Source organism: Streptomyces boninensis (assembly GCF_048572725.1).
Taxonomy (GTDB): Bacteria; Actinomycetota; Actinomycetes; order Streptomycetales; family Streptomycetaceae; genus Streptomyces; species Streptomyces boninensis.
The window spans coordinates 7103250-7160920 of sequence record NZ_CP183837.1 but is presented as its reverse complement, the minus strand read 5'-3'; the positions used below and the strand labels follow the sequence as shown (position 1 = coordinate 7160920).

Genomic DNA, 57671 nt, shown 5'->3' with positions numbered 1-57671 from the left:
GTCGTCCTTGATCTCACTGACATCCCCGTGGTGGGCAAGGATCCGCTGCGCGCCGATATTCGACGTCATGATCACGACGGTGTTCCGGAAATCGACCGTACGGCCCTGGGCATCGGTCAGCCGCCCGTCGTCCAGGACCTGCAGCAGCGCCGAGAAGACATCCGGATGCGCCTTCTCCACCTCATCGAAGAGCAGCACGCTGTACGGCTGCCGCCGCACCTTCTCCGTCAGCTGCCCGGCCTCCTCATGGCCCACATATCCGGGCGGCGCCCCGATCAGCCGCGACACCGTGTGCTTCTCCTGGAACTCGCTCATGTCGAAGCGGATCATCCGGTTCTCGTCACCGAAGAGCAGCTCCGCGAGGGCCTTCGCCAGCTCGGTCTTGCCGACGCCGGTCGGCCCGAGGAAGAGAAAAGAACCGACCGGCCGATTCGGATCGCCCATCCCGGCCCGCCCCCGCCGGACCGCCTCCGAGACCGCCGTCACCGCCTCCTCCTGCCCCACCACCCGGCTGTGCAGGGCGTCCTCCAGCTTCAGCAGCTTGTCCTTCTCGCTGGCGGTCAGCTGGGCCACGGGGATGCCCGTACGCCGCGACAGGATCTCCGCGATATCGCCCGCGGTCACCGCCATCACGCCCTCGCGCCGCTCCTCCACCCCGGCCAGCTCGGCCTCGGCGTCGGCGATCTGCCGCTTGAGCTCGCTCGCCTTCGCGTAGTCCTCGGCGGCGACCGCCTCGTCCTTCTCCCGCGTCAGCTTGGCGACCTTGTCCTCGCGGTCGGTGACCTCGCTGGACTTGCCGAGCGACTTCAACCGCACCCGCGCACCCGCCTGGTCGATCAGGTCGATGGCCTTGTCGGGCAGGAAGCGGTCCGAGACATAGCGGTCCGACAGCTCGGCGGCCGCGGTGAGCGCCTCGTCGGCGAAGCGGACCTGGTGGTGCGCCTCGTACGCGTCCCGCAGCCCCTCCAGGATCTGGATGGTCTCCTCGACGCTCGGCTCCGGGACCATGACCGGCTGGAAGCGGCGCTCCAGGGCGGGGTCCTTCTCGATGTGCTTGCGGTATTCGTCGATGGTCGTGGCGCCGACGACGTGCAGTTCGCCGCGGGCGAGGGCGGGCTTGAGCATGTTGCCCGCGTCCATGGCGCCCTCGCCGCTGCTGCCGGCGCCGACGACGGTGTGCAGCTCGTCGATGAAGAGGACGGTGTCCTCGGCGGCCTTGACCTCATCGATGACGTTCTTCAGCCGCTCCTCGAACTCGCCGCGGTACTTCGACCCGGCGACAAGACCCGCGAGATCGAGCCCGATGACCCGCTTGCCTTCGAGCGACTTGGGCACCTCACCGGCGATGATGCGCTGGGCGAGCCCTTCGACGATGGCGGTCTTGCCGACTCCGGGCTCCCCGATCAGCACGGGGTTGTTCTTGGACCGCCGCGACAGAATCTCGACGGTCTGCTCGATCTCCTCGGCCCGCCCGACGACCGGGTCGAGCTTCCCGGACCTGGCCTCCTCGGTGAGGTCACGGCCGTACTCGTCCAGCGTCGGCGTCTCGCTGTCGTCCTTGGCCGCGGGCACGCCTTCCGCCCGCGAGGCCTTGTCCGTGGCCTTGGAGAGCTTCGCGGGATCGGTTCCGTACGCCTCCAGCAGCCGCCCCGCGCCCGAAGCCGGGTCGTCCAGGAGCGCGCCGAGGATGTGCTCGGGCCCGATGTACGACACCCCGGCCGCCTGCGACCGGGCATGCGCGGCGATCAGCACCCGCTTCGCGGCGGGGGTGAGGCCCGGCTCCGACGACGCCGACGAGCCCTCCCCCGGCAGCACCCGCTCGATGGCCGCGCCGAGCTGCCCGGGGTCGGCGCCCGCCTGCTGCAGCACGCTACGCGCCGGCTCCACCTGCGTACACGCCCACAGCAGGTGCTCGGTGTCCAGGTCCTCGCTGCCGTCCTGCTGCGCCCGCTGCTGGGCGGTGCCGATCAGCTCGCGCGCGGAGTCCGTGAGCAGCCGCCCGATCGGCACCCGCTGCACCTGGGGCGGGGCGGAGCCCGGGGACATCCCGAAGAAGCGGTTGAGGATCTCCGAGAAGGGGTCCTGGGATCCGTAGGAGCCGAAGGGCGGCATAGAGCTCATGCCACCACTAGAGCAAGGCCCCCGTATGGCCGCAAAAGGTGCGCCGCGACCGGGTTACGCCGTCAGCCGCCGCACGGCCTCATCCAGCTCCAGCTCCTCGCTCGTGCCCGCGCGGCGGTCCTTGAGCTCCACGATCCCGTCCCCGATCCGCCGCCCGACCACGAGCACCCGCGGCACCCCGATCAGCTCCGCGTCGGTGAACTTCACGCCCGGCGACGCGGCCCGGTCATCGACCACGACCCGCACCCCCGCGGCCGCGAGCCGCTCCGAGACCTCCAGCGCCGCCTCGATCTGCACGGCCTTCCCGGCCGCGACGACGTGCACGTCGTACGGGGCGATCTCGGCCGGCCAGCACAGCCCCTTCTCGTCGCTGGTCTGCTCGGCGAGCGCGGCGACGGCCCGGGAGACCCCGATGCCGTACGAGCCCATGGTGACGCGGGCCGGCTTGCCGTCCTTGCCGAGCACGTCGAAGCGGTAGGTGTCCGCGTACTTCCGGCCGAGCTGGAAGATGTGCCCGATCTCGATGGCCCGGTCGAGCCGCAGCCCGGCCCCGCACTTCGGGCACGGGTCGCCGTCCTGGACGACCACGACATCCACGTACTGGTCGACCTCGAAGTCCCGCCCGCACACCACATTCCTGGCGTGCGTGTCGGGCTTGTTGGCCCCGGTGATCCAGGCGGTCCCGGGCGCGATCCGCGGGTCGGCGAGGTAGCGGACCTTCTGCAGCCCCTGCGGCCCCACGTACCCCCGCACCAGGTCGGGCCGCCCGGCGAAGTCCTCGGCGGTGACGATGTCGACCTCGGCGGGCGCCAGCAGCTCGGCCAGCTTGCCCAGGTCCACCTCCCGGTCGCCGGGCACGCCGACCGCGGTGATCTCGCCGTCCACCTTCACCAGCAGGTTCTTCAGCGTCGCGGAGGCGGGCACGCCGAGGTGCTCGGCGAGCGTCTCGATGGTGGGGGTGTCCGGGGTGTCGAGCTCCTCGATGGGCCCATGCGCCGAGCCGTCGACGGCGGCGACCTCGGTCCGTACCGCCTCCGTATTGGCGGCGAAGTCACACGCCGGGCAGTCGGCGAAGGTGTCCTCGCCGGCCGGAGCGGGCGCCAGGAACTCCTCGGACGCCGACCCGCCCATGGCGCCCGAAATCGCCGAGCAGATCCGGTAGTCGAGTCCGAGCCGCTCAAAGATGCGCTGGTAGGCGGCGCGGTGCAGGGCGTACGAGGCGTCCAGCCCCTCATCGCTCGCATCGAAGGAGTACGAGTCCTTCATCTGGAACTCGCGCCCGCGCAGAATTCCCGACCGCGGCCGCGCCTCGTCCCGGTACTTCGTCTGGATCTGGTACAGGATCGCGGGCAGGTCCTTGTACGACGAGATCTGCTCCTGCGCGACCTGCGTGAACAGCTCCTCGTGCGTCGGCCCGAGCACATAGTCGGTGCCCTTGCGGTCCTGCAGCTGGAAGAGCAGGTCCCCGTACTCATCGGCGCGCCCGCTGGCCTCGTAGGTCTCCCGCGGCAGCAGGGCGGGCAGGAGCACCTCCTGAGCGCCGATGGCGTCCATCTCTTCCCGTACGACGCGGGTGACGTTCTCGAGCACCTTCTTGCCGAGCGGCAGCCAGGTGTAGACACCGGCGGCGGCGCGGCGCACGTATCCGGCGCGGACCAGCAGCTTGTGGCTGGCGGTCTCGGCGTCGGCCGGGGCGTCGCGCAGGGTCTTCAGCATCATTCGGGACATGCGCTGGACGCGCGGTGCGGTGCTCATGCGGGGAGATTATCGGTACCTGGGCGCGCGCCAAAAACGGGTATCACCGGCTGAGCGGCAGCTCGGCCCCCATCACCACATACGGCGCGGGCGCGGACGGGAAGATCACCCTGCGTGCGAGGTCCTGATACCCGAGCTGCCGGTACAGCCGCCGGGCCGGGCTCTCCACATCGATCGCGGACAGGATCGACTTCGGCTCCACCGCCGCGTCCGTGATCTCGGTGATCAGCCGCCGCCCGATCCCGCGCTTCTGGAATGCCGGGTGAACGTGCAACTCGGTGATGACAAAGGCGTCATCGAGCCACCGCTCGCCGCCGGTGTCCCGCAGATAGGGCTGGACGACGGTGGACCACCAGTAGACCCGGTTGTTGGGCATCCCGTAGACGAATCCGGCCAGCCGCCCCTCGGCGGTGGTGGCCCCAAGAGAGCGCACCCCGGCATTGGCGGCGTGCCGCAGCACGACGTGCCTCCGCACCCCGATCTCGTCATCGGTGAGACCGAACGCAAGCGCCTGCACGGCCAGCGCGTCATCGACGCGGGCGGCGAGGTCCAGGGGGCCGATGACGACGTCGTCCATGAGCGCGCATGCTACCGCCCCGGCAGGCTCAGAAAAGCACGCTCATGAAAGCGCCGACCTCGCGGAAGCCGATCCGTCGATACGCGGCCCTGGCCGTGGTGTTGTAGTCGTTGACGTACAGGCTCACCACCGGCGCCACCTCGCGCAGCGCGAAGCGCAGCACCGCCGTGAGGCCGGTCTCGGAGAGGCCCCTTCCCCGGTGCTCGGGGGCCACCCACACGCCCTGGATCTGGCAGGCGTGGGACGTGGCCGCGCCGATCTCCGCCTTGAAGACGACCTGGCCGTTCTCGACCCGGGCGAAGGAGCGGCCCGAGCCGACCAGCTCGGCCACCCGCGCCTGGTACATGAGCCCGCCGTCCCCCGCCATCGGCGAGACCCCGACCTCCTCGGTGAACATGGCCACGCACGCCGGCATGATCATTTCCATCTCGTCCTTACGGACCCTGCGCACCAGCGGATCGGGCCGGATGTCCGCCGGCAGCTCCGTGGTCACCATCAGCGGCTGGTGCGCCCGCACCTCCCGCGCCGGGCCCCAGCTCGGCTCCAGCAGCGCCCACAGCTCGCTCGTGGGCCCGACGGGCCCGACGATCGACGAGCACCGCCGCCCCGCCCGCAGCGCGCGCTCCGCGAAGCCGCGGATCGCCGCGGGTTCTGCGCATACGGGCACCAGGTTCGCGCCCGCGTAGCACAGCGACTGCAGCTTGCCCTCGGCGTCGTACCAGCCCCACATCTCGCCGCCGAGGCGCCAGGGGTCGAGGCCCGCGGACTCCACCCGGGCGGCGACGAAGGCATTGGCGACCGGATCGCGGTCGAGCACCGCGCGGGCGTAATCGAGGTCGCCGGGTTCCAGGACCCGGGTCTCACCGGTCGTCAACACAGCCGCACTTTACCTGCACGAAGGGCTTACGCGCGCGTCGCAACGAGGCCGTAACGGAGCCGCTCAGCTGACGCTGACCTGCGGCTCCCCCGAGAGCGTGCCGTCCTTCTCCATCTGCTCGGCGATCTTCATGGCCTCGTCGATGAGGGTCTCCACGATCTTCGACTCGGGCACGGTCTTGATGACCTCGCCCTTGACGAAGATCTGGCCCTTGCCATTGCCGGAGGCGACGCCGAGGTCGGCCTCGCGGGCCTCGCCCGGGCCGTTGACGACGCAGCCCATGACCGCGACGCGCAGCGGGACCTCCATGCCGTCGAGACCGGCGGAGACCTCGTCGGCGAGCTTGTAGACATCCACCTGGGCGCGGCCGCAGGACGGGCAGGAGACGATCTCCAGGCGGCGCTGGCGCAGGCCGAGGGACTCCAGGATCTGGATGCCGACCTTGCACTCCTCCGCGGGCGGCGCGGACAGCGAGACCCGGATGGTGTCGCCGATGCCCTCGCTGAGCAGCGCGCCGAAGGCGACCGCCGACTTGATGGTGCCCTGGAAGGCCGGACCGGCCTCGGTCACGCCGAGGTGCAGCGGGTAGTCGCACTGGGCGGCCAGCTGCCGGTAGGCGTTGACCATGACCACCGGGTCGTTGTGCTTCACCGAGATCTTGATGTCCCTAAAGCCGTGCTCCTCGAAGAGCGAGCACTCCCACAGCGCCGACTCCACCAGCGCCTCGGGGGTGGCCTTGCCGTACTTCGCCAGCAGCCGCTGGTCGAGCGAGCCGGCATTGACGCCGATCCGGATCGGGGTGCCGGCCGCGGACGCGGCCTGGGCGATCTGCTTGACCTGGTCGTCGAACTTCTTGATGTTGCCCGGGTTCACCCGGACCGCGGCGCACCCGGCGTCGATCGCCGCGTACACATACTTCGGCTGGAAGTGGATGTCGGCGATCACCGGGATCTGCGACTTCTTCGCGATCACCGGCAGCGCATCCGCGTCGTCCTGCGTCGGGCAGGCGACCCGGACAATCTCACAGCCCGACGCCGTCAGCTCCGCGATCTGCTGCAGCGTGGCACCGATGTCGGAGGTCCGCGTCGTGGTCATCGACTGGACGGAGACGGGGGCGTCTCCGCCCACCGCGACCTTTCCGACCTGCAGCTTCCGGCTGACGCGACGGTCGGCGAGCTTCAGCGGCACGGACGGAATACCGAGCGAAACAGCAGTCATCTGGCGGCAACCCCAAGCATTCGAATCTACGGCCCTGGGCGAGCGGGCTCAGCCTTCGAGGTTACGTCACGCCGGTGGCCGGAAGAACTCGCCACCTAGAACATCACTGGATCTGTGGACGAACTGCGACATGAGCGGACGCAGCCCGGCTAACCCGTGAGCTTTACCGGATTGACCAGGTCCGCTACCAGCACCAGCAGCGTGAAGCAGATGAAGATCCCGGCCACCACATACGCCACCGGCATGAGCTTCGCGACATCGAAGGGGCCGGGATCCGGCCGCCGGAACACCTTCGCCGCCTGCCGCCGCACCGACTCCCACAGCGCGCCCGCGATGTGCCCGCCGTCGAGCGGCAGCAGCGGGAGCATGTTGAACAGGAACAGCGACAGGTTGAAGCCCGCCACCAGCAGCAGCATGGAGGCGACCCGCTGCTCGGGCGGAATGTCCAGGTTCAGCACCTCGCCGCCGACCCGGGCCGCGCCGACGACGCCGACCGGGGAGTCGTCCTTGCGCTCGCCGCCGTTGAAGGCGGCGTTGTACAGGTCGGGGATCTTCGACGGCAGCGCGATGAGGGCGTCGACGCCGTTGGCGACCATGTCGCCCATCCGCTCCACCGACTGCCCGAAGTCCTGCTGGACGACGCCGCGGGCCGGGGTGAAGCCGAGGAAGCCCGCGTTGACGTACTCGCCGTCCACGTACGAACCGCGGCCGTCGGTCTTGGCGACCTGGTTCTTGATCAGGGTGGCGTGCAGGTCGAGCTGCTTGCCGTCGCGCTCGACCGTGACGGTGGCCTTGCCGATGGTGCCGCGGATGTCGGACTGCAGGTCGTCCCAGTCGCCGACCTTGTCGCCGTTGAAGGCGACGATCTTGTCGCCCTTCTGCAGCCCCGCGGCCCTGGCGGGCGCGGCCGGGTCCTTGTCGGTGCACTTGCGGTCGGGGTCCTTGGACACCACGGACTGCTGCAGCACGCAGTCGGAGACCGCGCCGACCGTCGTGGTCTGGGTGGTGATGCCGAAGGTCATCATCACGCCCATGAAGACCACGACCGCGAGGATCAGGTTCATGAACGGGCCCGCGAACATCACGATGACCCGCTTCCACGGGGCCCGGGTGTAGAAGAGCTTGGTCTCGTCGCCGGGCTTCAGCTCCTCGTACGCCGCCGCCCTGGCGTCCTCGATCATCCCGCGGAACGGGGACGTGGACCGGGCCTGCAGCTTCCCGTCCTTGCCGGGCGGGAACATGCCGATCATGCGGATGTAGCCGCCGAGCGGGATGGCCTTGATGCCGTACTCCGTCTCGCCCTTCTTGCGCGAGAAGATCGTCGGGCCGAAGCCGACCATGTACTGCGGCACCCGGATGCCGAACATCTTGGCCGTGGAGAGGTGGCCGAGCTCATGCCAGGCGATGGAGACCAGCAGGCCCACGGCGAAGACGACGATGCCGAGGATCGTCATGAAGGTGGTCATCCGCGGGCCTCCGCCGTCTGCTCAATTCCTGCGAGCTCCCGGGCGCGCGCCCGCGCCCAGCTCTCCGCCTCAAGGACGTCGGCGACCGTGAGGCGCCCTCTTGAAACAATAGAGCCCGTGGCCGGGGTGCCGTGCTCGGTGACGACGTCCGTCACAGTGTCCATGATTCCGTTGAACGGCAACCTGCCATCGAGGAAAGCGGCCACGCACTCCTCATTGGCGGCGTTGAAGACCGCCGGCGCGGTGCCACCCAGCGAGCCTACGTGGCAGGCGAGCGGAACGGACGGGAACGCCTGCTCGTCGAGCGGGAAGAACTCCCAGGTCGAGGCCGTACTCCAGTCGAAGGCCGGCCCGGCCTCCGGCACCCGGTCCGGCCAGCCCATGCCGAGCGCGATCGGCAGCCGCATGTCCGGCGGCCCGGCCTGCGCGAGGGTGGAGCCGTCGGTGAACTCGACCATGGAGTGCACATAGGACTGCGGATGCACGACGACCTCGATGCGGTCGAAGGGCACGTCGAAGAGCAGATGCGCCTCGATGACCTCCAGGCCCTTGTTGACCAGGGTGGAGGAGTTGATCGTGACGACCGGGCCCATGCTCCAGGTGGGGTGCGCGAGCGCCTGCTCCGGGGTTACGGCCTCCAGCTGCTCTCGCGTACGCCCTCGGAAGGGCCCGCCGGAGGCGGTGACGACGAGCTTGCGCACCTCGGCGCGGGTGCCGCCGAGCAGCGCCTGGAAGAGGGCGGAGTGCTCGGAGTCGACCGGGATGATCTGGCCGGGCTTGGCGACGGCCTTCACGAGCGGGCCGCCGACGATGAGCGACTCCTTATTGGCGAGCGCGAGGGTGCGGCCTGCTTCGAGGGCGGCGAGGGTGGGCGCCAGGCCGATCGAGCCGGTGATGCCGTTGAGGACGGTGTGGCACTCGGAGCCGGCCAGCTCGGTGGCGGCGTCGGGGCCGGCGAGGACCTCGGGCAGCGGCTCCGAGGTCCCGTACTCCGCCTTGAGCGCCTCGCGCAGATCGTCCGCCTTGCTCGCGTCGGCGACCGCGACCGTACGGACCCCCAGCTGCCGCGCCTGCTCGGCCAGCAGCGCGACCCGGCCGCCGGCCGCGGACAGCGCCGTGACCCGGAAGCGGTCCGGGTTGCGCAGCACGATGTCGGCGGCCTGGGTGCCGATGGAGCCGGTCGAGCCGAGGATCACGATCTCCCGCGGGCCGCCGTCGGGCGTGGCGGGCGGGAGCAGACGGGGGTCAGCAAGGGGCGCTGGACGGTCGGTCATGGCGTCCATTGTGTCGCGTGGCGGCGGTACGGCCAGCACCGCCCGCCGGATTGACAGGCAACCATTTGGTTGCCAATCTGGAGTGGAGGGGGTCGGTGCTGATGGATGAGGTGTTCAAGGCGCTCGCGGACGCGAGTCGCAGGCGGCTGCTGGACCGGCTGAACGAGCGGAACGGCCAGACGCTGCGCGAGCTCTGCGAGGGGCTGGCGATGAGCAGGCAGGCGGTGAGCAAGCACCTGGCGGTGCTCGAGGCCGCGGGCCTGGTCAGCGCCGTAAAACGCGGCCGGGAAAAGCTGCACTACCTCAACCCCGTCCCCATCCACGAGATCGCCGACCGCTGGATCGGCCAGTACGAGCGAGGCCGGATGGCGGCGCTCGGCAACCTGAAGAACGCCCTGGAAGGAACGGCGATGAGCAAGCCCGAGTACGTCTACACGATCTACATCCACACCACGCCCGAGAAGCTCTGGGAGGGCCTGACCAGCCCGGAGTTCCTGAAGCAGTACCACGGCGGCTACGCCCCGTCCTCCGACTGGCAGGTCGGCTCGAAGGTGCTGTGGCCGGTCGAGGACGGCGGCGAGCCGCAGGACCTCGGCCAGGTCGTCACCGAGTCGGAGCCGGGCAAGCGGCTCGCGTACACGTGGCACACGCTGCAGCCGATGCATCAGGAGATGTTCGGCATGAGCGACGCGGAGTTCGCGGAGGCCGTAAAGGAGCGCTCGAAGGTGGCCTTCGACATCGAGCCGGCCGAGGTGCCGGAGGCGGGCGTAAAGCTGACGATCACGCACGACGGCTTCACCTCGGCCGACTCCAAGATGCTCGAGGGCGTCAGCGGCGGCTGGACGATGATGATGTCCGAGCTGAAGTCGATCCTCGAGAAGGAGTAGCGCCTTTTCGGGTACGCGGGTCAGGGCGCCAGGCGGACCATCCGGCCCTCGGACGGCACGCCGGCGGCGTCCACGACGAACAGCAGGTAGTCGCCGGGCGGCGCCGAGGCCGGGTTGCGCGGCACGGCGACGGTGAGGCGGCGGCCGGCGTCGGTCTCCTCGCTCGCGGCGACGTGGAGCCAGACGTAGCGCTGGTCCATGTCGTTGCCGTGGGTGGTGGAGCCGAGGCGGGCGAGGGAGACACGGGCGCGGGCGTCGAGGCTCGTACCGGAGGCGTCGAGGGTGAAGGCGCGGCCGTAGCGGAGCACGTCCTGACCGTCGTGCGTGGCGATCGCGTCCAGGGCCGGGCGCGGGCCGCGCCACAGGTACGGCGGGTAGTAGCGCTCCGCGTCGGTGTGCACCGACACCCACTTGTAGCCCTTGTCGCCAGGCATCCGCTCGCCGCCGAAGCCGCCGGTGCTGCCCGCCTTCAGCAGGGTGCCGTCGGACTGGAGCACGGCGGAGGAGTGGTAGCGGCGGTCGGTGAGATTGCTCGCCGCCGGGGTGAAGCGCTCGGTGGCCGGGTCGAAGAGCTCGGACTGCCGCACCTCGTCCCTGTTCATATCGCCCCAGCCGCGCTCCGAGCCGCCGCTGACCAGCACGGAGCCGTCGGCGAGCAGCGTCGTGTCGCACAGCACGCGCGGGTGTGCCATGCGGCCGGTGCGCCGCCAGCGGCGCTGGGCGGCGAGGTCGGCGGCGGTGTCGAGTTCGAGGATCTCGGCGGTGGCGGTGGCGGGCTGGTCGGCATTCAACGTGCGGTGGTCGGTCTGCGACTCGTGCTGGCCGCCGACGGCGAGGATCCGGGCGTACGGGGAGTCGGCGGTGAGCGGCAGCAGCACGTGCGAGCCGTAGGTGGGGTAGCTGCGGGAGCCGCGGGTGCGCATGCGGTAGACGGCCTCGGCGCGTTCCAGCGGGCGCTCGGCGCGGGGGTCGTACGCGTACAGCCAGGCGCGGTTGGACTCGACCAGGGCGACGGCGGTGCCGGAGCCGCCGCGGGGCAGCGCCCAGACGTGCGGGTAGGTGGCGAGCGACTCGCCCTTGCCGAGCCGTTCGGTGTCGATGAGGCGGACGGGCGGGAGGTCGACGAGGGTGCCGGTGGCCGGGTCGTAGATCTCGTAGCTATTGCCCGAGGAGGTCCAGAAGCCGTCGGGGTCACCGTCGTTGCCGTTGCCTTCGAGCACCTTCCGGGAGCCGGAGGTGATCAGCATCCGGCCGTCGGGGAGGCAGGTCACCGTCGGATACCAGCGCACCTGGCTCATGGGCTGCTCGATCTGCTCCCAGCCCGCGAGCTCGGCCGGGTCGTAGATGTGCAGGTGCCCGCCATTGCTGCTGTGGCCCTCGTGCGCCATCTCCGGCGGGATGACGTGGCCGCCGGCGACCAGGAGCCGGCCGTCCGGGAGGTGGGCGGCGCCGCCGCAGAAGATGTTCTGCCGGGGCGGCCCGCCATTGGCGTCCATGATCCGGTCGCGGGTGAGGAGGGTGTCCGGGTCGAGCCCGCGGGCCTCCATGTCGTCGAGACCGTAGATGTTCCAGAGCCACTGCCCACGCCGGCCCGGATCCTCCTTGGGCGAGCCGTCGGCCTTGCGCTGCCGGGGCGAGGACCAGTAGATGACCTCTTGCCCGGGTCCGTTGCGGAGCAGCGCGGCGTGCACGCCGACGATCCCGAGGTCGAGCTCCTTGCCGCCCTCTCCCGCACGGCGCCACTCGCCGCCGGTCGGCTCGATCCATACATCGACGGTCATGCCGTCGTGCGGGGAGCTGACGTCGAGCTGGTCGGCGTACTCACCCGGCTCACCGGTCTCCACCGGCACCACCCAGACGACCGCGGGACGCTGAGCCGAGACGCGAACGCTCGCGGACTCCCCCTGCCACCGCTCCCCGCGACGGGTGCCCACGGTCGTACGGCCGGTGGTGCTGGCCACCTCCACGGTGAACGGCTCCTCGACGGTGGTGCTCAGCCGCAGCGCGACGGCCTCACCGGGCAGCTTCAGGCGCAGGCGCTCGGCGTCGGCCTGGAGCACGGGGACGTCCGGCTGCTCCTGCCGTCGGGAAGGGGAGCCGTCGGGCGAGGCGGCACGGGCGGGGACGGCAGCGAGTCCGGCGGCCGCCGCTCCCGCTGCCGTCGCGATGACGGCCCGACGCGACTGATTACGGTGTGTAGTCTTCACTCGCGCATGGAATCACGCTGAGTGACCGCCACGGCGGATTGACGGCCTCAGCGGATCGGCCGTCGCTGGTTCTCCTTCTCCGACGGCCCCGGTGTCGCGTCCGCGATCCACGGCCCCTCGCCCGAGAGGTCGACCACGCCCTCCTCCAGCCAGGTGTACGCGCCGCCCAGCACCCCCTTGACGACCTTGCGGTCCAGGTCGTCGGTGTTGTTCCAGAGGCGGCCGAAGAGTTCGTCCACGCGGATGCGGGACTGCCGGCAGAAGGCGTCCGCCAGTTGGTAGGCCTCGCGGCCGTGGTCGTCGCCCGAGCGGAGGAGCTCTGCTCGTACGCACGCCGCGCTCATCGCGAAGAGCTCCGCGCCGATGTCGACCACGCGGCCCAGGAAGCCCTGCTTGGTCTCCATCTTTCCCTGCCAGCGGGACATCGCGTAGAAGGTCGAGCGGGCCAGCTTGCGGGCGTTGCGCTCCACGAAGCGGAGGTGGGTGGAGAGGTCCTGGTGGCCCGCCGGGTGGAATTCGGCGTACGTGCGCGGGACTTGGCCCTTGCCCGCGACCAGCTTCGGCAGCCAGCGGGCGTAGAAGCCGCCGGCCTGCATGCCCGCCTTCGCCTTCTCCTGCAGGGTCTTGTCCGGGTCGATCAGGTCGCCTGCCACCTTCAGGTGCGCGTCCACCGCCTCGCGGGCGATCAGCAGGTGCATGATCTCCGTCGAGCCCTCGAAGATCCGGTTGATGCGGAGGTCGCGGACCACCTGCTCCGCCGGCACCGCCCGCTCGCCGCGGGCGGCCAGTGACGCCGCTGTCTCGTAGCCGCGGCCGCCGCGGATCTGCAGCAGCTCGTCCGCCATCAGCGAGGCCATCTCGGAGCCGTAGAGCTTGGCGAGGGCGGCCTCGATGCGGATGTCGTTGCGGTCCTCGTCGGCCATCTGGGAGGAGAGGTCCAGCACCGCCTCCAGCGCGAAGGTCGTCGCGGCGATGAAGGAGATCTTCGAGCCGACGGCCTCATGCTTGGCTACGGGCCTGCCCCACTGCTCGCGCACCGCGCCCCATTCGCGGGCGATCTTCAGGCACCACTTGCCGGCGCCGGCGCAGAGGGCGGGCAGGGACAGGCGGCCCGTATTCAGGGTCGTCAGGGCGATCTTCAGGCCCGCGCCCTCCGGGCCGATCCGGTTCGCCGCCGGGACTCGGACCTGGTGGAAGCGGGTGACGCCGTTCTCGATGCCGCGCAGACCCATGAAGGCGTTGCGGTTCTCGACCGTGATGCCCTCGGAGGCGGCCTCGACGACGAAGGCGGTGATGCCGCCCTTGCGGCCTTCGGACTTGGGGACGCGGGCCATGACGACGAGCAGGTCAGCCACGACGCCGTTCGTCGTCCACAGCTTCACGCCGTCGAGGATGTAGTCATCGCCGTCCGGGACGGCCGCACAGGCCATCCGCGCCGGGTCCGAGCCCACGTCCGGCTCGGTGAGCAGGAAGGCGGTGATGTCCGTACGGGCGCAGCGGGGCAGGAACTTCTCCTTCTGCTCCTCCGTGCCGAAGATCTTCAGCGGCTGCGGTACGCCGATCGACTGATGCGCGGAGAGCAGCGCGCCGACCGCGGGGTTCGCGGAGCCGACGAGGGCGAGCGCCTTGTTGTAGTACACCTGGGTGAGGCCGAGGCCGCCGTACTTGGTGTCGATCTTCATGCCGAGGGCGCCGAGCTCCTTGAGCCCGTTGATCGTCTCGTCCGGGATCTGCGACTCGCGCTCGATCCGGGCGTTGTCGATCTTCGTTTCGCAGAAGTCCTTGAGCTTGGCGAGGAACTCCTCGCCGCGCTCGGCCGCCGCGTCCGTAGGCAGCGGATGCGGGTGGATCAGGTCGAGGCGGAAGCGGCCCAGGAACAGCTCCTTGGCGAAGCTGGGCTTGCGCCAGTCCTGTTCACGCGCCGCCTCCGCGACCTGTCGCGCCTCTTTCTCGGATACTTTCGCGGGTTCTTGCACCTCGGTCATGAGCTCAGCTCACCTCGCCGCCGATGGGGTTACCGGAGAGTGCTACTCGTCCGTATGTACCCGATTCGCGGTGGGTGCACCAGCCCGTGCGCACAGATCAGGCGTTCGGGCGCTTGCCGTGGTTGGCGTTCTTCTTCTTGCGCGCGCGGCGCTTGTTTCCTCTAGCGGACATATCGGCAGAATAAGCCCTACGAGCGTTCCTTGCAGGTGTCGCGGATCTTGTAGAAGTACGACAGGTACTTCGCGTGGTAGTCCGCCCCGGTGATCCGCACCATCGCCTCGTCCGCGGAGCGCAGCCCCGACCCCGTCCAGTTGTGGCTGCCGGTGTAGACCCGCGGGGTGATCGAGCCGTTGTAGTCGCCGTCGAGCAGCCAGAACTTCGTGTGCGTACGGACATCGATGCCGGGCCCGTTGTTGAAGCTGCAGGCCAGGCTCTGGATGCCGGCGCCGTCGAGGATGCCCTTCACCGTCGCGTCGCCCTCGCTGTAGACGACGTCGATCCAGCAGCCCTTGCCGCGCAGCTCGGCGAGCTTGTTCGCCACCTGCTTGCGGGAGCCGAGGAACTGGAACATCGCCACCCGGATGTCCGTCTGGTGCTTCTTGCCGTCGGTGCCGGTGTAGGAGCAGGAGACCTCGTTGAGGGTGTTGACGATGGTGTCGGTCGCCGGGTTGTTGTAGTTCGCGTCGCCGCGCGGGAAGAAGTAGGCGCGGTACGCGGAGCCGGTCGGCGTCGACCAGTAGTACGTGTTGTCGCCGCTCGCCGAGCCGCGCAGCCGGCGCTCGTCCTCGTGGAACTTGGCGTAGCCGTCGTAGACCACCGGGTCCACGAAGGTGACGGAGTCGTTGTAGGACTCGACCTTGTACCAGTCGTTGAGGTTCGAGGACGACTGCCAGACGACCTTGGAGTAGCTGGTGCCGTCCGAGAAGCCGGAGATCTTCGAGAAGATGAAGAACTTGTTGTGGTTGTAGGCGGGGTTGGGCGGCGGGACGGAGGCGCAGCCGCGGCTGACGTCGTCCACGCCGTCGTCGTCCTCGAACTTGTCGTCGCAGACGACGATCCAGGAGCCGGCGGCGTCGTTCGCGCCCAGGGCGCTCTTCAGGGCGGCGTACGCGGCGCTGCCCTTGTCGCGGGTGTTGTCGTCCACGATCAGCTTGACCGAGACGCCGCGGTTCTTGGCCGCCACCAGCGCGTCCGCTACGGCCTTGTCCTCCAGCTCGAACATCGACGCCTTGATGGACTCGCCCGCCGGCGTGGCGTTGATGAGCTGGATCAGCTGGGTGAAGTTCGCCGACTGCTGGGCCGCGGTGCCGAGCGGGTCGTTGAAGACCGGGCCGTTGATGACGGGCTTCGGCACGGCGGCCGAGGAGGTCGAGGCCTGGCTGAAGAGCAGGCCGGCCAGCAGGGCTACGAGACCCGTGAGCAATCCGCCGTAACGGACCGATCTACGCCTGAGCATGCGGAAGTCCCCCCAGGGGAAGCGGCGGTTCGAGACGCCGAGCACCCTAGAGGGACAACCGTCACATTGTCAGGCCCTCGTCACATACTTCACAGGTCCAGACCGGTGAGGACCATGACCCGCTCGTACGTGTAGTCCTCCATCGCGAACTTCACGCCCTCGCGCCCGACCCCGGACTGCTTCACGCCGCCGTACGGCATCTGGTCCGCGCGGTACGACGGCACATCGCCGACGATCACGCCGCCGACCTCGAGCGCCCGCTGCGCCCGGAAGGCCGTCTGCACGTCGTGCGTGAACACGCCCGCCTGCAGGCCGTACTTGGAGTCGTTGGCGATGGCGTACGCCGCCTCCTCGCCGTCCGCCTTCGCCACGGTCAGCACCGGGCCGAAGACCTCCTCGCAGGAGACCTTCACGTCATGCGGCACGTCCGCGAGCACGGTCGGGGCATACGAGGCGCCGTCGCGCTTGCCGCCGGTGAGCAGCGTGGCGCCGGCCTTGACCGCCTCGTCGACCCACGCCTCGACGCGCTTGGCGGCGTCCTCGCTGACCAGCGGGCCGACGTCGGTGGCGTCGTCGGACGGGTCGCCGGTGACCTGCTTCTCGACGGCCTTGACGATGCGCGGGACCAGCTCGTCGTAGAGCGAGGAGTCCACGATCGCCCGCTGGACGGAGATGCAGGACTGGCCGCCCTGGTAGTTGGAGAAGGTGCCGATGCGCTGCGCCGCCCAGTCCAGGTCCCTCTCGGCGGAGAAGTCGGCGAGCACGATCGCCGCGCCATTGCCGCCCAGCTCCAGGGTGACGCGCTTGCGCGGGATGGTGTCGAGGATGGCGTAGCCGACCTTCTCGGAGCCGGTGAAGGAGACGACCGGGAGGCGCTCGTCCTGGGTCAGCTGCTCCATGTGCTCATTGGCTACGGGCAGCACGGACCAGGAGCCGGCCGGCAGGTCGGTCTCGGCGAGCAGCTCGCCGATCATCAGGCCGGAGAGCGGGGTCGCGGGCGCCGGCTTCAGGATGATCGGCGTGCCGACGGCGAGGGCCGGGGCGACCTTGTGCGCACACAGGTTCAGCGGGAAGTTGAACGGCGCGATGCCGAGCACCGGGCCGCGCGCGAAGCGCCGGGTGAAGGCGAGCCGGCCGACGCCGCCCGGGTCGGTGTCGAGGCGCTGGGCGTCGCCGCTGTTGAACCGCCGGGCCTCCTCGGAGGCGAAGCGGAAGACGGAGACGGCGCGGCCGACCTCGCCGCGGGCCCACTTCATGGGCTTGCCGTTCTCGGCGGAGATCAGCCGGGCGATCTCCTCGGTGCGCTCGGCGAGCCGGCGCGAGATGTGGTCGAGGGCGTTGGCCCGTACGTGCGCGGGGGTCGCGGCGAACTCGTCCTTGACGGCGTCGGCCGCGACGATCGCCTCCTCGACCTGCGCCTGGGTGGGGACGCTCACCGCGCCCACGAGACGGCCGTCCCAGGGGGAAGTGACGTCCAGGGTGTCATCGCCGGTTGCTTGGCGGCCGGCCAGCCAGAAGGGGTGTGCGGTAGCCACGGTGTTCTCCGCCTCCGGGTCGCGAGTTTGATCCGTATTCGGGTGCTGTTGCCCACCGTAGGGCCAGGGACCCGCTTCGTCGTTTGTCCAGGGCGGAGAATACGCGGCGCGTCCTGCTACGGATCGTCCAGGACCTGTGCCGATCGCCCCGGGCGCTGTCGGTGGCGCATGCCAGAGTGGGGCCATGTCATCCGCGCTCATCGGCCGCGACCACCCGGCCGGCATCCTGCGCGCCGCCATCGACCGCGCGGCGACCAGCCACGGCGGGCTCGTGCTCGTCGCGGGCGAGGCCGGCATCGGCAAGACCGCGCTGGTCACCGACGCCGTCGCCGAGGCGCGGCAGCAGGGCGCGCTGGTGCTCAGCGGCTCCTGCTGGGACGGCGCGCCGGGCTACTGGCCGTGGACGCAGGTGGTGCGCGCGCTGCGGCGCGGCGCCGGCGGCGACGGCTGGGAGGAGGCGCGGCAGGCCGGCGGGAATGAGCTCGGGGCGCTGCTCGGCGCGGGCAGCGGCCTGCCCACCGAGAGCGGCGACGGCTTCCGGCTGTACGACGCGGTGACCAGCGCGCTGGTCACGGTCGCGCAGCGCGATCCGCTGGTGGTCGTCCTCGACGATCTGCACTGGGCCGACCCGGCCTCGCTCCGGCTGCTGGAGTTCGCCGCGCAGCACACCTGGTTCGAGCGGCTGCTGCTGATCGGCACGTACCGCGACGCCGAGACCGACGCCGCCGGGCATCCGCTGCGCGAGCTGATCGCGCCGCTGACCGCCAAGGGCGCCAATGTCACCCTGACCGGCCTCGACGCCGACGGCACCGGCCGGCTCATGGCCCGTACGGCCGGACGGGAGCCCGCCGCCGGACTGGTCGCCGAGGTGCACCGGCGCACCGGCGGCAATCCGTTCTTCGTCGAGCAGACCGCCCGGCTGTGGGCGGCCGGCGGCTCCGCCGACGCGATCGCGCCCGGGGTGCGGGACGCGCTGCGGCGGCGCCTGGACCTGCTGCCGCCGCCGGTGGCCGAGCTGCTGACCATGGCGGCGGTGCTGGGCCGGGAGTTCCACCGGCAGGTGCTGGCCGCCGCCGTCGGCGCCCCGGTGGCGCACACCGACCGGCTGCTGGAGGCCGCGGTCGCGGCCCGGCTGGTGGTGGCGCGCGGCGGCGGCATGTACGCCTTCGCCCATGACCTGGTGCGCGAGACGCTGCGGGACGCACTGGACGAGGCGGAGCTGCGGCGCCGCCATGCCGCGGTCGTACGCGCCCTGGACGAGGCCCCGGGCCTGGCCGACATGGTGCTCCCCGCCGACCGGGCGCGGCATGCCTGGGCGGCGGGCGAGGAGTTGGCGCGCGAGCGGACCATCGTGCTGCTGCGCGCTGCCGCTCGGGACGCCGTCGGCCGGATCGCCGTCGAGGAGGCCATCACCCACCTGCGCCGGGTGTACGAGCTGGCCGCGGCCGGGCCGCCGGGTGAGCGGGTGCTGGCCGGGATCGCGCTGGGCGAGCAGCTGCTGCACGCCGGGATGGCCGAGGAGGGCCGGGCGGTGCTGCAGGACGCGGTCCGCGACGCCCGCGCGGCGGACGATCCCGACCTCTTCGGGCGGGCGGCGCTGTCGGTGTACAGCGCCTGGGGCGGCCACGGCCCGCCGCCCGGCCGCGCCGGCTGGGGCAGGGAGCTGCTGCAGGAGGCGCATGCCACGCTCGTCGGCGAGCGCGGCTCCGGCGGCCGGAAAGCGGGCGATCCGTCCGCGCCTGACGAAGCCGCCGCCGACCGGCTCGCCGCCGAGCTGAGCGTCGCGCTGGCCGTACGGGCCCGGCGCGGCTCCGACGACGACGCCCTCGGCTTCGGGCTGTGGAGCCGCCACCACGCCATCTGGGGCCCGGGCACCGCGGCCGAACGGGTCGCGCTCACCGACGAGCTGGCCGCCATCGCCCGCCGCACCGGCGACACCCAGGAGGAGCACTTCGCCGCCGCCCTGCGCTGGGTGGCGCTGCTGGAGCTGGGCGACCCGCGCTTCCTGGACGGCTATCGCGGCTATGCCGAGGTCGCCCGGCGCAGCGACCGCCCGCTGCTGGTGCACACCGGCGTGATCGACGAGTCCATCGTCGAGGCCTTCCAGGGCGACTTCGGCCGCGCCGAGGAGCTGTTGCACCAGGCCCAGGACACCAGCCGCGAGCATGAGCACGAGCAGTTCACCGCGAGCATGCTCAGCCACCACCACTGGGCGCTGCGGATGCTGCAGGGCCGGTATGCGGAGGCGGAGGGCGTCCTCGACGCCGTCGCGGGCGCGCGGCACCCGAGCCGGCGCCTGGCCCGGGCGCTCACGGCGGTACGCCGCGGCGACCTGGAGCCGGCCTGCCGGCTGCTCGCCGAGTACGCCCCGGACGGCCCCGAGCACGACCGCAGCCGCCGCCCGCTGTGGCTGCGGCTGCTCGCGGAGACCGCCGCCGCGGCCCGCGACCCGCGCCTGGCCGCGCGCGCCCGGGAAGGGCTCGCACCGCTGCAAGGCCAGTGGCTGGTCGCGCTCTTCGGCTGGGACGTCAGCGGCCCCGTCGACCACTGGCTGGCGCTGCTGGACGCGGCCGAGGAGCGCTGGGACGACGCGGTCGCGGGCTTCACCGCCGCCCGCCGGGCCGCCGACCGGCTGCGCTCGCGCACCTGGTCCGTAGAGGCGGCCGCGGGCCTGGCCCACGCGCTCGCCGCCCGCGGCGGGCCCGGCGATGCGGAGCAGGCGGCCGCGCTGCGGGCGGAGGTAGCGCGGGAGGCGGCCGAGCTCGGCATGCGGCACCTGGAGGCGCCGCCCGCCGAGGCCGCTCCCCCGCGGCCGCAGGACCCGCCCGCGGACCGGGAGTTCCGCTATGACGGCCAGGTCTGGACGCTCTCGTACGAAGGACGCACCATCCGCCTCCCGGACGCCAAGGGCCTGCGCGACATGCACCAGCTCATCGCCCGCCCCGGCGAGGAGATCCCCGCCGTCCGGCTGCTCAGCCCCGAGGGCGGCGAGGAGGCGGTCGCCGCCCGCCGGTTGGGCGGCGACCCGGTGCTGGACGACGAGGCCAAGGCGCAGTACAAGGCGCGGCTCGACCGGCTGGACGACGAGATCGACCGGGCGGCAGCGCGCGGCGACGAGGCGCGGGCCGCGGAGTACGACAAGGAGCGGGCCGCGCTGCTGGACGAGTTGCGGACGGCGGCCGGGCTCGGCGGGCGCAGCCGGCGGCTCGGCGACGAGGCGGAGCGGGCCCGCAAGGCGGTCACCGGCCGGATCCGGGACGCGATCCGCAAGCTCGCGGCCGTACATCCGGAGCTGGCCGCGCATCTGACGGCGGCGGTGTCGACGGGCAGCACCTGCGCGTATCAGCCGCAGGCGGGTGAGGCGGGGCGCTGGCGGCTGTGAGGGCGGGCACGCACGCGACAAGGCCGTACGCATGCCGCGAGCCCGCCCCCGTACCCAGGGGCGGGCTCTGCTTCACGGTCGCCTCACTTGCGCGCGTACAGCCGCATCGTGATCGGCCCGAAGACCGCCACGAACAGCCCGGCCCAGCCCAGCGACCAGGCGATGTCGGCGGCCGGCCAGCCGCCGTGCATCAGCTCGCGGACGGCGGTCGACAGGTGCGTGATCGGGTTGTTGTCGGCGAAGGCCTGCAGCCAGCCCGGCATGGTGCTGGTCTCGACGAAGATGTCGCTGAGGAAGGTGAACGGGAAGATCACCATCATGGCGACGCCCATCACCGACTTCTCACTGCGCAGCAGCAGCCCGAACATCGTCCACGCCCAGGAGAACCCAAAGGCGAAGACGATCAGCAGCGCCACCCCGAGCAGCACCCCTCCGACCCCGCCGTCCGGCCGGAAGCCCATGATCAGCCCGACCACGAGCATCACCAGCGAGGCGACGACGTAGCGCATGGCATCGCCGAGCAGATAGCCGACCATCGGGGCGGGCCGCCAGATCGGCAGCGTACGGAAGCGGTCGAAGACGCCCTTCGAGATATCCGTGTTGACCGCCACGCCGGTGTACATCGTGATCATAACGACGCTCATCACAAGGATGCCCGGCAGGAAGCGCTGCAGATACTCCGTCGGCGACCCGGACAGCGCGCCGCCGAAGAGGTACGTGTACATCAGCACCAGCATGATCGGAAAGGCGGTGACGTCGAAGAGCTGGTCGGGCACATGCTTGATCTTCAGGATGGCCCGCCAGCCGAACGTCACGGAGGCGGACCACGGACTGGGCCGTGGCGGTCGCTCCTTGGCGATCAGCACCTCGGCGAGCGACTCGCTGGTCACCGGGGCGAGTTCATCGGTGGTCTGGGTCTGTGTGGCGGTGGTCATGCCGCGACTCCTTCCTCGGATGCGGAAGCTGCTGCCGTACGGTCGGTGAGGGCGAGGAAGACCTCGTCCAGGCTGGGCTGGCCCAGCGCGAAGTTGTCGACGGTGATGCCCGCCCGGGCGAGCTCACCCAGCGCCCGGGACGCCTGCTCGGCGGCCTGCTCGCCACTGCCGGTGCCGACCCTGGCGGTCAGCGCCACCGGGTCCGGCTCCAGCTGCACCTGCGCGTCCAGCACGCGGGTGAGCAGCTCGACCGCCTGCTGCCGCTGGCCCGCCTCCCGCAGCCGCAGATTGACGGACCCGGCGCCGACGGAGGCCTTCAGCTCGCCCTTGGTGCCCTCGGCGATGACCTTGCCCTTGTCGATGACGGCGATACGGGACGCGAGCTGGTCGGCCTCGTCCAGATACTGGGTGGTGAGCAGCACGGTCGTGCCCTGCGCGACCACCGCCCGCACGATGTCCCACACCTGATTGCGGCTGCGCGGGTCGAGGCCGGTCGTCGGCTCGTCCAGGAAGAGCAGGTCAGGGGTGTTGAGGATGGACGCCGCGATGTCGATGCGGCGCCGCATGCCGCCCGAGTAGTTCTTGACCTGCTTTGCGGAAGCCTCGGTCAGGCCGAAGGCCTCCAGCAGCTGCGCCGCGCGCATAGCCGCCGCCCTGGAGCTGTGGCCGAGCAGCCGCCCGAGGAGGATCAGGTTCTCGGTGCCGGTCAGGTCCTCGTCCACCGAGGCGTACTGCCCGGTGAGGCTGACCCGGCTGCGTACCGCATCGGCCTCGCGCACCACGTCGTGCCCGAAGACATGCGCCTCGCCGCCGTCCGGCCGCAGCAGCGTGGCCAGCATCCGCACCGTCGTGGTCTTCCCGGCGCCATTGGGCCCCAGGACGCCGTAGACCGTGCCGCGCGGCACGGTGAGATCCACCCCGTCCACGGCCCGGGTCTCCCCGAAGACCTTCACGAGACCGGCGGTCTCGATCGCCGGGCCCGATGTGTTCGTTTTATGCATGTCCGTGATCTCCATTCCATCTTTGTCAGGCGACGTACGGCCGGGCCGCCCGGGCGTCCCGCAGGGCGCGCCCCCACCAGGCCAGTTGGTCGAGCAGTGCGTGCGCGGTGCGGTCGCGGCGGCCGTCGTCGGTGCCGAAGAGGTCGACGCCGGCGACATCGCGCACCGTCACCGCGTGCAGCTCCGTGAAGACGGCCCGCAGCTGCTCCACCGCGTGCAGACCGCAGGAGCCGCAGCCGTACGAGACGAACCCGACGGGCTTGGCGTGCCACTCGTCGTAGCCGTAGTCGATGGCCTGCTTCAGCGAGGCCGGGAAGCTGTGGTTGTACTCGGGCGTGACGACCACGAAGGCTTCCGCCCTGGCCAGCTCCGCGGTGAAGCGGCGCATCTCCGGCGTCGGCTGCCGCGGATAGCGCGCCGGGAAGTCGAAGTCCGCCAGGTCGACCATGGTCGCCCCGAGGTCCTCGCGCTCCGCCAGCACGCCGGCGAACCAGCGCACCACGTCCGTGCCGCTGCGCCCCTCACGGGTGCTGCCGGCGATGCAGGCGACCCGCAGCGGTGCTTCGGCTGCTGTGCTGCCCATCGGACACCTCCGGACGCTCGGGATTACCGCTCATCCATAAGGCGCCAGAAACGCCGGCGCGCCCGCCAGATCGAATCTGGCGGGCGCGCGGGGTGGTGTCAGAAGGGCCCTCAGGTGCCCACGGCGCCGTCTATGCGCTCCCGGATCAGGTCGGCGTGGCCGTTGTGGCGGGCGTACTCCTCGATCATGTGGAGGAGGATCCAGCGCAGGGCCACGCCGTCGTCGCCGACATAGCCGCGCTCCATCTCGTTGAGGTGGTGGCCGGTGTCGTCCAGGGAGGCGTCGGCGACGGCCGCGCGGGCGGCGGCGATCTCGGCCCGGAGGGTGGCCAGGGCGTCGTCCAGGGTCCGGTCCGGGGAGAGGACGTAGCCGCTGGCGTTGTCCTCGCCGTACACCGGGGGCAGCTCCTCGCCGGCGAAAATCCGCCGGAACCAGTTGCGCTCCACCTCGGCCAGGTGCTGTACGAGCCCGAGCAGGGTGAGCGTCGACGGCTCGGCGGACGGGCGCCGCGCCTGCTCGTCGGTGAGGCCCGCGCACTTCAGGGCGAGGGTGTCGCGCTGGAAGTCCAGCCACTCCTCGAGCGCGTCGCGCTCACCGGCGCGAGGGTGCGGGATCAGTCGTCCGTCGGGCAGCCGAGTCATGATCGCCAGACTGCCGGACGGCGGTTGAAGCGCCAAGTCCGGGCGGCGAGTTCAGGCCGTGGCCGGGGTGCTCGTGGCCTTGAGGGCGAGCCACAGCTCCATGCGGGTGTCCGGGTCGTCGAGGGAGCGGCCGAGGATCTCCTCGACCCGCCGCATCCGGTAGCGCAGCGTGTGCCGGTGCACGCCGAGGTCGGCCGCGGCGGCGTCCCACTGGCCGTGCCGGTTCAGCCAGGCGCGCAGCGACTCCACCAGGTCGCCGCGCCCGGTGGCGTCATGGTCGTGCAGCGCCCGCAGGGTGCCGTCCGCGAAGGCCTGCACGGCCTCGTCCGCGAGCAGCGGCAGCACCGAGCCGGTGGCGACCTCCTCGTGCTCGACGAGGGCGCGGCCTCGGCGGCGGGCGACGGAGAGGGCCTGCTCGGCCTGCTTGTACGCGAGGGTGGCCACGGCCGGGCCCGCGGGCGCCGAGACGCCGACGGTGAGCGGCAGCCCGCGGCGGCCCGCGGCGGAACCCCTTATCAGCGAGCCGACCGCGTCGGGGCGCTGCGACTCCAGCTCGGTGCAATAGCGCGCGGCGGCGGCCACGACGGCGCCGCCGTCGACGGCCAGCACCATGAGGCGGCCGGCGTCCGGGACGGTCAGCACGGTCTCGCCCGCGCCGAGCGCGGTGGCATCGAGGGCGTCCGCGAGGTCGGTGAGCGGGTCGCCGTCCTCCTCCGCCGAGGGGTCGGCCTCGGCGACCATCATGCGTACGGGCGCGTCCAGCAGCCCGCCGTACATCGGTCCGGCGACGGATCTGGCGTGCTCGGCCTGCCCGGCGAGGAGCAGCCGCAACACGGCCGTGCCCAGGCGCTGTTCCGCCGCCTGGAAGGTGCGGGAGCGCTCCAGGGTGAGGGTGAGGAGGGCGACGGCGGCGTGCACGGCGTACCGCTGGGCGGTGCCGAGCGCGGCGCCCGTGCCCACCGCGAGGACGCCGCAGGGGCGGCGGCCGGAGCCGAGGGTCTGGAGCTCGACGCGATCGGTGGCGGGGCCTTCGTCCTCGGGGGCGTCCTCGCCGCCGTCGTCCGCGCCCTCGGACCGTACGGGCTCCACCCCCGCCACCACCGCGCTCGCCGGCGCAGGCCGGTCGCGCAGCCGGCCCACGTCGTCCGCCAGCCGCTCCGCGCGGCCCGCGGCCCACTCCGGCGCCGCGGCGACGACCGCCCCGGACGCGTCGTACAGCGCGGCCCAGCCGTCGAGGTGCGCGGCCAGCCGGCGCACCACCGCGGTCTGGCCGCCGTCGCCGAGTGCGGCCCTGGTGAGGTCCCGCTGGGCCTCGAAGCCGGAGGTCAGCGCGTGGTAGCGGTCGCTGGCGAGGGCGGCGGACACCACCTTCGTGATGGCGATGAAGGGGACAGGGCGCGGCACCTCGAGCAGCGGCAGCCCTTCTTCCTGGGCGGCCTCGATGAGCGCGGCCGGGGTCGGCTCGATATTGACGCCCACCCCGAAGCCGAGGCCGACGACCCCGGCCCGCGCCAGCCGCCGTACGTACCGGTGGATCGCGCCCGCGTCGTCCGGGTCCAGCTTCATGCCGGTGGTGAGCAGCAGCTCGCCGCCCTCGAGATACGGCACCGGGTCGATCAGCTCGCTGACGGTCGCCCAGCGCACAGGCTCGTCAAGCCGATCCGCGCCGGCGAGCACGGACAGCTTCAGCGCCGAATGGCGGACGAGATCAGCGAGGGTCGGCATTGATCCTTCACATTTATTGCACGCGGATTCGCCGCTCCGTACGAACGGCTTCCCGCAATTGTGCCGCATCGTCCAAGGGATTCCTGCGGCCGCCGCCTCTTCGGCTCATCCGCGCAGGTCGACGAGCACAGGAGACCCGCGCTTCCCCTCCACATTTGTGAAGGACACGACCGCGTGACCTGCGGGCACCGTGTTCGCCAGCTCGGACGCCGACCACCGCTCCCGCTCCACCTGCCGCACCGTGACCGACTGGCTCATCACCTTCGACCCGGTCACCAGCTGCCGCACGCCGCGCAGGCTGCGGCGCAGGGTGCCGCCGGAGACGTCGGGCGTGTGGGTGATGTCTCGTTCCTGCACCCACTCCGCGCCCCAGGCGTCCGCGAAGTGCCGCCCGTCCCAGGTCGAGACCCCGGACAGCGCCATCCGGCAGCCGACCGCGGACAGCAGCGGGCCGCGCAGCTCCTCGGCGACCTCGTCGAGCGACCGCAACGCCAGGACGACCCCGGCGTTCGCGGACCGCATCCGCTGCACGCCGCGCACCGTCTCGGCCGTCACCGTGTGCGCCGCGTCGTCCAGGACGAGCCCGGCGAACAGCGACCGGTCCCGCCGGGCCGGCACGACGGAGACGAACTGCGCCAGCAGCAGCCGCGTCAGCAGCCGCGCCGCCTCGGCGTGCCCGCGCTCCGGCAGGTCGATCCGCACCCGCATCGGGTGTTCCAGGGCCCGCATCGAGAACTGCCGCCCCTGCCACCCCGGTTCGAAGAACCCGGCGAACGCCGGCCGGTCCAGCACCGCGATCCGGTCCGCCAGCAGCGGCCCGATGTCCCCGGCCCGCCGCGACTGCCGCTCCCGGCCCTCCAGCTCCCGCAGCGCCGCCCCGTCCCCCGCCGCCTCGCAGGCCTCGCGCAGCGCGGCGACGGCCACCGGCTCGGCGTCCAGCAGCGCCCGCAGCTCCGGCACGCCGGGGAAGCGCCCGTGGGCGGCGCGGTACGGGCCGAGCAGCTGCGCGATCGCCAGCGCGCCCTGCCGCAGCTCCGCGGTCCGTACGCCCGGATCGGCGCCCAGCAGCGCGTCGGCGAGCAGCGCGGCGGCCTGATCGGGGTCGCCGGTGCCGCCGTACAGGTCGAGGTCGTGCCGGGAGTCCGGGTCGCCGACCCGGATCACCACGTCGTACGCCTCGTCCGCCCCCAGCTCGGCCCCCGCCGCCCCGACGGACACCACCGCCGCCCGCCCGGCGAGCGCCTGCAGGCACAGCGACTCGGCGCAGGGCGCGACGACCCGCCCGGTCTTCCCGGAGGCGGCGGGCCCGACGGCGAGCAGGCCGGTGCTCACCAGGGACGGCTCCAGGGCGATGCCCTCGCCCCGGTACGCGTACTCATTGCGCCCGTCGTCGGGCGCCGCCCCGATCCGCACCTGCCCGGTGACGAGGTCGTGCCGCGCCGCCCGCCCGCCGATGTCCCGCAGCCCAGACGGGTGCGGGAAGGCGGCGGCGCCGTCATGCCGTACGGCATCGGTGAAGGGCTTCAGCCGGCTCGGCTGCGCCTGCACGGTCTCCCAGGCGCGGGTGATACGGGACTGGTCGACGTCGTTCATCGCGCCGGCGGCGGCCTCGTGCGCGAGCGCGTCCGCCTCGTCGTGGAGGCCGACGGCGCGCAGCTCGGCCCAGTCGGCGGCGGTGACGGGCTCCTCGTCCTCGTCCTCGCCGTCCCCCTCGGCCTTCCCGCCCTTCTCTTGTGGCCGGAAGACCTCCCGCCAGCGCCCGAGGCGGGCGGCGACCAGCAGGATCGCGAAGGTGAGGAGGGTGTAGACGCCGTAGTTGTAGAGGACGGCGCCCGACTGGCTGGGGCGGCCCGACGACCAGGCGTACGGGGCGAGGCTGAAGAAGACCGGCTCGATGGGGATGTAGATGTTCGGCACGGTCAGCATCCAGATCGCGAACGCCGCCGCCAGCGTGGCCGCCGCCCGCCGCCGGTCATCGGCCACGAGCACGTAGCGCCGCGCCGCGTCCGGCCACTGCCCCGCCCGCCCGGCGATCCAGGCGATGAGCACGAAGGCACCCAGGTCATAGATGGCGGCGAAGACCTCCCCCGCCCGGTCCCGCCCCTCGCCGTCCCACCAGGAGTCCGGCGTGACCAGCTCGAGCGGCCAGTGGCGGAACGGGATCACTCCGTTCCGGTACAGCGACCACATGAGGAAGGCCGCGGCAAGCGTCAGCAGCGCCCCGCCGACCAGCTGCCGGTCCGGCACCCGGTCCGGCTCCTCCGGCGGCTTCGGCACCCGCCCGAACCGCCAGATCCCGGGCCCGCCCTCCGGCCGGGGCGTGCGCAGCCAGGTGAGAAAGGGATGCTCGCCGGGCGACCTCTGCGGCGGGACCTTTGGCCTCGCGGGCGCCTGGACGCCCCGCCACCGAGCCGTGTCCTTGCCCTGCGTCCCCATAAATCCCGCTCCTCGCCCTCGTACGGCGCGCCCAATCTACTTGCCTGCAAGGGCGGTTGACCTGCTCCCGGCACATAATTCCATCACCGACCGCTACTGATCGCCACCCTCCGCGACCGCATTCCCCGCCCCCGGCTGGACAGGATGGACAAGGCGACACGCGAGCTAGTACGCAACGGAGCATCCCCGCCCCCGCTCCCCGCCCCTAGCCTGCGTAATAACGCACTCTCGCACCGTTTGCCCCCGGATCCGGAGGAGCCCCCATGAACACCGTCCCCACCGCAGGTGTCCCGCAGGAGCGCCGCCTCGTCACCGATATCCCGGGACCCAAGTCCCAGGAGCTGATGGCCCGCAAGACCAGCGCCGTCGCCAACGGCGTCGGCACCGTCATGCCCGTCTTCGCCGCCAAGGCCGGCGGCGGCATCCTGGAGGACGTCGACGGCAACCGCCTCATCGACTTCGGCTCCGGCATCGCCGTCACCTCCGTCGGCAACAGCGCCGAGGCCGTCGTCCGCCGCGCGTCCGCGCAGCTCGCCGACTACACCCACACCTGTTTCATGGTGACCCCGTACGAGGGCTACGTGGAGGTCTGCGAGCAGCTCGCCGAGCTCACCCCGGGCGACCACGCCAAGAAGTCGGCGCTCTTCAACTCCGGTGCCGAGGCCGTCGAGAACGCGGTGAAGATCGCCCGCAGCTACACCAAGCGGCAGGCCGTCGTCGTCTTCGACCACGGCTACCACGGCCGCACGAACCTCACCATGGCGCTCACCGCCAAGGACATGCCGTACAAGCACGGCTTCGGCCCCTTCGCGCCGGAGATCTACCGGGTGCCGGTGGCCTACCCGTACCGCTGGCTGACCGGCCCGGAGAACTGCGCCGAGGAGGCCGCGGCCCAGGCCATCGACCAGATCAGCAAGCAGGTCGGGGCGGACAATGTCGCCGCGATCCTGATCGAGCCGGTGCTCGGCGAAGGCGGCTTCATCGAGCCGGCGAAGGGCTTCCTGCCGCGGATCGCGGAGTTCGCGAAGGAGAACGGGATCGTCTTCGTCGCGGACGAGATCCAGTCCGGCTTCTGCCGCACCGGGCAGTGGTTCGCCAGCGAGGACGAGGGCCTGGTCCCCGACCTGGTCACCACGGCCAAGGGCATCGCGGGCGGCCTGCCGCTCGCCGCGGTCACCGGCCGCGCGGAGATCATGGACGCCGCGCATGTCGGCGGCCTCGGCGGTACGTACGGCGGCAACCCGGTCGCGTGCGCCGCGGCGCTCGGCGCCATCGAGACGATGCGCGAGCTGGACCTCAACGCCAAGGCGCGCCGGATCGGCGAGGTCATGAAGCCCCGGCTGCAGGCGCTGCAGGAGAAGCACGACGTGATCGGCGACGTCCGCGGCCGCGGCGCGATGATCGCGATCGAGCTGGTGAAGCCGGGCTCGAAGGACCCGGACCCGGCCTTCACCGCCACGCTGGCGAAGGCCTGCCACGCGGCGGGCCTGCTGGTGCTGACCACGGGCACGTACAGCAATGTGATGCGCTTCCTGCCGCCGCTGGTGATCGGCGAGGACCTGCTGAACGAGGGCCTCGACATCCTGGAGCAGGCGCTCGCCACGGCGGCGTGACCCGCGGGGTCCGGCACGGGTGCAGGCGGCCGGATTGCGCAGGCGCGTTCGGCCGTATTGCATGAATGCGTGAAGGAGTTGCGGAGGGGCGATGGTGAGCGGGTAGATCGGGTATCCGCGTCCCGCCGGCTGCCGTACCGTCTTTACGCGGAACCTCCTCATCGATCGGATCCCCGCGTGCCCTACACCCCCCTGGGCACGCGGCCTGCAAAAGAGACCGTCCGTCCCGGAGCCATCCCCCCGGCTCCGGGGCGGACGGTTTTGTCGGTGCTCGCGGCGGTCGCGGGCGTCGCGGTGCTCGCCTTCGCGGTGATGGCGTGGCAGGTCGCGAAGGGCGGGCGGCTGGCGCAGCTGGACGAGCGGGTGAGCGGGGTGCTCGTACGCCACCAGCCGCTGCGGCTCAGCGAGGCGCTCGCCGACCTCGGCACGGTGGTGGTGGCGGTGCCGGTGCTGGCCGCGGCGATCGGATACGCGCTGGCGCGCCGCACCTGGCGCGGGCCGCTCGCGGCGGCGGTGGCGATGGCGGCGGTGCCGCTGTGTGTCGTACCCCTGAAGGCGATCTTCGCGCGGCCCGGCCCGATGGGTGAGCCGCTCGCCGGCTATTCCGGCTACTTCCCCTCCGGCCACGCGGCGACGGCGGCGGTGGCGTACGGGGCGGCGGCGCTGGTGCTGCTGCCGCTGCTCAGGACCCGCGATTCGAGGCGGCTGCTCGGGGCAGCCGCCGCGGCGATCGTGGCCGGTAACGGTCTCGGCCTGGTGTGGCGCGGCTATCACTGGCCGCTGGACGTGCTGGCGTCCTGGTGCCTTGCGGTGGTGCTGCTGTGCGCGGTGGCGTGCGTGAGCCCGCGCGTCGGTCCGCGTGTCGGTCCGTCGAGTCGTCGCACCACCTCCCGTACCAACTCCCGCCTCAGCTCCCGCCCTCGCGGGCGATGAGCGCCGCCGCCTCGTGCATGGCGAGCTCCAGCAGCGCCGGGTCGGTGAGCGTGCCGGAGCCGTCCGGCGGCACGATCCAGCGGACGCCGCCGGTGGCCCGCCCCGGATACGGCACCACGATCCAGGTGCCGCGCCCCGCGCCCCGTACGCCCGTGGCCACCCACCGCGCCGCGGTGCCGGGCGGCACGAAGAAGCCGAGCCGGGAGTCCGCGAAGTCGGCGAGCACCGGGCCCGGCCGGTCCACGCAGCGGGTGATCACATCGAGCGTGGGATGCCCCAGCTCGCCGGGCAGGATGAGCACATCCCACAGCTTTCCCGCCGGCAGCAGAATCGTGCCGAGCGGATTCCGTTCCCACTCCCAGCGGATCCCGTCCGGATCCGGTGCCGCCGCCACCAGCCACTCGACCGCTGTTTTGGCCCCCGCGCCAGTCATGTCGATCGCCCCTCGTCTCGGTCCGGCCCCGGCCCCCGTCGGGCCGGCGCACACAAGGGAGAGCGGGGTCCGGGCCGGCTATTACGCGAAAGCGCAGGTGGTGTGGGTCACAGCGGGGCTGAGGGGCGTGCGCGGGGTGGGCAGTGGGGGCGGGACGGGGCACGAGGGGCCCGTAAGATCGCGGCTAGCCGTACCGAGGGAGGGTGAAGATGCCCGATTCGCTGGAGACTTTCATCGCGGGTCTGCCGAAGGCGGAGCTGCACGTCCACCATGTCGGTTCCGCGTCCCCGCGCATCGTCGCGGAGCTGGCGGCCCGGCACCCGGACTCGCCCGTGCCGAAGGACCCGGGCGCGCTGGCCGAGTTCTTCACCTTCCGCGACTTCGCGCACTTCATCGAGCTGTATCTGGCGGTCGTGGACCTGATCAGGGACGCCGAGGACGTACGGCTGCTGACCTACGAGGTCGCCCGCGACATGGCGCGGCAGCAGATCAGGTACGCGGAGCTGACGGTGACCCCGTACAGCTCGGTGAAGCGCGGCATCCCCGACCGGGCCTTCCTGGAGGCGATCGAGGACGCGCGGGTGGCGGCCGAGCGCGACCTGGGCGTGGTGCTGCGCTGGAGCTTCGACATCCCCGGCGAGGCGGGCCTGCCGTCGGCGGAGGAGACGGCCCGTATCGCCGTGGACGTCGGCTGCGAGGGCCTGGTCTCCTTCGGCCTCGGTGGGCCCGAGATCGGCGTGCCGCGCCCGCAGTTCAAGCCGTACTTCGACAAGGCCATCGCGGCGGGCCTGCACAGCGTCCCGCACGCCGGCGAGACCACGGGCCCCGGCACGGTCTGGGACGCCCTGAAGGACCTCCGCGCCGAACGCATCGGCCACGGCACCAGCTCCGCCCAGGACCCGGAGCTGCTCGCCTACTTGGCCGAGCACCGGATCCCGCTGGAGGTCTGCCCGACCTCCAACATCGCCACCCGCGCGGTCACGACGCTCGACGAGCACCCGATCGGCGCCATGGTGGACGCCGGCGTGCTGGTCACGATCGGCAGCGACGACCCGCCGATGTTCGGTACGGACCTGAACACGGAGTACGGCGTCGCGGCGCGGCTGCTGGGGCTGGACGCGGCGGGCCTGGCGGCGCTGGCGAAGAACGGTGTAGAGGCGTCGTTCATGGACGCGTCCGGAAAGACCCGCCTCTCGGCGGAGATCGATGCTTATCTGTCTGCATGGCAGGAGCAGCACCCGTAGCACCCCAGGCACCCGGCCGCCCGCTGGCGGTGGCCCACCGTGGCGACCCGTACCGCGTCCGCGAGAACACCCTGGCGTCCCTGCGCTCGGCCGTCGCGGCGGGCGCGGACGCGGTGGAGTACGACGTGCGCCTGACCCGCGACGGCGTGCCGGTGCTGCTGCACGACGCGACGCTGAAGCGGCTGTGGGGGTACGACATGCCGCTGGCCGCGCTCGACTATGCGGAGGTCCAGCGCCGCACCGGCGGCGGCGTCCCCACACTCCGCTCGGCCCTGAAGGTGATGGCGGAGGGCGACCCGTCGGTCCGCTCCTTCATCGACCTCCCGACGGCGGACGCCGCGGCGGCCACGGTGACGGAGGTGCACGCGAGCGGCGCCGCGGAGCGGGTGTACTACTGCGGCGCGGCGGAGGCGCTGCTGGTCGTACGGGAGGCGGACGAGGCGGCGGAGGTGGCGCTGCCGGGGCGGCACGGGGGAACGCACTATCCGCCGCTGGTGGCGGCGCTGCGGCCGCGGTGGCTGAACTTCCGGTGGGGGCATGTGACGCCGCATGTCGTGCGGCGCGCGCACGAGTCGGGGTATCTGGTCTCGTGCTGGACGGTGGACTGGGAGCGCAATATGCGCAAGCTGCGGGATATGGGGGTCGATTCGATCACGTCGAACCGGATCGCGGGCTTGCGGAGGGTGCTGGACGAGAGGTGAGAGCGCGGCGCCGCGGCGGGAGACAGAGCTGCCTCCCGCCGCGGCGCCCGCGTATGTGGGCTCAGTGGCCGACAGGAACGGCCACCGGGGCCTCCACGTCAGCCTCCGCCACGGGCGCCTCCTTCTCCGCGGCCGCGCTCCCCGTGGTCGGCACCTTCCGCAGCAGCGTCGCCGACACCAGCCCGGCGATCAGGACCAGCCCCGCCGCGATCCACGAGGCCGTATTCAGCCCGCTCGCGAAGGCCGCCTTCGCCGGCTCCAGCAGATCGGCCGCCAGCGCGCCCGGCAACTGCTCCGCCGCCGACAGCGCGCCGGTCAGGGTGTCGCGCGACGCCTCCGCCGCGCCGGCCGGGATGTCCTGCGGTACGGAGCCGAGCATCTCGCTCCGGTAGACGCCGGTGCCGATGCTGCCGAGGACGGCGATGCCGAGGGCCACGCCCAGCTCGCTCGCGGTCTCGTTGGTGGCCGAGGCGGCGCCCGCCTTCTCCGGCGGGGCGGAGTTGACGACGATGTCCGTGGTCAGCGCCATCGCGGGGGCGATGCCCGGGTAGAGGATGTAGAAGCCGGTGATCAGCAGCGGCAGCCCGTGGACGCTGCCGACCTGGGCCAGGACGAGGTAGCCGACGGCCGAGACCGCCATGCCCACGGCGATGATGTACGCGGGCCGCACCCGCCGCGCCAGCAGCGGCGACAGCATGGACACCGCGATCAGCGCGACGGCGGCGGGCAGGATCCACAGCCCCGCCTCCAGCGGGGAGAGGCCGGCGACCAGCTGCAGGTACTGGGTGAAGAGCAGGTAGACGCCGCCGAGCGCGATCGCGCCCAGGAGGAAGACGATCAGGGCGCCGCTGAAGGTGCGGTTGGCGAAGAGGCGCACGTCGAGGAGCGGGCTCTCCAGGCGGAGCTGGCGGACGACGAAGCCCGCGATGAGCACGACGCCGGCGGCGATGGCGGTCAGCGGCACGGCACCGACCCCGTCCTTGGCCAGGTCCTTGATCCCGTAAACGAGCGGCAGCAGCATCACGATCGACAGCACCACGCTGAGCGGGTCGAGCTTGCCGGACTCGGGCGCCCGGTACTCGGGCAGCAGCACCGGCGCGGCGACCAGCACCAACGCCATCACCGGCACGGCGAAGAGCAGCGCCGCACCCCACCAGAAGGACTCCAGCAGCAGCCCACCGACGAGCGGCCCGATGGCCACGCCGACGGAGACGGAGGCAGCCCACAGCCCGATGGCCATGCCGCGCTGCCGCTCATCCCGGAACATATTGGTGATCAGCGACAGCGTCGACGGCAGCACGGCGGCCGCGCCGAGCCCCATCACGGCGCGGGTGGCGATGAGCAGTTCGGCATTCGGCGAGAAGGCCGCGATAGCTGACGCGATGCCGAAGGCGGCGGCACCGAGCAGCAGGATCCGGCGGCGCCCCCAGCGGTCCCCGAGGGTGCCCATGGCGACGAGCAGGCCGGCGACCATGAAGCCGTAGATGTCGTTGATCCAGAGGAGCTGCGCGCTGCTCGGCTGCAGGTCAGCGGCCATTTGCGGGGTGGCGAGGAAGAGGACGGTCATCGCCAGGAAGAGGACGACGGTGGGGAGGAGGAGGACGGATAGGCCGAGCCATTGCTTTGGGGTGGCGCGCTCGGGGATGGGGACGGGGGTGGCGGACATGAGGGTTCCCTTCAATTCAGTCAAGGCACGTCAGAAGCGGTAGGGCTGCTCGGCACGAGCCGCGCGCAAGGCACGGGCCCACCAGGTGAGTTGGTCGAGTGCTTGGGCTGGGCAGTCGGTCTCGGCGACGGTGAGCGCGTGCGCCTCGGCGAAGGCGAGGCGGAGCTCGGCGGTGCACTGGCGGCCGCCCGTTCCGTACGGCAACAGGGCCACGGGCCGCGCCCGCCAGGCGTCGGCGCACCAGGTGAGGGCGCTGTGCAGCGGGGCGGGCGGGGAGTTGGCGGCAGCGGGCAGGACGGCGACGAACCCGTCGGCGGAGGCCAGCCAGGGCCGCAAATCCCGTACGGCCGCAGGCTCCGGCTCACACCACCCGGGCCCCGGACACGGCTCCGGCAGACAGGCAGCCGCAAGATCGAGCACGTCGGCTTCCCGCCCGGCAAGCTGCCCGGCAGCAACGGCCACCCGCTCAGCGGCCACCCGCCCCGGCCGACCGGGCAACAAGCCACCGAGCACGACGATCCGCAGTGGCTCCGCATCCATGGGGACCTCTCCTCTCGCGCTGGCGTGTCCTGCACCGGCCCGGTCGGCCGGGACGTGACTCACCATGCGCGCGGGCGCTTCAGGTCCCCTTCAGGTCTCCTTCAGACGCGGGCGGCCTGCCGGCCCGTACGGTCGCGGCGTGCTCTGCGGCGTCTGATCAGGAGTTCGGCCACGGCGAGGTTGATGATCCAGCCGAGGACCTGGCCGACGGGGATCATGTCCGCGGCGTGGTCGCCGAGTTGGGCCAGGAGCAGGAGCGGGACGACTGCGCGGGAGGTTACGGCGAGGAAGGTGAGGGCGTAGTTGCGCTGCATCCAGGCGCGATGGGCTTCGTAGTCGCGGGTGCGGGCGGACTGGACGGCCAGCCAGCCGGTCGCCAGCCAGCCGAGGGCGGGGGTGATCAGGCCTATCTGAGTGAGCAGGCGGTCGGAGAGGAGGGCGACCGGGATCGCGGTCAGCGCGGCGGGAAGGACGCCGGCGAGGAGATAGGCGCGGCCGATGGCCCGGTGGAGCCGGCGGTGGGCGCGGACGGCGGGGATGAACTGCAGCGGCCCCAGGACGAGGGCGGTCCCTGCGGTGAGGACGTGCGCGACGACCAGGTAGTAGTGCGCGTCGCCGCTGACGCCGAGGCGGCTGCTGCCGCTGTCGAAGGTCGCGTACGGGCTGACCAGCATCGCGCCGGCGATGACGGCGACGGTGAGCAGCACCCAGCCCCGGCGCGGCGTCGCCGTGCCGGGTGCGGGCGCCCCATCGGGTGGACCGGGCATGGGTACTCTTCCTGTCCTCGGCTGTCTCAGCTCGACTTGACTTCGCTGCGCAGGACCCGGAGCGCGCCCAGGGCGGCGGGGACGGCGACCCAGATGAGGGTCGCGGTCAGCAGCCCGGCCCACTCCTGGCCGGTCGGGTCGTGTTCGTAGAGCGGGCCCTGGGCGAGGTTGAGGTCGAGCCAGGGGCCGGCGTCCTTGAGGGCCGGGACCTGGTTGAAGAGCACGCTGGACAGGTTCGGCAGCACGAAGAACGCGATGATCGCGGCGGCGCTGACCAGCAGCAGCATGCCGAACGCCAGACCCATGGCCAGGCCGCTGAGCAGCACCACGGTGATGTCGCGGAAGCCGCCGAAGCCGAAGGCCCAGCTGCCGTCGCCGTCGCGCAGGACCGCGCCCAGGAGGTTGCCGGCCGCGGCCGAGGCGAAGGTGATGCAGACCACCAGCACGCCCAGCAGCATCGTCGCGGCCACCTTGGCCAGCAGCACGCGTTTGCGCTCGGGTTCCAGGGTGAAGGTGACCAGACCGGTGCGCTGGCTCCATTCGGTGGTGATGGTGAGGATGCCCAGGATCGGCAGCAGGAGCTTCTGCGGGGTCTGGGTGAAGTTGACGAACTCCTCGTACGTCAGATCCTTGGGGTCGACGGTGAACACCATCACGGCGACCACCAGCGGCGTGGTGGCGAGGATCGCGATCAGCAGCCACTTCCCTGCCCGGGTGTCGCGCAGCTTGCGCAGCTCGGTCCTGATCAGCCGGGCGAACGGGATGCCCGCCTCGCCGAATGGAGGTGCGGGGCGCCGGCCGGTCTCGGTCACATCCGTGGTCATCGCTCGGTCCCGTCCTTCGCGTCATCTCGTGAGTGGTCGGCGGTCAGCCGCAGGAACATGTCCTCCAGGCCCGACTCCCCGGCGGCGGCGAGCAGGTCCTTCTTCGGCCCCTGGGCGACGATCTTTCCGCGGCCGATGACCACGAGCTCGTCGGCGATGACCTCGACCTCGCGCAGCAGGTGGGAGGAGAGCAGGATGCTGCCGCCGCGGTCGGCGAACTCCCGCAGCAGGCCCCGCATCCAGTGGATGCCCGCCGGGTCGAGGCCATTGGCCGGCTCGTCGAGGATGAGCACCTGCGGGTCGCCGAGCAGGGCATGGCCGACGCCCAGGCGCTGGCGCATGCCGAGCGAGTAGTTGCCGGTGCGGCGGCGGGACTCGGCGGGGGTGAGGCCGACGAGGTCGAGCACCTCGTCGACGCGGCCGGCCTCCAGTCCCATCAGCATCGTCGACAGGGTGAGGATCTCCCGCCCGGTGCGCCCGGAGTGCTGCGCCGAGGCGTCCAGCAGCACGCCGACGTGCAGGCCCGGGTTGGGCAACCCCCGGTAGCCGCGGCCGAGTACGGTGCAGCGCCCCGAGGTCGGAGGGGTGAGGCCGACCATCATGCGCATGGTGGTCGACTTGCCGGCGCCGTTCGGGCCGAGAAAGCCGGTGATGACGCCGGGCCTGACGCCGAAGCTGATGCCGTCGACGGCGGTGTGGTCGCCGTAGCGCTTGGTCAGCCCGCTGACGTCGATCGCATACCCGCGGTCCGTCCCCGCGGCAGTGTCCGCGGTCATGCCGACCGCCCCCCGCGGATGCTCAGTCCGGCGATGGCGGGTTTCCGCGGGCCGGCCGCCCGGCGTGGTTGAGCGTGCTGTGTGTGAATGACCATGGGCTCATGGTCGGCCGGTCCGCGGCGGCAGGCGTCGGGCGCAGAGCGGCTTCCGGCGTACGCGGCCGGACGTACGGCGTCAGTGCGCGAGCCCGGACTGGTAGGCGAAGACGACCAGTTGGGCCCGGTCCCTGGCGCCCAGCTTGACCATGACCCGGCTGACGTGGGTGCGGGCGGTGGCGGGGCTGATGACCAGCCGGTCGGCGATCTCGTCGTTGCGCAGGCCCGCCGCGACCAGGACGAGGGTCTCGCGCTCCCGGCCGGTCAGCGAGTCCAGGTCCGGGTGCGGCTTCGGCGCCCGGGGGGCCGCGGAGACGAATTCGCGTACGACCTTGCGGGTGACCGACGGCGACATGAGGGCGCCGCCGTCGGTGACGGAGCGGATCGCCGCCAGCAAGTCGGCCGGGCTGGTGTCCTTCAGCAGGAAGCCGCTGGCGCCGTGGTGCAGGGCGTCGAAGACGTACGCGTCGTGCTCGAACGTGGTGAGCATGATCACCTTGGTGTCGGCAAGCGCCGGATCCGCGGTGATCCGCCGGAGCGCGGCGATGCCGTCGATACCGGGCATGCGGATATCCATCAGGATCACGTCCGGCCTGGTCCGCTGGGCCAGGGAGACGGCGGCGAGGCCGTCCGCGGCCTGGCCGGCCAGCTCCATGCCGTCCTCGTTCTCGATCAGGGCGCGCAGGCCGAGGCACACCAGCTGCTGGTCATCGACGATCATCACGGTGGTCATGAGGGGCCTTTGATGGGGAGGTGGGCGCGCACTTCGAAGGCGGCGCAGGAGACCGGTCCCGCGGCGAATTCCCCGCCCAGGGCGAGGACCCGGTCGCGCATTCCCGGTATCCCGGACCCGCCCTCCCCGGTGGGGGGCGCGGTGAGGGGATTGGTGACGGTGATCAGCACGCCGTCCGGTTCCCAGCGGACATGAACCGTGGCCTGGCGGGCTCCGCCGTGCCGCAGGACGTTGGTGAGCGACTCCTGGATGATCCGGTAGCCGGTCAGCTCGACCGCGGGCGGCGGCGTGGCCCCGGCCGGGCCGGAGACTTCGAGGCGTACGTAGACCCCGGCTTCAGCCATCCGCTGCCGCAGCCCGTCGAGCCTGGTCAGACTCGGCACCGGAAGCCGCCCGGCGGAGCACGGCCAGCGTGGCCCGTAGCTCTTCCAGCGCCTCGCTGCTGGTGCGGCTGATGGCCTGCAGCGCCACCTCTGCCTGGCCGGGCTTCCTGTCGAGTACGTGCAGCGCGACGTCGGCCTGCATCTTCATGGCGGCGAGCCCGTGGCCGACGATGTCGTGGACCTCCTGCGCGACCCGGAACCGCTCGTCGTCCGCGCTCCGGCGGATCATCTCCTCCCGCGCCCGGGACTGGGTCTCGTGCCGCAGTCGCAGCGCGTACCCCACCGCGAACGGCACCACCACCCACGCGGAGACCGGGATCGCCCCGGACAGCCCGAGGCCGTTGTCCCGGGTGAGCAGGTGGGGCAGCAGCAGTGCCAGGGCGGCCGCGGCAGACGGCACGGCCCTGGCCGGCGGTGCGTGGCGGGCCGCGCCGTATATGGCGATCATGAAGGCGGCGAGGATCGGCCCGTAGGCGTACCCGAGGAGCAGATACGCGGCCGTGCAGACGGTGATCACCGCCTGCGTGCCCAGCGGCCGGCCGCGCCGCACCGCCAGTGCGGCGGCGGCGAGCACGAACAGCGCGTAGCCGCGGGCGTCGATCGGCACGTCCCCCGTCCGCTCCGAGCTCCCGGCGATACGGGTGCCGACCACCCCGCCCAGCACGAGGGCGGCGGCGAGCACGGCGTCGCCGCGCAGTGCCTTCGATGCCAATGCTCCGCCCTTCGCCGACCCGAATCACGGGCTCACCGGATACGGCCAGCGTGCGCAGAACGCCGCGGGTCCGCGTCTGCCGCGGGGCGACACCCGTACTACTCGGATGCGCGTACCCGCAGCGCCCGGGAGGCCTCCGGCGGGAGTAGGGCGGCCGCCTGTCGGCGGGCTCCGTTACCGTGATCGGCATGCGTTTCGGGGTGCTGGGGTCGTTGGCTGTGTGGACGTCCGAGGGGCGGGTGGTCCGGGTGCCCGAGGTGAAGGTGCGCTCGCTGCTCGCGGATCTGCTGATCCACGCGGGGCGGGTGGTGCCGGCCGAGCGGATCATCGACGATCTGTGGGGCGAGCGGCTGCCCGCCAACCCCGCGGGCGCCCTCCAGACCCGTGTCTCGCAGCTCCGCCGCGCGCTGGAGGACGCCGAGCCGGGTGTCGGGCGCGGCCTGGTGGTGTCCCGTAATCCCGGATACGTGCTGCAGGTCCCCCCGGAAGCCACCGACACCGGCCGCTTCCTGGAACTCACCACCCGCGCCCGCGCGACCACCTCCCCCCGCACCCGCACCGCCCTCTTCGCCGACGCGCTCGCGCTCTGGCGCGGCGACGTGCTCGCGGACTTCGCGGACGAGGAGTTCGCCCAGCCGGAGATCGCCCGCCTGACGGAGCTGCGCCTGACCGTCCTGGAGGAACAGGCCGAGGCCCGCCTGGAGTCCGGCGACCACGCCCTCCTCGCGGACGAGCTCGGCGACCTGGTCACCCGCCACCCGCTCCGCGAACGCCTGCGCGCCGCACAGCTGCGGGCCCTCTACCGCGCGGGGCGGCAGAGCGAGGCCCTGGCGAGCTACACGGCGCTGCGCGAGCAACTCGCCGACGAACTCGGGCTCGACCCGGGCCCCGAGCTGGTGACGCTGTACGAATCGATCCTCCGCCAGGACCCGTCACTCACCACCCCACCCCCGCAAGCCGCCGCCACCGCCGCACCGACCGGCAATCTCCCGGCCGCCCTCGGCAAGCTCGTCGGCCGCGAGGACACGATCGCCGACGTCCGGCAACTCCTCACGGAGGCGCGCCTGGTGACCCTCACCGGCCCGGGCGGCGTCGGGAAGACCCGGCTGGCGGTGGAGACGGCGCGGGGGTTGTCGGAGGCGTACCCCGACGGGGTGTGGCTGGTGGAGCTCGCGGGGGTGCCGGGCGCCCGTGCGAGCGGCGAGGGGGCGGCGGCCGCAGGCGGCGGCGCGACTGGTGCCGGCGGTACGTCCGATCTCGAAGCTGCCGGCGATACGGCCGCCCCCGGCGGGGCCGGTGGCAGGGCCGGCCTCGAAGCTCCCCCCGGCACCCTCACCGACATCGCCGAACGCATCGCCGCCGCCCTCGGCCTCCGCGAGGAAACGGCCGTCCCCGGCCTCCGCGCCGGCCCCGCCGCGGCCATCGACCGCCTCGCCGAATCGCTGCGCTCGCAGCACCTCCTGCTCGTCCTGGACAACTGCGAACACGTCATCGACGCCGCCGCAGGCCTCGTCTCCCGCCTCCTCACCGCAGCCCCCGGCCTGCACGTGCTGGCCACCGCCCAGGAACCCCTGGGCGTACGGGACGAGCGCCTCCGCCCCGTCGCTCCACTCCCGCCCGAGGCCGCCGTACGGCTCTTCGCCGAGCGCGCAGCCGCCTCCGCCCCCGGCTTCACCGTCGATACGGACAACGCCGACGCGGTCGCGGCGATCTGCCGCCGCCTCGACGGCATCCCGCTCGCGCTGGAGCTGGCGGCGACGCGGGTGCGGGCGCTGGGCGTACGGGAGTTGGCGGCCCGGCTCGACGACCGCTTCCGGCTGCTGTCGGCGGGCCCGCGCGACGCCCCGGCTCGCCAGCGGACGCTGCGCGCGATGATCGACTGGAGCTGGGAGCTGCTCGATGAACGGGAGCGGGCGGTGCTGCGCCGCCTGTCCGTGTTCGCCGACGGCAGCCCGCTCGCGGCAGCGGAGGCGGTGTGCGCGGGCGGCGAACTCGCCCCCGAGGAGGTCCTCGACCCCCTGGCCCGCCTGGTCGACCGCTCGCTGGTGACGCTCGCGGCACCGCCCGCAGGCCCCGCCGCCGCCACCGAAGCCCCGCGCTACCGCCTCCTGGAGTCCGTGGCCGCATACGGCCGCGAGCGGCTGCACGAAGCCGGCGAGTACGAGGCGACGGCAGCCCGCCACTACCGCTACCACCGCACCCTCGCGGCGACCGCCGAGCCCGCCCTCCGCGGCCCCGAACAACGCACCTGGCTACGCACCCTCGACGCGGAAGCCGGCAACTTCCGCGCCGCCCTCGACGCCGCGGTCCGCGCCACCGACGCCCCCGCGGCGCTTGGCCTGGCGGTGGACCTGGCCTGGTACTGGTGCCTCCGCGGCCGCCTGCGCGAGGCGCGCCGCTTCGCGGAGGCGGCACTGTCGGTGTCACCGGCGGCTGCAGACGCGGGCACGACCACGGCACCGGACCCCGACCCCGTAATAGCCCTCTCCCGCACCGCCGCCACCTGGCACGCCTCCCTCAGCTACCGCCTCGGCGAAGTCCCCGAGCCCGGCTCGCTCCCCGCCGACCCACCCCCGAGCCCCACCCGCAGCCTCGACCTCCTCACCGCCCAGGCCCGCGCCGACTGGCACCTCGGCTACGCCCGCCTCGGCATGGCCGGACCTCCCGGCGGCCCCGACCAACTGGCCGCGGCAGAGGAGATCTTCCGTACCACCGGCGACACCTGGGGCATGGCGGCGGTAGCAGGCACCCTCGCCCAGCAGTCCCTCCTCCGCGGCGACCTCCCCGCCCTGGCCGCCCAGGCCACCCGCAGCATGACCCTCTTCACCGAACTCGGCGACGGCTGGGGCCAGCTCCAGGCCACGATCCCGCTGGGCGCCCACGCCGAGATCACCGGCGACTACGCCCACGCCACCCGCCTCCACCTGGAAGGCCTGCGCCTGGCGGAGGATTTGGGCGTACGAACCGAGGCGGCGGACAAACTCGCCGCCCTGGGCCGCATCGCCCTCCTGGAGGGCGACCACGCCCGCGCGGACGAACTGCACGCGCGTGCGGCGAGGACGGCGGCGGAGCAGGGTTACGCGGTGGGCGAGGAGTTCGCCGAGATCGGCCTGGCGCTGAGCGCCCGCCGCCAGGGCCACCTGGACAAGGCGGAGGCGCTCCTCACCAAGTGGCTCCCGTGGGACCGCAAGATCGACTCCCCGGTGGGCACGGCCCTGATCCTGGCGGAACTGGGCTTCGTAGCAGAACTCCACGACGACGCCGCCACAGCCCGCGACCTCCACTTGGAGGGCCTCACCCTGGCCCGTACGACCAGCGACCCCCGCGCAATGGCCCTCGCCCTGGAGGGCCTGGCAGGCGCAGCCTCCCTGGCCGCCTCCCCCGACTCCCACCACCACGCCGCCGAACTCCTCGGCCGCGCCACCCACCTCCGCGCAAAGGCCGGCGCCCCCCTCCCTCCGGGCGAACGCACGGACACGGACCGCATCACGGACCGCCTCCGCAAGACCCTGGGCGACGAGGCACTGGCAGCGGCTCTGGAGCGCGGCAGCGCGCTGCCACTCGAAGCGACGGTGACGGCCTCATGACGGCGGGAGTCCCGCAAACCGGCCCCGTCCGCGACCAGTTCGAACAGTTCTCACCGCGCCCGTAGCGCCCCCGCAATCGTGAGCGCTGACCCGGTCAGCGGAGTCTCTCAACGACACTCGCCAGCAGCACGGCCAGCGACGCCTCCGGGGTCTGCCCCACCGTGTCGATGACGACGTGGTCCCGGTCCCACGGCTCGTAATCGCGGGCGACGACCTGCTGCCAATCGGGCAGCGGCAGGCCCGGGATGTCGGACGCCCGGCCGCCCACCCGCGCCCGATGCTCGGCCGGATCCGAGCACACGACCTCCACCTCCACGACCGGCGCCGCGGCCTTCGTCCCCACATCCCGCCAACTGTCGCGGGTGACGCCGAGCGGATTCACCGACTCGGCGATCACGGTGAGGCCTTGCGCGAGGTGATCGGCGGCAAGCGCGTATCCGACGGCATACCCGGCCGCCCCGACCGGATGCCCCGCCAGGCCGGAGTCGACGATCGCCTGCTCGATCGTGTCGATGCGCAGGTGCACGCCGCCGATGCGCGTCGCCAGCAGCCGCGACAGTGTGGTCTTTCCGGTCCCCGGCAGTCCGCCGATCACGATGAGCATGCGGCCATCCTGCCGGACCAGTCCCGCACTCAGCTGTCGAATCCCAGACCCACCCGATCCAGTCCCCGCAGCCAAAGGTTCCGCTTGCCTCCCCGGGCATCCGCCCGCGCCATCGACCAGCGCGTCAAGCCGATCCCCGCCCACGCGAACGGCTCCGGCGGGAAGGGCAGCGGCTTCTCTCTCACCAGCTGAAGGCGGGTGCGTTCCGTCGCTTGCGCGGACAGCAGGTCCAGAATCACCTCCGCGCCGAAGCGCGTCGCGCCCACGCCCAGGCCCGTGTAGCCGAGGGCGTACGCGACCCGGCCTCCCACCGCCGTGCCGAAGAACGGTGCGAAGCGGGAGCACGTGTCGATCGCGCCGCCCCAGCGGTGCGTGAAGCGGAGGCCCTCCAGCTGGGGGAAGCACTCGAAGAAGTGCGATGCCAGCTTCAGGTGCGTCTCCGGGCGCTGGTCGTATTCGGCCGCGACCCGCCCCCCGAAGTGGTGCACCGCGTCGTAGCCGCCCCACAGAATGCGGTTGTCCGCCGACAGGCGGAAGTAGTGGAACTGGTTCGCCACATCGCTCAGCCCCTGCCGCCCCGACCAGCCGATCGACGCGAGCTGCGCCTCCGACAGCGGCTCGGTCATCAGCACGTAGTCGTACACCGGGACGACATACGGCCGAACCCGCCGGACCAGCGACGGAAAGGCGTTCGTGCCGAGCGCCACCTGCGCCGCCCGCACGCTTCCGTACGGCGTACGGACCGTCACCCCGGCCGCATCGGCCGCCAACCCCGCCGCCCACGTGTGCTCGTACACCCGCACGCCCGCCTCCGCGCACGCCCGCCGCAGCCCCCACGCCAGCTTCGCCGGGTTGAGCATCGCGACGCCGTCGCGGTCGTACAGGCCGGCGAGGAAGCGGGGCGAGGACACCTCCGCCTGCACCGCCTTCTCGTCGAGCAGCTCGAGCTCGATGCCGTACGCCGCCGCCCGGTCGGCCTCCTCCTCCAGCTCGCCGACCTGGTACGGCTCGGTCGCCACCCCGATCTCGCCGGTGCGCTCGAAGTCGCAGTCGATGCCGTAGCGGTCGACCGCCGCCTCGATCGCGGCCAGGTTCTCCATGCCCAGCCGATGGAGCCGGGACAGCTCCCCCGGCCAGCGCGACACCCCATTCCCGAAGCCGTGCGTCAGCGACGCCGCGCAGAAGCCGCCGTTACGGCCGCTGGCCGCCCAGCCGCACTCCTCCCCCTCGATCAGCACGACATCGCGCGCCGGATCCCGCTCCTTCGCCAGCAGCGCCGTCCACAGCCCGCTGTAACCGCCGCCCACCACCAGCAGATCCGCCTGCTCGTCCCGTACCAGCGCCGGGAAAGCGTCCGGCTTTGCGGGATCGTCCAGCCAGTACGGGACGGGCCGGGCGTCCGCCAGTGAAGCTGCGGTGTCGTTCATGCCTTCCTCCGTGCGCGTCCGTTGCCCAGCAGCTGCCCTGCCATCACCAGCAGCACCGCGATGAAGAACATCGCCGACCCGATCACATTCACCTGCACCGGCACCCCCTTGAGCGAGGCGCCCCACACGAACATCGGGAAGGTGATCGTCGAAGGGCCCGAATTGAATTGCGTGATGATGACGTCGTCCAGCGACAGCGCGAAGCTCAGCATCGCGCCCGCCGCGATCCCCGGCGCCGCCAGCGGCAGCGTCACCCGTACGAACGCCTGCAGCGGACCCGCGTACAGATCCCGCGCAGCCTCCTCCAGCTTCGGATCCATGCTCGCGACCCGGGCCTTCACCGCCACCACCACGAAGCTGAGGCAGAACATGATGTGGGCGATCAGGATGGTGGTGAAGCCGAACTCGATCCGCATGTTCAGGAACAGCGTCCCGAGCGACGCGCCCATCACCACCTCCGGCATCGCCATCGGCAGGAAGATGAGCGAGTTCACCCCGGCCCGGCCCCGGAAGCGGTGCCGCGCCAGCGCGAAGGCCGCCAGCGTGCCGATCACCGTCGAGGCCAGCGTCGAGAGCACCGCGATCTGCAGGCTCAGGCTCACCGACGTGCACATGTCCGCCACCCCGCAGGGGTCGCTCCAGGCGTCGGTCGAGAACTCCTGCCAGGTGTAGTTGTAGCGCCCGGAAGGCTTGTTGAAGGAGAAGAGCAGGACCACCAGATTCGGCAGCAGCAGATACGCCAGCGCCGCCAGGCCCGCGAAGACCACCAGATTGCGGCGTACGAAGGTCAGTGCGCGCATCAGACCAGCTCCTCCGTCCCGGCCCGGCGGATGTACACCGTCACCATGATCAAGATTGCCGCCATCAGGAGGAAGGACATGGCCGCCGCCGTCGGGTAGTCCAGCACGTTCAGGAACTGCTTCTGGATCGCGTTCCCGATCATCTGGTCGTTCGGCGAGCCGAGCAGCTGCGCGTTGATGTAGTCCCCCGAGGCCGGGATGAAGGTCAGCAGCGTGCCCGCCACCACGCCCGGCAGCGACAGCGGGAAGGTCACCCTCCTGAAGACCGTCGCCGGCTTCGCGTACAGGTCCTGCGCCGCCTCGTGCAGGGCGGGGTTGATGCGCTCAAGGGACGTGTACAGCGGCAGGATCATGAAGGGCAGGAAGTTGTACGTCAGCCCGCAGATCACCGCGAGCGGCGTCGCCAGCAGCCGGTCGCCCTCCGTCAGGCCGAGGCCCGCCGTCACGTCCAGCACCCCGATCGAGTTCAGCGCCCCCACCAGCGGGCCGCCGTCCGACAGGATCGTCTTCCACGCGAGCGTACGGATCAGGAAGCTGGTGAAGAACGGGGCGATGACCATGACCAGCAGCACATTGCGCCAGCGGCCCGCCCGGAAGGCGATCAGGTACGCGAGGGGGTAGCCGATCAGCAGGCAGAGCAGCGTCGCCGTACCCGCGAAGAGGAATGAGCGGCCGAAGTGCTCCGCGTAATCGCCGATGGCGTCGGTGTAGTTGGCCCAGTGCCAGGTGACCTCGAAGCCCTTGTCGAACGACCCGGACTGCACGGACGTCGACGCCTGATAGACCAGCGGCGCCGCGAAAAAGACCAGCAGCCACAGCACGGCGGGGAGCAGCAGCCAGTACGCGGTGAGCCTGCGCCGGCCCGACCGCGGCGGCTCGTCCCCCGAGTCCGCCGAGTCCGCCGGCGACCCGGACGGCGGCGCGGCCAGCGCCGTCACAGCGCGTCCTCGCCGGTGCCCGCCTCGGCGTCCTGGTCGCCGTCGAGGCCGAAGGTGTGGACGGGGTTCCAGTGCAGAACCACCTCCGCGCCCGGCGTCAACCCCGCCGCGGTGTCCACGTTCTGCGCGAAGACCGCCAGCTCCGGACACCAGGGGCTGTCGACCACGTACTGCGTCGAGACCCCGGTGAAGCTGGCGTCCTTGATGGTGCCGGACAGGCGGTTGTGCCCTTCCGGTACGCCGCCGTCCTCGCCTCGCGGCCGGATGCCGATCTTCTCCGGGCGGATGCCCGCCAGGACCTTGGTGCCGGACGCCGCCGACTTGGCGCGCATCCGGTCCTGGGGCAGCGTCAGTTTCGTATCGCCGACGCGCAGGACCAGGTCGTCGCCGGCACCGGAGCCGCCGCCGGATATCTCCGCCTCGATCAGGTTCGACTGGCCGAGGAAGTTCGCCACGAAGGCGCTGCCCGGGTTCTCGTACAGCTCGGTCGGCGCGCCCAGCTGCTCGACCCTGCCGTGGTTCATCACCGCGATGGTGTCGGCCATGGTCATGGCCTCCTCCTGGTCGTGGGTGACGTGTACGAAGGTGATGCCGACCTCGGTCTGGATGCGCTTGAGCTCCAGCTGCATCTGGCGGCGGAGCTTCAGATCCAGAGCCCCCAGCGGCTCGTCGAGGAGCAGCACCTCGGGGCGGTTGACGACCGCGCGCGCCAGCGCCACCCGCTGCTGCTGGCCGCCGGAGAGCTGCGCGGGTTTGCGGCCCGCCAGCGCGCCCAGCTCGACCAGCTCCAGGACCTCCGCGACCTCCTTCTTCACCTCCTTGCGGCCGCGGCGGCGCAGCCCGAAGGCGACGTTGTCGTGGACGGTGAGGTGCGGGAAGAGGGCGTAGCTCTGGAAGACGGTGTTGACCGGCCTGCGGTGCGGCGGGAGGTCCGTGACGTCGTCCGTGCCCAGAAGCACCCGCCCCGACGTGGGCTGCTCCAGGCCCGCGATCATCCGCAGCGTCGTCGTCTTGCCGCAGCCGGAGGCGCCCAGCAAGGCGAAGAAGGAGCCTTGCGGGATGGTGAGGTCCGTCGGGTGTACGGCCGTGAAGTCGCCGAAGGTCTTGCTGATGCCGGTGAGCGTGACACCGCCCGTACCGTCCATGCCGCTCACGCCCCGATCACCTTGGAGTACTTGTCCTCGTACGAGGTTTCCCGGTCGTCACCCAGCTCCATGAAGACGTGTCCCGCCTTGATCATCCGCTCGTCGGGGATGATCAGCGGATCGGTGGCCAGGTCCTTGTCGATCTTCGCGAGCTCTTCCTTCGCGCCCGCCACCGGGCAGATGTAGTTGACCCAGGCGGCCAGCTCGGCCGCGTTCTTGGGGTCGTAGTAGAAGTTCATCAGCGCCTCGGCGTTCGCCTTGTGGCGGGCCTTGGCGGGGACGATCAGGTCGTCCGTGGCGTAGAGATAGCCCTTCTCCGGGATGACGAACTCGATGTCGTCGTTCTCCGCCTGCATCTGCACCACGTCCCCCGCCCACGCCAGGCACGCGGCGATGTCGCCCTTGTCGAGCTCCTCGACGTAGTCGTTGCCGGTGAAGCGGCGCAGCTGCTTGTTGTCGACCGCCTTCTGGATACGGGCGAGCGCGGCCTCGAAGTCGTCCTCGGTGAACTTCGCGCAGTCCTTGCCCATGTCGAGCAGCGTCATCCCGACCGAGTCCTGCATCTCGGTCAGCATCGCCGCCCGGCCCTTCAGCGACTCGTCGGTCAGCAGCTGCTCGACGCTGGTGACCTTCCGCCCCTTGGTGGCCTTCTTGTTGTACGCGACGACGGTGGCCAGGCCGGTCCACGGGACGGAGAACTGGCGGCCCGGGTCGTGCGCGGCGTTGCGGAAGCGCGGCTCCATGTGGAGGTTGACGTTCGGCAGGTTGGCGGGGTCGAGGCGCTGCGCCCAGCCGTGCCGGATCAGCCGGCCGGACATGAAGTCGGAGAGGCAGACGATGTCGCGGCCGGTGTCCTGGCCGGCCGCGAGCTGCGGCTTGATCTTGCCGAAGAACTCGACGTTGTCGTTGACGTCCTCGTTGTACTTGACCTTGATGCCGCTCTCCCGCTGGAAGCGGTCGAGGGTCGGGCGCTTGTTCTTGTCCTTGTCGTCGACGTCGATGTAGAGCGTCCAGTTGGAGAAGACCAGCTCCTTCTCCTTCTTGGAGTAGTCGGGGTCCTTGCGGTCCCCGCTCTTCGCGGCGCTGTCGGCCGCGGGAATCCCGCAGCCCGCGAGCGCGGCGGCGGCCGCGGCGCCGCCGCCCGCGCCCAGCAGCCGGCGCCGGGACAGCGCGGCCTTGCCGCCGCTGAGGCTGCGCTCCCAGGCCTTGGCTATCGGCTCGGGGAGTTCGTCGAACACATCCATGAGGGCTTGCTGCCTTCCTAGGCGGAGAAGACGGTTCGGTGCCAGCTCTTGCGCGCTTCCCCCGTGATGTCCTGCATGACGTGCTTGACCTGCGTGTACTCGTCCAGGGAGTACGCGGACATGTCCTTTCCGTAGCCCGATGCCTTGTAGCCCCCGTGCGGCATCTCGCTGATGATCGGGATGTGGTCGTTGAGCCATACGCAGCCCGCCCTCAGCTCGCGGGCGGCGCGTGCGGTGCGGTAGACGTCGCGGCTCCAGGCGGAGGCGGCGAGGCCGTACGGGGTGTCGTTGGCGAGGGCGAGGCCCTCGTCGTCGCCGTCGAAGGGCAGCACCGTGAGGACCGGGCCGAAGACCTCGTCCTGCACGATCTCGCTGTCCTGCGCGGCGCCGGTGATCAGCGTCGGCTCGTAGTACGCGCCCTCGAATCCCTCAGGCGCCCGGCCGCCGGTGACCACGGAAGCGCCCGCCGCCCGCGCCCGGTCCACGAAGGACGCGACCCGGTCGCGCTGGGCGTACGAGATGAGCGAGCCGAGGTCGGTCGCCGTATCGAAGGGGTCGCCGATGCGGACCGCGGCCATCAGCTCTGCGACGCCGGAGACGAAGGCGTCGTAGAGCGGGCGCTGGACGTACGCGCGGGTCGCGGCCGTGCAGTCCTGGCCCGTGTTGATGAGCGCGCCCGCGACCGCGCCGTGCACGGCGGCCTCCAGGTCGGCGTCGTCGAAGACCAGGAACGGGGCCTTGCCGCCCAGCTCCAGGTGCACCCGCTTGGCGGTGCCCGCGGCGAGGGCGGCGATGCGCCGGCCGACGCGGGTGGAGCCGGTGAAGGAGGTCATGGCGACGCCCGGGTGCGCGACCAGGTGCTCGCCGGCGTCGGCGCCCGCGCCGCTGATGATGTTGATGACGCCCGCGGGGATGCCCGCCTCGGTGGCCGCCTCCGCGAACATCAGGGAGGTGAGCGGGGTGAGCTCGCTCGGTTTCAGCACGATCGTGTTGCCCGCCGCGATCGCCGGGAGGACCTTCCAGGCGGCCATCTGCAGCGGGTAGTTCCAGGGTGCGATGGAGCCGATCACGCCGACCGGCTCGCGGCGGACGTACGAGGTGTGGTCGCCGCTGTATTCGCCCGCGGCCTTGCCCTCCAGCAGCCGGGCGGCGCCCGCGAAGAAGGCGGTGTTGTCGACGCTGCCCGGCACGTCGAACTCCCGCGACAGCCGGATCGGCTTGCCGCACTGCAGCGACTCGGCCTGCGCGAAGTCCTCCGCCCGCTCCCCGAGTACGGCCGCGAAGCGGTGCATCGCGTCGGACCGCTCCCCCGGCGTCGCCCCGGCCCAGCCGGGCAGGGCATCCGCCGCCGCGGCCACGGCGGCGTCGACGTCGGCGGGGGAGGCGAGTTCGTACGCGCAGACCGTGCGTCCCGTCGCCGGGTCGGTGACGGACTGCTTGTTCCCTGACGTGCCGGGGGCGAGGCGGCCGGCGATGTACTGGGCGGCGGAGGCGTAGCGGGCCGCTGTGTCGGCTGGGTCAATACGGGGAGCCACGGGCCACTCCGGTGATGTCGTTCCTGCCGGGATTGATGGACGATCCTGGCAGGGGGAGTGACTCGCGGCAAGGGATTCCGTTGTTTCCTTTTGGTTACTCGACGGAATTAGTCTTCAGTACGCCCATCGACCAGGCCACGCACCGGCGTTGGAACTCCGTCTCCTCCCCCAGCCGCGCCAGCTGCTGCCTGCCGTACGCCCGTACGGCCCGGGGGATGGCCACCAGCCGCCCGTCGCCGCACTCCGGCACGAACAGCCCCTGCGCCCGCAGCCCGGCGAAGGCTCGTGCCAGCTCCGCCTCGGGCAGCCGCTCGTCGGCGCACACCGCGATGGCGTGCCCCTGCGTGAAAGCGCCGGGGAAGACCGCGGCCCTGGCCCACAGCAGCCGCTCGCCCGGGGTGCACACGCGGCGGCTCCACCACATCGAGTCGCGCAGCGTGCGCTGCCGCTCGGGCACCTCGGGGCCGCCGCCGACCAGGGCGAGGGCCCCGTCGGCGCCGGCCAGCCGGGTCAGCAGCTCGGCCGGCGTGCGCCGCCGCAGCTGCGCGGCGGCGATCGTCACGGCGAGCGGCAGGCCGTCGAGGAGCTCGCAGATCTCCCGGATGGTGTCGTCGTTCGCGCGGTCCTCGCCGGCGCCCTCGTCCCGGTAGCCGGGCGCGCAGTCGCGGAAAAGCTCCATCGCGTCGTCCACATCCAGCGGGCCGAGCGGCAGCGTGGCCGCGTCTGCCGTGGTGGGGATGCGGCTGGTGGCGATCGCCCGCAGCGAGGGCCGCTCACCGGTCAGTTCGCGCAGCGCGGCACCGGCCGCGTCCGCCACATGCTCACAGGTGTCCACGACGAGCAGCGTCGGCCGCCGCCCGCCCCCGTTGATCTGCTTCAGCCCGTACGCGAGCCAGCGCGGCACCAGCTCCGGGTCGGTTACGGGTGCCAGGTCGAGGTGGATCAGGTCCGGGCGGTTGCGCCGCCGCAGCCTGCGCACCGCCTCCGCCACCAGCGCGCTTTTGCCCACGCCGCCGGGACCGGTCACGGTCACCAGCTGTTCGGTTTCCATCATCCGGCCCAGAGTGCTGAGCGCACTGGCGCGCCCGTGGAGTGTCATGGCATTCCCCGGTCGTCTGCTCGCTACCGCCATCGTTCTCACGGCATTCAGCCTGCTCCGGGCCACATGTCCCGGACATCGGTAACCCGCGCCAATCGGTATACGTACCTTCGCCATTGCCGCCGCCGCGGCCGCGCGGATCTACCTAGGTAGCCGCTGGCCTGGGTGGGGGTCCGGGGGTGTCCCCCGGGAAGACGCAGCGCCGGAGACCATGGCGGCGATCTCCGAGCGGGACGAGAACCCGAGCTTGGCGAGGATGTGCTCGACGTGGGCGTCGGCGGTGCGCTTGGAGATGACCAGCCGCTCGGCGATCTCGCGGTTGGAGAGCCCCTGCGCCACCAGCGCGGCCACCTCCCGCTCGCGCCGGGTCAGCGCGTCGGCGCGGCTCGCGGCCCGGTCGCCGTACGCCGGCGGGTCCGGGGGCAGCGCGTCCTGGTCGCCGGCCGCGAAGTCGATGGCCCGCTGCGACGGCAGCCTGACGCCCTGCTCGAAGAGCTGTGCGTAGCGCTCCTCGCCCAGGGCCGAGCGGGTGGCGGCCACCGATTTCTCCTGCATCGACTGCATCATCGGATTGCCGAGCAGGATCGTGCGCCCGACGAGCGACCAGTGCGTCGAGGCGGCGCCGAACAGCCAGGCGGCCCTTCGGTGCCGGCCGGCGTCCACGGCGAGCCAGGCGAGTATGGACAGCACATGCGCGAGGCCGAGCACGTCGCCGCGCTGGCTCTGCAGCCCGGCGGCGCGGCGCAGCGCGGCCGCGGACAGGTCGGGCCGGCCGCACATGAAGTGTGCGAGACCGCGCATCACATAGCTGAATCCCTGAATGAAGCACTCGCCGCTGCCGGGGCCGAGCAGCTCGATCGTACGGTCGCATTCCGCTATCGCCTCGTCCGGGCGGCGGGCGAGGACGTGCGCGACGCTGAGGCCGAGGCTGCTCATCAGGGGCGGCAGCGGATGGCCCGCGGTGACGGACTTCTCCTCGGCGAAGCGCAGCTGTTCCAGGGCCTCTTCGTGGTCGCCGCGATAGCTGAGCGCCACCCCGTAGCCGCCGGCGCCAAGGGCGGCGATGGCGTCGTCCTCGAACTCGGCCGCGAGCTCCAGCGCCTCCTGGGCGGCGGTGATGGCCCGCTCGGGGGTGCCCTGGTGGCCGGCGAACATGGCGTACATGGCGAGGTTCCAGGCGCGGTTCTTGCGGTGGCTGCCGGGATGGTCGCCGAAGCCCTTCTCCATCCAGTGCGCGGCCTCGGCGGGGCGGCCCGAGACCGCCCAGTACGCGGACATGACCAGGGTCATGCGGAGCACTTCGCCGCGCTCTATGGCGTATTCGAGGGCGGCCCGCAGATTGTCCTCCTCCGCGGCCAGCTCGCGGTGCAGCCGGGGCTGCTCCGAGGTGGTGAACTTGAGGCCGAGCTGCATCAGCCGGGCGCGATAGCAGGCGATGTGCCGCTCCCTGACGGCGTCCTGCTCGCCGAGGGAGGTGAGCCACTCGGCGCCGAATTCGCGGATGGTGTCGAGCAGCCGATAGCGGGTGCCCTGCTCGCCGACCCGGAGCACCACCGACTTGTCGACAAGGCTGATGAGGTGCTCCAGCACGGACTCCACGGGCAGTTCGGCGTCCGCGCACACCGCCTCCGCGGCGGACAGGTCGAAGTCCCCCGCGAAGACCGACAGCCGCGCCCACAGCAGCCGCTCCGGGGGCGTGCACAGCTCATGGCTCCAGCCGATGGTGGTGCGCAGCGTCTGATGGCGCGGCAGCGTGGTCAGCCGGCTGCCGGCCAGCAGCGCGAAGGTGTCGGTGAGCCGGGCGACCAGGTGGTCGAGCGGCAGCGCCCGCAGCCGTACGGAAGCCAGCTCGATGGCGAGCGGGATGCCGTCCAGGCGGCGGCAGAGGGCCACGGCGTGGGCGCGGTTGGCGTCGTTGAGCCGGAAGCCGGGCACCGCGGCGCGGGCCCGCTGCACGAACAGCTCCAGGGCCCCCTCGACCGCGTCGCCCTCCGCTTCCGGCAGCGGCAGGGGCGGTACGGGCAGCACATGCTCGCCGGGGACGTCGAGGGCCTGCCGGCTGGTGGCGAGGATGGTCAGCCGCGGCGCCTGCGGCAGCAGCAGGTCGGCCAGCAGCGCGCAGGCGTCGAGCAGATGCTCGCAGGTGTCGAGCACCAGCAGCAGCTCGCGCTCGGCCACATACTCCACGACGGCGTCGACCTGCGGCCGCCCCGCCTGCTCGGGCAGCCCGAGCGCCTCCGATACGGCATTGGGCAGCAGCTCGGCGCCCTTGAGGCCGGAGAGCTCGACCAGGTGCACGCCGTCGGCGAAGCGGGCGGAGGCCTCGGCCACGGACCGCAGCGCGAGCCGCGTCTTGCCGACGCCGCCGGGGCCGACGAGCGTGACCATGCGGGCTTGTGCCAGCAGCCGCTGGACGTCGGCCAGTTCCGCCGTACGCCCTACAAAGCTGGTGACCTCGGCGGGGAGCCGGTCCCCGCGCCGCCATGTCGAGCCGAATGCCACGTTGAAAGGATAGGTGGACGGCCGGTTTTCCGGGGCGAATTCCGGATGCGGCCACTCGTAAGCGTTCTGTCGTATTCCACTTGCACGTGCACGGGCGCCGACTTCTGCCGGTAACCGCCGCCCATATCCGCGTAACCTGGAAGTCAACCACTCGACAGCGATGGTGGGGTGCGATGACGTTCGGCTTCAGGGGCGGGCGGCTGCCGGCAGAGGTGACGAGCTTTGTCGGTCGCACGACCGAACTTGCGTCTGTCAGACGGCTGTTGGGACGCTCCCGGCTCGTGACCCTCACCGGCCCCGGCGGGGTGGGCAAGACCAGGATCGCGCTGCGGGCCGCCGCGCAGGTCAAGGGCGAGTACCAGGACGGCGTGCGGCTGGTGCAGCTGTCCGGGCTGCAGGACGCGGAGTTGCTGCCGCACACCGTCGCCGCGGCCGCGGGCCTGCCGGGCGCCGATCCGCGGCCCGCGCTGGACGGGCTGGTCACGGCGCTCGCGGAGCGCGAGCAGCTGCTGCTCTTCGACACCTGCGAGCATCTGCTGGACGCCGTGGCGCTGCTCGCGGATGTGCTGCTGCCGGCCGCGCCGCGGCTGCACATACTGGCCACGTCGCGGCAGCCGCTGGATGTGCCGGGCGAGCATCTTTTCCCCGTCCAGCCGTTCTCCGTGCCCGAGGCAGCAGGCGAGCGCGCCAGGTCCGGCGGGGCCTGCGACGCGCTCGCGCTCTTCGCGCAGCGCGCGGCCGCCGCCGCCCCCGGCTTCGAGATCACCGACGGCAATCGCGGGCAGGCCACCGCGCTGGTCCGGCGGCTCGACGGCATTCCGCTGAGCATCGAGCTGGCGGCCGTACGCCTGCGGGCGCTCTCCCTGGAGCAGCTGACACAGCACCTGGCGGCCACGTACGACGTCCTGGAATCCGGCCGCTTCGCCCCCGAGCCGCGGCATCGCACGCTCCGTACGCTCATCGGCTGGAGCCACGAGCTGTGCAGCCCGCAGGAGCGGCTGCTGTGGGCGCGGCTGTCGGTCTTCGCGGGCGGCTTCGACCTGGCCGCGGCGGAGGCGGTGTGCGCGGACGGCGAGCTGCCCGCCGCGCAGGTGCTGCCGCTGCTGATCGGCCTCATCGACAAGTCGGTGGTGCTGCGCGCGGACGCCGCGGCGGGGCCGGACGGCGAGGCGCGCTATCGCCTGCTGGACACCATCCGTGAGTACGGGGCGAGCTGGCTGGAGTCGCTGGGCGAGACCACCGCCTGCCGGGCCCGGCATGTCGCCCACTACCACGCGCGGCTACGGGACTTCGCCGCCCGGTTCTTCACCTCGGAGCAGCTGGCGCGCTACCGCGCCCTGGCGCCGGACGGCGACAATCTGCGGGCCGCGCTGGCGTACGCGCTGGACGATCCGGAGCCCGCCGTCGCACCGACTGCCCTGACCGCCGTCATGTGGCCGTACTGGGCGGCCTCCGGCGGGATCGGCGAGGCCGAGTACTGGATGGCCAAGGCGCTTGCGGCGGACGGCGGTTCGGCCGCGGACCGGGCGGTGACGCTCATCTGGCGGGCCGACTTCGGCCGCTTCGCGGGCCGTGAGGCCGATTCGCTCGGGTGGTCGCTGGAGGCGCGGCGGCTCGCCGGGGAGCTCGGCGACCGCCGGCTGCTCGCGCACGGCCTGCGGGTCAGCGCCGCCGTACGCACCTGGCTCGACGACCAGGAAGGCGCCCTGGCCGACCTGTCCGAGGCCGAGCCGCTGCTGGGCGCGGACGCCGACCGCGGCGACCTGGTCCAGCACCACTACATCAAGAGCTCGGTGCACACCCTCAGCCTCACGAGCAGCCGCCCCGACCTGGGCGTCGCCGAGGCGGACGCGGCCCTCGCGCTGTCCGCGGCGGAGACCGAGGAGTGCTGGGCGCAGGGCTACGCCTCCGCGCTGCGGGCCCTCGCGCTGATCCTGCTGCGGCGGTTCGGCGAGGCGGTCACCGAGGCCCGCCGCTGCGCCGCGCTGAAGGGCGGCATCGGCGACCTGCACGGCATCGCCGCCGCGCTGGAGATGCTGTCGTGGTCGGAGGCGGGCACGGGCCGGCATCAGCGCTCCGCCCGGCTGCTCGGCGCGGCCGCGGGCGAGTGGCGGCGCGGCGGCTTGGAGCCGCTCAGCGGCCAGAGCGCCGCCCTCGCGCTGCAGGATCTGACCCGGCAGCAGCTGAAGGAGGCGCTGGGCGAGAAGACCTATGACCGGCTGTTCGCCGAGGGCATGGAGCTGTCCGAGCAGCAGGCGCTCGCCTTCGCCGCGGCCGGCACCGACGCCCCGCCCCCGCTCGCCCGCCGCCGCACCGCGGGCGCCCCCGCGGGGAGTTCACCGGCCACCGGCACCCCCATCGACGCCCTCACCCGGCGCGAGCTGGAGGTGGCCGAGCTGGTGGCGCAGGGCCTTTCCAACCGCGAGATCGCCCAGCGGCTCGTCATCTCCAAGCGCACGGCCGACGCCCACGTCGAGCACATCCTCTCCAAGCTGGGCTTCTCCTCCCGCCTGGAGATCGCGGCGCTCCTCGGCTCCGGCGCCGGAGCCGAGGACGCCACGGAAGGGACTCACACGTAGCGGCTCACAGCGCGGTCATGACGTGCTTCACGCGCGTGTAGTCGTCGAAGCCGTACGCGGAAAGGTCCTTGCCGTAACCCGACTTCTTGAAGCCGCCGTGCGGCATCTCGGCCACCAGCGGGATGTGGGTGTTGATCCACACGCAGCCGAAGTCGAGGTTCTTCGACATCCGCATCGCGCGGCCGTGGTCCTTGGTCCACACCGACGAGGCCAGCGCGTACTCCACGCCGTTGGACCACTCGGTGGCCTGTGCCTCGTCGCGGAAGGACTGGACGGTGATGACCGGGCCGAAGACCTCGTTCTGGATGATCTCGTCGTCCTGCTTGAGGCCGGAGACGACGGTCGGGGCGTAGTAGTAGCCCTTCTCGCCGACGCGGTGGCCGCCCGCCTCGACCTTGGCGTTGGCCGGGAGCCGGTCGATGAAGCCGGCAACCTTCTCCAGCTGGCTCGCGTTGTTCAGCGGGCCGTAGAGCGCGTCGTCCTCGCCGGGGCCCGTCTTGGTCTCGGCGGCCGCCTTCGCGAGGGCCGTCACGAACTCGTCGTGGATCGATTCGTGTACGAGCACCCGGGTCGCGGCCGTGCAGTCCTGCCCGGCGTTGAAGAAGCCGGCCTCCGAGATGCCCTCGACGGCGGCCGGGATGTCGGCGTCCTCGAAGACGACGACGGGGGCCTTGCCGCCCAGCTCCAGGTGCACGCGCTTGAGGTCCTTCGCCGCCGACGCCGCGACCT

Annotated in this window: 45 protein-coding genes (2 of these 45 cut by a window edge); 8 read left to right on the top strand and 37 right to left on the bottom strand. The window is 72.0% G+C overall.

All coding sequences use genetic code 11. The features are described from left to right. The 7 genes from ACNNMR_RS32755 to dxr all read right to left on the bottom strand — a co-directional run. A protein-coding gene (locus ACNNMR_RS32755) for an ATP-dependent Clp protease ATP-binding subunit (RefSeq protein ID WP_419998309.1) crosses the window boundary here: on the bottom strand, positions 1-2121 show its 5' portion. It extends 402 nt beyond the left edge of the window; 2121 of the gene's 2523 nt are visible here — the first part of the coding sequence; its start codon is at positions 2119-2121; its stop codon lies beyond the left edge, outside the window. A 54-nt stretch (positions 2122-2175) separates the two neighbouring features. Beyond that, on the bottom strand, positions 2176-3876 hold the full coding sequence (locus ACNNMR_RS32750; protein WP_419998308.1) for a proline--tRNA ligase: 1701 nt from the start codon (positions 3874-3876) through the stop codon (positions 2176-2178). A 43-nt stretch (positions 3877-3919) separates the two neighbouring features. Next, the gene (locus ACNNMR_RS32745) at positions 3920-4453 is read right to left on the bottom strand and encodes a GNAT family N-acetyltransferase (RefSeq protein WP_419998307.1); all 534 of its coding nucleotides are present in this window, start codon (positions 4451-4453) and stop codon (positions 3920-3922) included. A 28-nt stretch (positions 4454-4481) separates the two neighbouring features. Further along, positions 4482-5330, bottom strand: a complete 849-nt coding sequence (locus ACNNMR_RS32740; RefSeq protein ID WP_419998306.1) for a GNAT family N-acetyltransferase — start codon at positions 5328-5330, stop codon at positions 4482-4484. A 63-nt stretch (positions 5331-5393) separates the two neighbouring features. Further along, positions 5394-6548 carry a flavodoxin-dependent (E)-4-hydroxy-3-methylbut-2-enyl-diphosphate synthase gene (ispG, locus tag ACNNMR_RS32735; RefSeq protein ID WP_419998305.1) on the bottom strand — a complete coding sequence of 385 codons (1155 nt, stop codon included), beginning with the start codon at positions 6546-6548 and terminating at the stop codon, positions 5394-5396. Positions 6549-6697: 149 nt separating this feature from the next. Beyond that, positions 6698-8014, bottom strand: coding sequence for a M50 family metallopeptidase (locus ACNNMR_RS32730; RefSeq protein ID WP_419998304.1), 1317 nt, complete (start codon positions 8012-8014; stop codon positions 6698-6700). After that, positions 8011-9288 carry a 1-deoxy-D-xylulose-5-phosphate reductoisomerase gene (gene dxr, locus ACNNMR_RS32725; RefSeq protein ID WP_419998303.1) on the bottom strand — a complete coding sequence of 426 codons (1278 nt, stop codon included), beginning with the start codon at positions 9286-9288 and terminating at the stop codon, positions 8011-8013. Before dxr ends, ACNNMR_RS32730 begins: the two co-directional genes overlap by 4 nt. Before the next feature lie 101 nt (positions 9289-9389). Here dxr and ACNNMR_RS32720 point away from each other — a divergent pair, with 101 nt between their 5' ends. After that, complete coding sequence (locus ACNNMR_RS32720; protein ID WP_419998302.1) at positions 9390-10175, top strand: ArsR/SmtB family transcription factor; 786 nt, start codon at positions 9390-9392, stop codon at positions 10173-10175. A 20-nt stretch (positions 10176-10195) separates the two neighbouring features. Here the strand turns inward: ACNNMR_RS32720 and ACNNMR_RS32715 are convergent, their stop codons facing one another. The 5 genes from ACNNMR_RS32715 to ACNNMR_RS32695 all read right to left on the bottom strand — a co-directional run bounded on the left by ACNNMR_RS32715 (position 10196) and on the right by ACNNMR_RS32695 (position 17359). Beyond that, a complete protein-coding gene (locus ACNNMR_RS32715; protein WP_419998301.1) occupies positions 10196-12382 on the bottom strand; it encodes a galactose oxidase-like domain-containing protein in 2187 nt (728 codons plus the stop codon). Positions 12383-12429: 47 nt separating this feature from the next. Further along, entirely contained in the window at positions 12430-14367 is a 1938-nt protein-coding gene (locus ACNNMR_RS32710; RefSeq protein WP_419998300.1) for an acyl-CoA dehydrogenase family protein, read from the bottom strand. 97 nt (positions 14368-14464) lie between these two features. Further along, positions 14465-14539, bottom strand: coding sequence for a 50S ribosomal protein bL37 (locus ACNNMR_RS32705; RefSeq protein ID WP_420000560.1), 75 nt, complete (start codon positions 14537-14539; stop codon positions 14465-14467). Positions 14540-14555: 16 nt separating this feature from the next. Then, positions 14556-15824 (bottom strand): phospholipase D-like domain-containing protein, encoded by a 1269-nt coding sequence (locus ACNNMR_RS32700; RefSeq protein ID WP_419998299.1) that lies wholly within the window; start codon positions 15822-15824, stop codon positions 14556-14558. 89 nt (positions 15825-15913) lie between these two features. After that, positions 15914-17359, bottom strand: a complete 1446-nt coding sequence (locus ACNNMR_RS32695; protein WP_419998298.1) for an aldehyde dehydrogenase family protein — start codon at positions 17357-17359, stop codon at positions 15914-15916. Between the two features lie 184 nt (positions 17360-17543). On the opposite strand from ACNNMR_RS32695, the gene ACNNMR_RS32690 reads away from it, so the two are divergent. Then, positions 17544-20741, top strand: coding sequence for an AAA family ATPase (locus ACNNMR_RS32690; protein ID WP_419998297.1), 3198 nt, complete (start codon positions 17544-17546; stop codon positions 20739-20741). Positions 20742-20824: 83 nt separating this feature from the next. Here the strand turns inward: ACNNMR_RS32690 and ACNNMR_RS32685 are convergent, their stop codons facing one another. From ACNNMR_RS32685 to ACNNMR_RS32660, 6 genes are all read right to left on the bottom strand, one after another. Next, complete coding sequence (locus ACNNMR_RS32685; protein ID WP_419998296.1) at positions 20825-21676, bottom strand: ABC transporter permease; 852 nt, start codon at positions 21674-21676, stop codon at positions 20825-20827. Continuing rightward, a complete protein-coding gene (locus ACNNMR_RS32680; protein WP_419998295.1) occupies positions 21673-22677 on the bottom strand; it encodes an ATP-binding cassette domain-containing protein in 1005 nt (334 codons plus the stop codon). The genes ACNNMR_RS32685 and ACNNMR_RS32680 overlap by 4 nt, the downstream gene beginning before the upstream one ends. Positions 22678-22702: 25 nt before the next feature. Continuing rightward, a complete protein-coding gene (locus tag ACNNMR_RS32675) occupies positions 22703-23260 on the bottom strand; it encodes an NADPH-dependent FMN reductase (protein WP_419998294.1) in 558 nt (185 codons plus the stop codon). 110 nt (positions 23261-23370) lie between these two features. Then, positions 23371-23901, bottom strand: a complete 531-nt coding sequence (locus ACNNMR_RS32670; RefSeq protein WP_419998293.1) for a DinB family protein — start codon at positions 23899-23901, stop codon at positions 23371-23373. Positions 23902-23952: 51 nt separating this feature from the next. After that, positions 23953-25626 carry a PucR family transcriptional regulator gene (locus ACNNMR_RS32665; RefSeq protein WP_419998292.1) on the bottom strand — a complete coding sequence of 558 codons (1674 nt, stop codon included), beginning with the start codon at positions 25624-25626 and terminating at the stop codon, positions 23953-23955. Between the two features lie 105 nt (positions 25627-25731). Then, positions 25732-28062, bottom strand: coding sequence for a hypothetical protein (locus tag ACNNMR_RS32660; RefSeq protein ID WP_419998291.1), 2331 nt, complete (start codon positions 28060-28062; stop codon positions 25732-25734). Positions 28063-28325: 263 nt separating this feature from the next. On the opposite strand from ACNNMR_RS32660, the gene gabT reads away from it, so the two are divergent. Together gabT and ACNNMR_RS32650 are read left to right on the top strand one after the other, a co-directional pair. After that, positions 28326-29675 carry a 4-aminobutyrate--2-oxoglutarate transaminase gene (gene gabT, locus ACNNMR_RS32655; RefSeq protein ID WP_419998290.1) on the top strand — a complete coding sequence of 450 codons (1350 nt, stop codon included), beginning with the start codon at positions 28326-28328 and terminating at the stop codon, positions 29673-29675. A gap of 267 nt (positions 29676-29942) precedes the next feature. Beyond that, positions 29943-30608, top strand: coding sequence for a phosphatase PAP2 family protein (locus tag ACNNMR_RS32650; RefSeq protein WP_419998289.1), 666 nt, complete (start codon positions 29943-29945; stop codon positions 30606-30608). Here ACNNMR_RS32650 and ACNNMR_RS32645 read toward each other — a convergent pair. After that, the gene (locus ACNNMR_RS32645) at positions 30583-31041 is read right to left on the bottom strand and encodes a hypothetical protein (protein ID WP_419998288.1); all 459 of its coding nucleotides are present in this window, start codon (positions 31039-31041) and stop codon (positions 30583-30585) included. The genes ACNNMR_RS32650 and ACNNMR_RS32645 overlap by 26 nt on opposite strands. A gap of 209 nt (positions 31042-31250) precedes the next feature. Between ACNNMR_RS32645 and ACNNMR_RS32640 the strand changes: the two genes are divergently transcribed. Together ACNNMR_RS32640 and ACNNMR_RS32635 are read left to right on the top strand one after the other, a co-directional pair. Beyond that, positions 31251-32285: an adenosine deaminase gene (locus tag ACNNMR_RS32640; protein ID WP_419998287.1), complete on the top strand. Its 1035-nt coding sequence runs from the start codon at positions 31251-31253 to the stop codon at positions 32283-32285. Further along, positions 32264-32986 carry a glycerophosphodiester phosphodiesterase gene (locus ACNNMR_RS32635; RefSeq protein WP_419998286.1) on the top strand — a complete coding sequence of 241 codons (723 nt, stop codon included), beginning with the start codon at positions 32264-32266 and terminating at the stop codon, positions 32984-32986. The genes ACNNMR_RS32640 and ACNNMR_RS32635 overlap by 22 nt, the downstream gene beginning before the upstream one ends. Before the next feature lie 61 nt (positions 32987-33047). On the opposite strand, the gene ACNNMR_RS32630 is transcribed toward ACNNMR_RS32635, so the two are convergent. The 8 genes from ACNNMR_RS32630 to ACNNMR_RS32595 all read right to left on the bottom strand — a co-directional run bounded on the left by ACNNMR_RS32630 (position 33048) and on the right by ACNNMR_RS32595 (position 39482). After that, positions 33048-34652, bottom strand: coding sequence for an MFS transporter (locus tag ACNNMR_RS32630; protein ID WP_419998285.1), 1605 nt, complete (start codon positions 34650-34652; stop codon positions 33048-33050). A 30-nt stretch (positions 34653-34682) separates the two neighbouring features. After that, positions 34683-35192 carry an NAD(P)H-dependent oxidoreductase gene (locus ACNNMR_RS32625; RefSeq protein ID WP_419998284.1) on the bottom strand — a complete coding sequence of 170 codons (510 nt, stop codon included), beginning with the start codon at positions 35190-35192 and terminating at the stop codon, positions 34683-34685. A gap of 101 nt (positions 35193-35293) precedes the next feature. Continuing rightward, the gene (locus tag ACNNMR_RS32620; protein ID WP_419998283.1) at positions 35294-35959 is read right to left on the bottom strand and encodes a DUF2306 domain-containing protein; all 666 of its coding nucleotides are present in this window, start codon (positions 35957-35959) and stop codon (positions 35294-35296) included. A gap of 26 nt (positions 35960-35985) precedes the next feature. Next, complete coding sequence (locus ACNNMR_RS32615) at positions 35986-36783, bottom strand: hypothetical protein (RefSeq protein WP_419998282.1); 798 nt, start codon at positions 36781-36783, stop codon at positions 35986-35988. Beyond that, on the bottom strand, positions 36780-37559 hold the full coding sequence (locus tag ACNNMR_RS32610; protein ID WP_419998281.1) for an ABC transporter ATP-binding protein: 780 nt from the start codon (positions 37557-37559) through the stop codon (positions 36780-36782). The genes ACNNMR_RS32615 and ACNNMR_RS32610 overlap by 4 nt, the downstream gene beginning before the upstream one ends. A gap of 174 nt (positions 37560-37733) precedes the next feature. Beyond that, positions 37734-38387 carry a response regulator gene (locus tag ACNNMR_RS32605; RefSeq protein ID WP_419998280.1) on the bottom strand — a complete coding sequence of 218 codons (654 nt, stop codon included), beginning with the start codon at positions 38385-38387 and terminating at the stop codon, positions 37734-37736. Continuing rightward, positions 38384-38731 (bottom strand): sensor histidine kinase, encoded by a 348-nt coding sequence (locus ACNNMR_RS32600; protein WP_419998279.1) that lies wholly within the window; start codon positions 38729-38731, stop codon positions 38384-38386. Before ACNNMR_RS32600 ends, ACNNMR_RS32605 begins: the two co-directional genes overlap by 4 nt. Then, positions 38724-39482 carry a sensor histidine kinase gene (locus tag ACNNMR_RS32595; RefSeq protein ID WP_419998278.1) on the bottom strand — a complete coding sequence of 253 codons (759 nt, stop codon included), beginning with the start codon at positions 39480-39482 and terminating at the stop codon, positions 38724-38726. Before ACNNMR_RS32595 ends, ACNNMR_RS32600 begins: the two co-directional genes overlap by 8 nt. A 188-nt stretch (positions 39483-39670) precedes the next feature. Here ACNNMR_RS32595 and ACNNMR_RS32590 point away from each other — a divergent pair, with 188 nt between their 5' ends. Beyond that, complete coding sequence (locus ACNNMR_RS32590; protein ID WP_419998277.1) at positions 39671-43069, top strand: BTAD domain-containing putative transcriptional regulator; 3399 nt, start codon at positions 39671-39673, stop codon at positions 43067-43069. A 94-nt stretch (positions 43070-43163) separates the two neighbouring features. Here the strand turns inward: ACNNMR_RS32590 and ACNNMR_RS32585 are convergent, their stop codons facing one another. From ACNNMR_RS32585 to ACNNMR_RS32545, 9 genes are all read right to left on the bottom strand, one after another. After that, positions 43164-43673 (bottom strand): AAA family ATPase, encoded by a 510-nt coding sequence (locus ACNNMR_RS32585; RefSeq protein WP_419998276.1) that lies wholly within the window; start codon positions 43671-43673, stop codon positions 43164-43166. 29 nt (positions 43674-43702) lie between these two features. Beyond that, positions 43703-45100: an NAD(P)/FAD-dependent oxidoreductase gene (locus ACNNMR_RS32580; protein WP_419998275.1), complete on the bottom strand. Its 1398-nt coding sequence runs from the start codon at positions 45098-45100 to the stop codon at positions 43703-43705. Further along, positions 45097-45900, bottom strand: a complete 804-nt coding sequence (locus tag ACNNMR_RS32575; protein WP_419998274.1) for an ABC transporter permease — start codon at positions 45898-45900, stop codon at positions 45097-45099. Before ACNNMR_RS32575 ends, ACNNMR_RS32580 begins: the two co-directional genes overlap by 4 nt. Continuing rightward, positions 45900-46838, bottom strand: a complete 939-nt coding sequence (locus ACNNMR_RS32570; RefSeq protein WP_419998273.1) for an ABC transporter permease — start codon at positions 46836-46838, stop codon at positions 45900-45902. Before ACNNMR_RS32570 ends, ACNNMR_RS32575 begins: the two co-directional genes overlap by 1 nt. Further along, positions 46835-47983 (bottom strand): ABC transporter ATP-binding protein, encoded by a 1149-nt coding sequence (locus tag ACNNMR_RS32565; protein WP_420000559.1) that lies wholly within the window; start codon positions 47981-47983, stop codon positions 46835-46837. The genes ACNNMR_RS32570 and ACNNMR_RS32565 overlap by 4 nt, the downstream gene beginning before the upstream one ends. A gap of 5 nt (positions 47984-47988) precedes the next feature. After that, the gene (locus ACNNMR_RS32560; protein WP_419998272.1) at positions 47989-49227 is read right to left on the bottom strand and encodes a polyamine ABC transporter substrate-binding protein; all 1239 of its coding nucleotides are present in this window, start codon (positions 49225-49227) and stop codon (positions 47989-47991) included. A 17-nt stretch (positions 49228-49244) separates the two neighbouring features. Beyond that, complete coding sequence (locus ACNNMR_RS32555) at positions 49245-50762, bottom strand: gamma-aminobutyraldehyde dehydrogenase (RefSeq protein ID WP_419998271.1); 1518 nt, start codon at positions 50760-50762, stop codon at positions 49245-49247. A gap of 94 nt (positions 50763-50856) precedes the next feature. Then, the gene (locus tag ACNNMR_RS32550) at positions 50857-51816 is read right to left on the bottom strand and encodes a hypothetical protein (protein WP_419998270.1); all 960 of its coding nucleotides are present in this window, start codon (positions 51814-51816) and stop codon (positions 50857-50859) included. Between the two features lie 186 nt (positions 51817-52002). Then, positions 52003-54363, bottom strand: coding sequence for an ATP-binding protein (locus tag ACNNMR_RS32545; RefSeq protein WP_419998269.1), 2361 nt, complete (start codon positions 54361-54363; stop codon positions 52003-52005). 281 nt (positions 54364-54644) lie between these two features. Between ACNNMR_RS32545 and ACNNMR_RS32540 the strand changes: the two genes are divergently transcribed. Further along, positions 54645-56942: an ATP-binding protein gene (locus ACNNMR_RS32540; protein ID WP_419998268.1), complete on the top strand. Its 2298-nt coding sequence runs from the start codon at positions 54645-54647 to the stop codon at positions 56940-56942. Between the two features lie 4 nt (positions 56943-56946). On the opposite strand, the gene ACNNMR_RS32535 is transcribed toward ACNNMR_RS32540, so the two are convergent. After that, positions 56947-57671: the 3' portion of a gamma-aminobutyraldehyde dehydrogenase gene (locus ACNNMR_RS32535; protein ID WP_419998267.1), read on the bottom strand. Its footprint extends 706 nt past the window's final position; the window shows 725 of its 1431 coding nt (coding positions 707-1431); its start codon lies beyond the right edge, outside the window; the stop codon is at positions 56947-56949.

What these genes read in the sequence shown, in the direction of transcription:
- ACNNMR_RS32690 (WP_419998297.1), top strand. Translation starts at nt 17,544, where the DNA reads ATGTCATCCGCGCTCATCGGCCGCGACCACCCGGCCGGCATCCTGCGC.
- ACNNMR_RS32590 (WP_419998277.1), top strand. Translation starts at nt 39,671, where the DNA reads ATGCGTTTCGGGGTGCTGGGGTCGTTGGCTGTGTGGACGTCCGAGGGG.
- ACNNMR_RS32665 (WP_419998292.1), bottom strand. Translation starts at nt 25,626, where the DNA reads ATGCCGACCCTCGCTGATCTCGTCCGCCATTCGGCGCTGAAGCTGTCC.
- ACNNMR_RS32565 (WP_420000559.1), bottom strand. Translation starts at nt 47,983, where the DNA reads ATGGACGGTACGGGCGGTGTCACGCTCACCGGCATCAGCAAGACCTTC.
- ACNNMR_RS32680 (WP_419998295.1), bottom strand. Translation starts at nt 22,677, where the DNA reads ATGCATAAAACGAACACATCGGGCCCGGCGATCGAGACCGCCGGTCTC.
- ACNNMR_RS32630 (WP_419998285.1), bottom strand. Translation starts at nt 34,652, where the DNA reads ATGTCCGCCACCCCCGTCCCCATCCCCGAGCGCGCCACCCCAAAGCAA.
- ACNNMR_RS32605 (WP_419998280.1), bottom strand. Translation starts at nt 38,387, where the DNA reads ATGACCACCGTGATGATCGTCGATGACCAGCAGCTGGTGTGCCTCGGC.
- ACNNMR_RS32720 (WP_419998302.1), top strand. Translation starts at nt 9,390, where the DNA reads ATGGATGAGGTGTTCAAGGCGCTCGCGGACGCGAGTCGCAGGCGGCTG.
- dxr (WP_419998303.1), bottom strand. Translation starts at nt 9,288, where the DNA reads ATGACCGACCGTCCAGCGCCCCTTGCTGACCCCCGTCTGCTCCCGCCC.
- ACNNMR_RS32700 (WP_419998299.1), bottom strand. Translation starts at nt 15,824, where the DNA reads ATGCTCAGGCGTAGATCGGTCCGTTACGGCGGATTGCTCACGGGTCTC.
- ACNNMR_RS32550 (WP_419998270.1), bottom strand. Translation starts at nt 51,816, where the DNA reads ATGATGGAAACCGAACAGCTGGTGACCGTGACCGGTCCCGGCGGCGTG.
- ACNNMR_RS32580 (WP_419998275.1), bottom strand. Translation starts at nt 45,100, where the DNA reads ATGAACGACACCGCAGCTTCACTGGCGGACGCCCGGCCCGTCCCGTAC.
- ACNNMR_RS32585 (WP_419998276.1), bottom strand. Translation starts at nt 43,673, where the DNA reads ATGCTCATCGTGATCGGCGGACTGCCGGGGACCGGAAAGACCACACTG.
- ACNNMR_RS32750 (WP_419998308.1), bottom strand. Translation starts at nt 3,876, where the DNA reads ATGAGCACCGCACCGCGCGTCCAGCGCATGTCCCGAATGATGCTGAAG.
- ACNNMR_RS32610 (WP_419998281.1), bottom strand. Translation starts at nt 37,559, where the DNA reads ATGACCGCGGACACTGCCGCGGGGACGGACCGCGGGTATGCGATCGAC.
- ACNNMR_RS32625 (WP_419998284.1), bottom strand. Translation starts at nt 35,192, where the DNA reads ATGGATGCGGAGCCACTGCGGATCGTCGTGCTCGGTGGCTTGTTGCCC.
- ACNNMR_RS32675 (WP_419998294.1), bottom strand. Translation starts at nt 23,260, where the DNA reads ATGGGCAGCACAGCAGCCGAAGCACCGCTGCGGGTCGCCTGCATCGCC.
- ACNNMR_RS32620 (WP_419998283.1), bottom strand. Translation starts at nt 35,959, where the DNA reads ATGCCCGGTCCACCCGATGGGGCGCCCGCACCCGGCACGGCGACGCCG.
- ACNNMR_RS32745 (WP_419998307.1), bottom strand. Translation starts at nt 4,453, where the DNA reads ATGGACGACGTCGTCATCGGCCCCCTGGACCTCGCCGCCCGCGTCGAT.
- ACNNMR_RS32560 (WP_419998272.1), bottom strand. Translation starts at nt 49,227, where the DNA reads ATGGATGTGTTCGACGAACTCCCCGAGCCGATAGCCAAGGCCTGGGAG.
- ACNNMR_RS32685 (WP_419998296.1), bottom strand. Translation starts at nt 21,676, where the DNA reads ATGACCACCGCCACACAGACCCAGACCACCGATGAACTCGCCCCGGTG.
- ACNNMR_RS32670 (WP_419998293.1), bottom strand. Translation starts at nt 23,901, where the DNA reads ATGACTCGGCTGCCCGACGGACGACTGATCCCGCACCCTCGCGCCGGT.
- ACNNMR_RS32600 (WP_419998279.1), bottom strand. Translation starts at nt 38,731, where the DNA reads ATGGCTGAAGCCGGGGTCTACGTACGCCTCGAAGTCTCCGGCCCGGCC.
- ACNNMR_RS32730 (WP_419998304.1), bottom strand. Translation starts at nt 8,014, where the DNA reads ATGACCACCTTCATGACGATCCTCGGCATCGTCGTCTTCGCCGTGGGC.
- ACNNMR_RS32575 (WP_419998274.1), bottom strand. Translation starts at nt 45,900, where the DNA reads ATGCGCGCACTGACCTTCGTACGCCGCAATCTGGTGGTCTTCGCGGGC.
- ACNNMR_RS32615 (WP_419998282.1), bottom strand. Translation starts at nt 36,783, where the DNA reads ATGACCACGGATGTGACCGAGACCGGCCGGCGCCCCGCACCTCCATTC.
- ACNNMR_RS32660 (WP_419998291.1), bottom strand. Translation starts at nt 28,062, where the DNA reads ATGGGGACGCAGGGCAAGGACACGGCTCGGTGGCGGGGCGTCCAGGCG.
- ispG (WP_419998305.1), bottom strand. Translation starts at nt 6,548, where the DNA reads ATGACTGCTGTTTCGCTCGGTATTCCGTCCGTGCCGCTGAAGCTCGCC.
- gabT (WP_419998290.1), top strand. Translation starts at nt 28,326, where the DNA reads ATGAACACCGTCCCCACCGCAGGTGTCCCGCAGGAGCGCCGCCTCGTC.
- ACNNMR_RS32640 (WP_419998287.1), top strand. Translation starts at nt 31,251, where the DNA reads ATGCCCGATTCGCTGGAGACTTTCATCGCGGGTCTGCCGAAGGCGGAG.
- ACNNMR_RS32635 (WP_419998286.1), top strand. Translation starts at nt 32,264, where the DNA reads ATGGCAGGAGCAGCACCCGTAGCACCCCAGGCACCCGGCCGCCCGCTG.
- ACNNMR_RS32645 (WP_419998288.1), bottom strand. Translation starts at nt 31,041, where the DNA reads ATGACTGGCGCGGGGGCCAAAACAGCGGTCGAGTGGCTGGTGGCGGCG.
- ACNNMR_RS32710 (WP_419998300.1), bottom strand. Translation starts at nt 14,367, where the DNA reads ATGACCGAGGTGCAAGAACCCGCGAAAGTATCCGAGAAAGAGGCGCGA.